At 58.8% G+C, this 57671-nt stretch carries 46 protein-coding genes and 1 pseudogene (2 of these 47 running past the window's edge); 15 read left to right on the forward strand and 32 right to left on the reverse strand.

The genetic code is table 11. The features are described from left to right. The 4 genes in view from ACQY1L_RS17510 to ACQY1L_RS17525 are tightly spaced (at most 31 nt apart) and all read left to right on the forward strand, a layout consistent with a single transcriptional unit that may run on beyond the window. Positions 1-582, forward strand: partial view of an ABC transporter permease gene (locus ACQY1L_RS17510; RefSeq protein ID WP_430245117.1) — the 3' portion only. It extends 240 nt beyond the left edge of the window; 582 of the gene's 822 nt are visible here — the last part of the coding sequence; the start codon falls outside the window, past its left edge; it ends in the stop codon at positions 580-582. A 31-nt stretch (positions 583-613) separates the two neighbouring features. Next, positions 614-2038, forward strand: a complete 1425-nt coding sequence (locus tag ACQY1L_RS17515; protein WP_430245119.1) for a M24 family metallopeptidase — start codon at positions 614-616, stop codon at positions 2036-2038. A 1-nt stretch (position 2039) separates the two neighbouring features. After that, positions 2040-2702 carry a flavin reductase family protein gene (locus ACQY1L_RS17520; protein WP_430245121.1) on the forward strand — a complete coding sequence of 221 codons (663 nt, stop codon included), beginning with the start codon at positions 2040-2042 and terminating at the stop codon, positions 2700-2702. Then, positions 2699-3517 (forward strand): bifunctional allantoicase/(S)-ureidoglycine aminohydrolase, encoded by an 819-nt coding sequence (locus tag ACQY1L_RS17525; protein ID WP_430245123.1) that lies wholly within the window; start codon positions 2699-2701, stop codon positions 3515-3517. Before ACQY1L_RS17520 ends, ACQY1L_RS17525 begins: the two co-directional genes overlap by 4 nt. 357 nt (positions 3518-3874) lie before the next feature. Here the strand turns inward: ACQY1L_RS17525 and ACQY1L_RS17530 are convergent, their stop codons facing one another. The 11 genes from ACQY1L_RS17530 to ACQY1L_RS17580 all read right to left on the reverse strand — a co-directional run bounded on the left by ACQY1L_RS17530 (position 3875) and on the right by ACQY1L_RS17580 (position 15152). Further along, complete coding sequence (locus ACQY1L_RS17530; RefSeq protein WP_430245125.1) at positions 3875-5461, reverse strand: gamma-glutamyltransferase family protein; 1587 nt, start codon at positions 5459-5461, stop codon at positions 3875-3877. A 54-nt stretch (positions 5462-5515) separates the two neighbouring features. Then, positions 5516-6538, reverse strand: a complete 1023-nt coding sequence (locus ACQY1L_RS17535) for an ABC transporter ATP-binding protein (RefSeq protein ID WP_430245127.1) — start codon at positions 6536-6538, stop codon at positions 5516-5518. Beyond that, a complete protein-coding gene (locus tag ACQY1L_RS17540; RefSeq protein WP_430245129.1) occupies positions 6535-7482 on the reverse strand; it encodes an ABC transporter ATP-binding protein in 948 nt (315 codons plus the stop codon). The genes ACQY1L_RS17535 and ACQY1L_RS17540 overlap by 4 nt, the downstream gene beginning before the upstream one ends. Continuing rightward, the gene (locus ACQY1L_RS17545; protein WP_430245131.1) at positions 7479-8369 is read right to left on the reverse strand and encodes an ABC transporter permease; all 891 of its coding nucleotides are present in this window, start codon (positions 8367-8369) and stop codon (positions 7479-7481) included. The genes ACQY1L_RS17540 and ACQY1L_RS17545 overlap by 4 nt, the downstream gene beginning before the upstream one ends. Next, the gene (locus ACQY1L_RS17550; RefSeq protein WP_430245133.1) at positions 8369-9316 is read right to left on the reverse strand and encodes an ABC transporter permease; all 948 of its coding nucleotides are present in this window, start codon (positions 9314-9316) and stop codon (positions 8369-8371) included. The genes ACQY1L_RS17545 and ACQY1L_RS17550 overlap by 1 nt, the downstream gene beginning before the upstream one ends. Then, positions 9316-10938, reverse strand: a complete 1623-nt coding sequence (locus tag ACQY1L_RS17555) for an ABC transporter substrate-binding protein (RefSeq protein ID WP_430245135.1) — start codon at positions 10936-10938, stop codon at positions 9316-9318. Before ACQY1L_RS17555 ends, ACQY1L_RS17550 begins: the two co-directional genes overlap by 1 nt. A gap of 64 nt (positions 10939-11002) precedes the next feature. Then, positions 11003-11461 carry a DUF1348 family protein gene (locus tag ACQY1L_RS17560; RefSeq protein WP_430245137.1) on the reverse strand — a complete coding sequence of 153 codons (459 nt, stop codon included), beginning with the start codon at positions 11459-11461 and terminating at the stop codon, positions 11003-11005. Positions 11462-11514: 53 nt separating this feature from the next. Next, positions 11515-11997: a cyanase gene (gene cynS, locus ACQY1L_RS17565; RefSeq protein ID WP_430245139.1), complete on the reverse strand. Its 483-nt coding sequence runs from the start codon at positions 11995-11997 to the stop codon at positions 11515-11517. Positions 11998-12028: 31 nt separating this feature from the next. Beyond that, positions 12029-12934 carry an ABC transporter ATP-binding protein gene (locus ACQY1L_RS17570; RefSeq protein WP_430245141.1) on the reverse strand — a complete coding sequence of 302 codons (906 nt, stop codon included), beginning with the start codon at positions 12932-12934 and terminating at the stop codon, positions 12029-12031. 5 nt (positions 12935-12939) lie between these two features. Continuing rightward, complete coding sequence (ntrB, locus tag ACQY1L_RS17575) at positions 12940-13779, reverse strand: nitrate ABC transporter permease (RefSeq protein ID WP_430245143.1); 840 nt, start codon at positions 13777-13779, stop codon at positions 12940-12942. Then, a complete protein-coding gene (locus ACQY1L_RS17580; protein WP_430245145.1) occupies positions 13779-15152 on the reverse strand; it encodes a CmpA/NrtA family ABC transporter substrate-binding protein in 1374 nt (457 codons plus the stop codon). The genes ntrB and ACQY1L_RS17580 overlap by 1 nt, the downstream gene beginning before the upstream one ends. Before the next feature lie 156 nt (positions 15153-15308). Between ACQY1L_RS17580 and ACQY1L_RS17585 the strand changes: the two genes are divergently transcribed. After that, on the forward strand, positions 15309-17165 hold the full coding sequence (locus ACQY1L_RS17585; RefSeq protein ID WP_430245147.1) for a sigma 54-interacting transcriptional regulator: 1857 nt from the start codon (positions 15309-15311) through the stop codon (positions 17163-17165). 397 nt (positions 17166-17562) lie between these two features. Here ACQY1L_RS17585 and ACQY1L_RS17590 read toward each other — a convergent pair. Beyond that, positions 17563-17935, reverse strand: a pseudogene (locus tag ACQY1L_RS17590) (transposase); the annotation flags it as partial. Between the two features lie 450 nt (positions 17936-18385). Between ACQY1L_RS17590 and ACQY1L_RS17595 the strand changes: the two are divergent. After that, positions 18386-19579: a diguanylate cyclase domain-containing protein gene (locus ACQY1L_RS17595; protein WP_430246051.1), complete on the forward strand. Its 1194-nt coding sequence runs from the start codon at positions 18386-18388 to the stop codon at positions 19577-19579. A 297-nt stretch (positions 19580-19876) separates the two neighbouring features. On the opposite strand, the gene ACQY1L_RS17600 is transcribed toward ACQY1L_RS17595, so the two are convergent. From ACQY1L_RS17600 to ACQY1L_RS17640, 9 genes are all read right to left on the reverse strand, one after another. After that, positions 19877-21652 carry a sensor domain-containing phosphodiesterase gene (locus ACQY1L_RS17600; RefSeq protein ID WP_430262086.1) on the reverse strand — a complete coding sequence of 592 codons (1776 nt, stop codon included), beginning with the start codon at positions 21650-21652 and terminating at the stop codon, positions 19877-19879. A 343-nt stretch (positions 21653-21995) separates the two neighbouring features. Next, positions 21996-22226 (reverse strand): BLUF domain-containing protein, encoded by a 231-nt coding sequence (locus tag ACQY1L_RS17605; protein WP_430245151.1) that lies wholly within the window; start codon positions 22224-22226, stop codon positions 21996-21998. Further along, positions 22219-23850: an EAL domain-containing protein gene (locus ACQY1L_RS17610; protein WP_430245153.1), complete on the reverse strand. Its 1632-nt coding sequence runs from the start codon at positions 23848-23850 to the stop codon at positions 22219-22221. The genes ACQY1L_RS17605 and ACQY1L_RS17610 overlap by 8 nt, the downstream gene beginning before the upstream one ends. 540 nt (positions 23851-24390) lie before the next feature. Then, entirely contained in the window at positions 24391-25593 is a 1203-nt protein-coding gene (locus tag ACQY1L_RS17615) for a GGDEF domain-containing protein (protein ID WP_430245155.1), read from the reverse strand. A gap of 1347 nt (positions 25594-26940) precedes the next feature. Next, entirely contained in the window at positions 26941-27690 is a 750-nt protein-coding gene (locus ACQY1L_RS17620) for a siderophore-interacting protein (RefSeq protein ID WP_430245158.1), read from the reverse strand. A gap of 225 nt (positions 27691-27915) precedes the next feature. Beyond that, positions 27916-28671, reverse strand: a complete 756-nt coding sequence (locus ACQY1L_RS17625; protein ID WP_156587309.1) for an ABC transporter ATP-binding protein — start codon at positions 28669-28671, stop codon at positions 27916-27918. Further along, positions 28668-29636, reverse strand: coding sequence for an iron chelate uptake ABC transporter family permease subunit (locus ACQY1L_RS17630; RefSeq protein ID WP_430245161.1), 969 nt, complete (start codon positions 29634-29636; stop codon positions 28668-28670). Before ACQY1L_RS17630 ends, ACQY1L_RS17625 begins: the two co-directional genes overlap by 4 nt. Then, entirely contained in the window at positions 29626-30588 is a 963-nt protein-coding gene (locus tag ACQY1L_RS17635) for an ABC transporter permease (RefSeq protein WP_430245163.1), read from the reverse strand. The genes ACQY1L_RS17630 and ACQY1L_RS17635 overlap by 11 nt, the downstream gene beginning before the upstream one ends. 67 nt (positions 30589-30655) lie before the next feature. Next, entirely contained in the window at positions 30656-31585 is a 930-nt protein-coding gene (locus ACQY1L_RS17640; protein ID WP_430262088.1) for a siderophore ABC transporter substrate-binding protein, read from the reverse strand. A gap of 227 nt (positions 31586-31812) precedes the next feature. Between ACQY1L_RS17640 and ACQY1L_RS17645 the strand changes: the two genes are divergently transcribed. From ACQY1L_RS17645 to ACQY1L_RS17655, 3 genes are all read left to right on the forward strand, one after another. Then, the gene (locus ACQY1L_RS17645) at positions 31813-33378 is read left to right on the forward strand and encodes a glycosyl transferase family protein (protein ID WP_430245167.1); all 1566 of its coding nucleotides are present in this window, start codon (positions 31813-31815) and stop codon (positions 33376-33378) included. A 172-nt stretch (positions 33379-33550) separates the two neighbouring features. After that, positions 33551-35785 (forward strand): FepA family TonB-dependent siderophore receptor, encoded by a 2235-nt coding sequence (locus ACQY1L_RS17650; protein ID WP_430245169.1) that lies wholly within the window; start codon positions 33551-33553, stop codon positions 35783-35785. Between the two features lie 72 nt (positions 35786-35857). Beyond that, the gene (locus tag ACQY1L_RS17655) at positions 35858-37159 is read left to right on the forward strand and encodes a class I SAM-dependent methyltransferase (RefSeq protein WP_430245171.1); all 1302 of its coding nucleotides are present in this window, start codon (positions 35858-35860) and stop codon (positions 37157-37159) included. Positions 37160-37657: 498 nt separating this feature from the next. On the opposite strand, the gene ACQY1L_RS17660 is transcribed toward ACQY1L_RS17655, so the two are convergent. The 5 genes from ACQY1L_RS17660 to ACQY1L_RS17680 all read right to left on the reverse strand — a co-directional run bounded on the left by ACQY1L_RS17660 (position 37658) and on the right by ACQY1L_RS17680 (position 44789). Next, entirely contained in the window at positions 37658-39337 is a 1680-nt protein-coding gene (locus ACQY1L_RS17660) for a carboxylesterase/lipase family protein (protein ID WP_430245174.1), read from the reverse strand. 69 nt (positions 39338-39406) lie between these two features. Continuing rightward, the gene (locus tag ACQY1L_RS17665; RefSeq protein ID WP_430262090.1) at positions 39407-40990 is read right to left on the reverse strand and encodes a carboxylesterase/lipase family protein; all 1584 of its coding nucleotides are present in this window, start codon (positions 40988-40990) and stop codon (positions 39407-39409) included. Between the two features lie 76 nt (positions 40991-41066). Next, positions 41067-42707, reverse strand: a complete 1641-nt coding sequence (locus ACQY1L_RS17670) for a carboxylesterase/lipase family protein (RefSeq protein ID WP_430245179.1) — start codon at positions 42705-42707, stop codon at positions 41067-41069. A gap of 124 nt (positions 42708-42831) precedes the next feature. Continuing rightward, positions 42832-43488, reverse strand: coding sequence for an HD domain-containing protein (locus tag ACQY1L_RS17675; RefSeq protein WP_430245181.1), 657 nt, complete (start codon positions 43486-43488; stop codon positions 42832-42834). After that, positions 43485-44789 carry an MFS transporter gene (locus ACQY1L_RS17680; protein WP_430262092.1) on the reverse strand — a complete coding sequence of 435 codons (1305 nt, stop codon included), beginning with the start codon at positions 44787-44789 and terminating at the stop codon, positions 43485-43487. The genes ACQY1L_RS17675 and ACQY1L_RS17680 overlap by 4 nt, the downstream gene beginning before the upstream one ends. A 102-nt stretch (positions 44790-44891) precedes the next feature. Here ACQY1L_RS17680 and ACQY1L_RS17685 point away from each other — a divergent pair, with 102 nt between their 5' ends. The 3 genes from ACQY1L_RS17685 to vapC all read left to right on the forward strand — a co-directional run bounded on the left by ACQY1L_RS17685 (position 44892) and on the right by vapC (position 46584). Next, complete coding sequence (locus ACQY1L_RS17685; protein ID WP_430245185.1) at positions 44892-45788, forward strand: LysR family transcriptional regulator; 897 nt, start codon at positions 44892-44894, stop codon at positions 45786-45788. A 164-nt stretch (positions 45789-45952) separates the two neighbouring features. Then, complete coding sequence (gene vapB, locus ACQY1L_RS17690; RefSeq protein ID WP_430246053.1) at positions 45953-46183, forward strand: type II toxin-antitoxin system VapB family antitoxin; 231 nt, start codon at positions 45953-45955, stop codon at positions 46181-46183. Continuing rightward, positions 46183-46584: a type II toxin-antitoxin system tRNA(fMet)-specific endonuclease VapC gene (vapC, locus tag ACQY1L_RS17695; protein WP_430245187.1), complete on the forward strand. Its 402-nt coding sequence runs from the start codon at positions 46183-46185 to the stop codon at positions 46582-46584. The genes vapB and vapC overlap by 1 nt, the downstream gene beginning before the upstream one ends. Before the next feature lie 197 nt (positions 46585-46781). On the opposite strand, the gene ACQY1L_RS17700 is transcribed toward vapC, so the two are convergent. The 6 genes from ACQY1L_RS17700 to ACQY1L_RS17725 all read right to left on the reverse strand — a co-directional run bounded on the left by ACQY1L_RS17700 (position 46782) and on the right by ACQY1L_RS17725 (position 53935). Further along, positions 46782-48440 (reverse strand): dipeptide ABC transporter ATP-binding protein, encoded by a 1659-nt coding sequence (locus ACQY1L_RS17700; RefSeq protein ID WP_430245190.1) that lies wholly within the window; start codon positions 48438-48440, stop codon positions 46782-46784. Continuing rightward, positions 48437-49375 carry an ABC transporter permease gene (locus ACQY1L_RS17705; RefSeq protein ID WP_430245192.1) on the reverse strand — a complete coding sequence of 313 codons (939 nt, stop codon included), beginning with the start codon at positions 49373-49375 and terminating at the stop codon, positions 48437-48439. The genes ACQY1L_RS17700 and ACQY1L_RS17705 overlap by 4 nt, the downstream gene beginning before the upstream one ends. 2 nt (positions 49376-49377) lie before the next feature. After that, positions 49378-50385, reverse strand: coding sequence for an ABC transporter permease (locus ACQY1L_RS17710; protein WP_430245195.1), 1008 nt, complete (start codon positions 50383-50385; stop codon positions 49378-49380). 96 nt (positions 50386-50481) lie between these two features. Beyond that, entirely contained in the window at positions 50482-52074 is a 1593-nt protein-coding gene (locus ACQY1L_RS17715) for an ABC transporter substrate-binding protein (protein WP_430262094.1), read from the reverse strand. Between the two features lie 50 nt (positions 52075-52124). After that, complete coding sequence (locus ACQY1L_RS17720) at positions 52125-52805, reverse strand: AroM family protein (protein WP_430245202.1); 681 nt, start codon at positions 52803-52805, stop codon at positions 52125-52127. 176 nt (positions 52806-52981) lie between these two features. Then, positions 52982-53935, reverse strand: a complete 954-nt coding sequence (locus ACQY1L_RS17725) for an AroM family protein (protein WP_430262096.1) — start codon at positions 53933-53935, stop codon at positions 52982-52984. 144 nt (positions 53936-54079) lie between these two features. On the opposite strand from ACQY1L_RS17725, the gene ACQY1L_RS17730 reads away from it, so the two are divergent. The 3 genes from ACQY1L_RS17730 to ACQY1L_RS17740 all read left to right on the forward strand — a co-directional run. After that, complete coding sequence (locus tag ACQY1L_RS17730) at positions 54080-55159, forward strand: DUF917 domain-containing protein (RefSeq protein ID WP_430245204.1); 1080 nt, start codon at positions 54080-54082, stop codon at positions 55157-55159. After that, positions 55156-56718, forward strand: a complete 1563-nt coding sequence (locus ACQY1L_RS17735; protein WP_430245206.1) for a hydantoinase/oxoprolinase N-terminal domain-containing protein — start codon at positions 55156-55158, stop codon at positions 56716-56718. Before ACQY1L_RS17730 ends, ACQY1L_RS17735 begins: the two co-directional genes overlap by 4 nt. 677 nt (positions 56719-57395) lie before the next feature. Then, on the forward strand, positions 57396-57671 hold the 5' portion of the coding sequence (locus ACQY1L_RS17740) for an ABC transporter substrate-binding protein (RefSeq protein ID WP_430245208.1). Its footprint extends 759 nt past the window's final position; 276 of the gene's 1035 nt are visible here — the first part of the coding sequence; the start codon lies at positions 57396-57398; its stop codon lies off the right edge, out of view.

Below are 57671 nucleotides of genomic sequence, written 5' to 3' on the forward strand. Positions count from 1 at the left end.
ATCGCAGGTCTTGCGGTGCTTGGATCGTTGCTGTTTGCCGTGCCGGCCACCATCGGCATGGCGCGGATGCGGCGCAGCACGGTGAATTCGCTGGAGCCTTTTCTGCTCGCCCCGCTCGTCCTGCCGAGCCTCGTCTATGGTCTGGCGGCGCTGATCGTGGCGAACTTCGTCGGCTTCCAGCCGTCGCTGTGGCTCACCGTCATCGGCCATGTCGTGGTCTTCGGGCCGCTGATGTACCGAGCCGCATCGGTCGTCGCGCAAGGCATCAACCCGTCGCTGGCGGAAGCCTCCACCGTTATGGGCGCGACCTGGTACACGACGCTCCGGCGCGTGATCCTGCCACTGCTTGCTCCCGGCATCCTCGCTGGTGCCTTTCTGGTCTTCATTCAGTCGCTCGACAATGTCTCCGTGTCGCTCTTCCTCGCCGATGCGCAGACCACCGTTCTGCCGCTTCGCATGTTCGCGCTGATCGAGGAGTCGCTCGATGTCCGGGTGGCGGCGATGTCCGGCATCCTGATCGGGCTGACCCTGGTGGTGATGCTGGTGGCAAGGCGGGTGCTCGCGCCCTCGCGGCAAGCCTGATCCCATAACGATACTTCTGGAAGGAAACCCAATGACCATACGAGCCACCACGGCAGGCGCCTATCGCGTCGGATCTCTACTTGCCGATTTCCAGCCGAACTTCGATTTCTCAGCACCCTTGCCGCTGCCGGTCGAAGAGTTCGAGGATCGCCTGCGCCGTATTCGTCGCCAAGCCGTCGAGGCCGGTCATGATGCGCTGATCGTGCACACGGGAGGCGTCGGCTGGTTCCACACGTCGAACCACTATCTGCGCTACATCTGCGACTGGATGCGCGAGGGCGTGCTGATCATCCCGACCGACAGCGACAAGCCGCTGACGCTTTTGTCCTTCTTCACCCAGTCTGTACTGCTGCCGCCGGGCGGCGAGCCTGTTCTGGTCGAGGATATCTGGCAGATCGGCCCGATCGGACGTGAATATGCCGACCGTCCCGGCGACAGCGTTATCAAGACGGCGGAGAAATGCGCTGAACTGCTGGTCGGCATGGGCCTCGCGAAGGCGCAGATTGGCCGGATCGGTGACCGCACCTCGCTGACCTTCTGGGCAGGACTCGACGAGCTGATGCCCAGAGCCAAGTTCGTCGCCGACAACGCCATTCTCGACCGGATGCAGAAGGTGCGCTCGCCGCGCGAGATCGAAATGTTCCGGGCCGCCGCCCAACTCGTCAGCATTGCCACCCAGGCGGCCTACCATGTGGCGAAGCCCGGTGTCACCGACCACGAGATCTACGCCGCTTTCACGCAAGCACAGCTCTCCTTCGGCGGCGAGACCGGCGACGGTTACCAGATCGGCATCAACGAGTTCGGCACCCATTGCGGCAAGCCTTACGGCCATGTCGTGCGACCGGGCGATCTTATCAATCTCTACGTCTCCAACATCACCTATCGGGGCTACACCGCCCAGACAGCCCGCATGATCGCGGTCGGAGAGATCACCAAACGGCAGGAAGAGGTGCTGGCGGCCTGTACCGAGGGCGTTAAACGCGCCGAAAAGCTGATCCGGCCCGGAGCGCTGATGCGTGACGTTAACAACGCCGCCTTCGAGCCGATGATCGAGCGCGGCATGCTGTCCTCACCCGAAGCCCGCACCATGCCCTACAACTGGGCGCCGATGGATGATGGCAGCGCGCGTCTGATCCCGCGCCAATATGTGAAGAACATCGACTGGGAGGCCCAGGGCCGCACGCTGATGCATGTCTACCCGGCGACCCATGGGCCGCATAACCCCAATCTGGGTCACTCGGTCGGTATGGCTGGTGGGCAAAACAGCTTCAACATATCCTCTCACAACTACGACCGGATGGAGGAGGGGATGGTCTTCGTGCTGCACACGCAGTGGCTTGAGCCACTGTCGGCCGGCTGCAATGTCGGCGACACGTATGTCGTGACCAAAGACGGTTTCGAGAACCTCTCCCGCCACACGCCGCTTGAAACACACAGCATCGCAGTCGAGGCCTGACATGACCGAGCATACGCATTTCGATTTCGCAAAACTCAATGAGCGGGAGCGCTACAAGCTTCTGATCGGCACCGTGATCCCGCGCCCGATCGCGCTGGTGACGACGGTGAGCAAGGATGGTCGGCCGAATGCCGGTCCCTTCAGCTTCTTCAACGTCCTGACCCACGATCCGGCGATCGTCGCGATCGGCGTCGAGAATTATTCCGACATGCGATTCAAGGACACAGCCCGCAACATTCGCGAGACCGGCGAATTCACCGTCCATATCTGCGACACTGCGCTGGTCGACCAGATGGAAGTCTGCGCCATCAAGTTCGGTCCTGAGGTGGACGAGATGGAGGAGGCGGGTCTCGCGACCGTTCCCGGTGAGATGGTGCGAAGCCCCCGTATTCTGGCGGCACCCGCCGCACTGGAATGCCGCCGCCACACGACCCTTCAGGTCGGTCCGGCCCGTGAGATCATTCTCGGCGAGGTGCTTGGCGTCTACGTGCGCAGCGACGCGGTCAATCCGTCGAACCTGCATATCGACCAGCAACTCATGGACGCCGTCGGACGCATGGGCGGGCACACCTATACGAGGACGCGTGATCAGTTCGACATCAAGACACTCAGCCCGCAGGAATGGGAAAGCCGGAAGGCGGCTAAAAAGTTGGCAGCAGAATGAGCAGCGGCCGATACTTTTCGCAGGTTGGCGGCCTCCCGCCGCAGACCCAGACCCTTTCCAGCAAGGCCGTCTTTAAGACAGCCTATGCGGTGATCCCGAAGACGGTGATGAGCGACATCGTCACCAGCGTCTTGCCGCATTGGGACAATACCAGGGCCTGGATCATTGCGCGGCCCTTGAGCGGCTTTGCCGAGACCTTCGCCCAGTACATCATGGAGGTGAAGCCCGGTGGCGGCAGCGTTTGGCCCGAGCCTGATGGACGGGCCTCGGCTGCGATCTTAGTGGTAGAAGGCAAGGGCACGATCACCTATGACGGCCACGACTACCAACTGCGGTCCGGCTCTTTCGCCTATTTGCCGGCCGGGGCGAAATGGGCCTTCCGCAACGAAAGTGTGGCACCGATCCGGTTTCACTGGGTCCGCAAAGCGTTCAAGGTAGTGGACGGACTGGAGCTGCCTCCGGCCATCTTCACCCACGAAGACGATTGCGTGATGCACGCCATGCCCGATACCGAGGGTCGCTGGGCAACCACCCGCTTCATCGATCCGGCCGACGTGCGCTACGATATGCATCTCAACATCGTCACCTTCGAGCCAGGCACCATCATTCCGTTCATGGAAACGCATGTCATGGAGCACGGGCTTTATGTGCTCGAGGGAAAGGCCGTCTATCGGTTGAACGAGGACTGGGTGGAAGTCGAGGCCGGCGATTACATGTGGCTGCGCGCCTTCTGCCCCCAGGCCTGCTATGCCGGAGGTCCGGGGCGCTTCCGCTACCTTCTCTACAAGGACGTCGACCGTCATCCGGATTTGTAGAGGTCGGATTGCACTCGACTACCAGTATTCGCAAAAACAATGAGTTAGACAAAAATCGCTGTCTCATAAAAGACGGGTTGGAGGTTCATATCCGTTCAAGGCACTCGAATTTGCAAATCTTTATGCGTTCAGGCCCCCTCAACTAAATCATCTCCTAGTATATTTTTAAATCTCAGACGCACCGTGATCGCGGGCAGAAGACTTCGTCTCCGCTGGCAATGGTAGTTCTTCGTCCTGCGGACCATAACCTCAAGTCCGCAGGCGGGCGAGCCACCGCTGAATTTTTGCAAATTGGATTGACGGCTGCAGAGCGCCATTGTCACCATCGTGGGGTAACCTCTATGTCGGATGCTGGAGTTAAAACCCGAGCGCCATGCCATCCTTGCGTCTGTCCGACCCACCCTCAAGCAGGCCGTCGTGGATGCGGATGGCCTGACTGCCGCCGATCGGGCTGGTGACGATCTTCAGCACATGGCCCCTCGCTTGAAGATCCGCCTGCACTGCCGCGCTAACCGTTGGCTCGAGTTCCAGCACGCCACCGAAGCCGAAACTGCGCGGCACGTCCATGGCAGCCTGCAGATCCAGCCCCCTGTCGATCACGCCCGACAGGAAGGCGGCATGACCTGCGGCCTGGTAGTGGCCGCCCATCACGCCGAACGGCATTACAGTCTTGCCATTCTGCGTCACCATGCCGGGAATGATCGTGTGCATCGGGCGCTTCGACGGGCCGATCGCGTTCGGATGCCCCTCGATCAGCCGGAAAGACGCGCCGCGGCTGTGGAACAGCACGCCGGTTTCCGGGTCGAGACGCGTCGAGCCGAAGGGGTGGAAGATCGAGTTGATAAAGGAAATGGCGTTGCCCTGCGTATCGACGACGCAGAGATAGATCGTGTCCTTGTGCTCGGGCTCGTCCCACAGAACCGGCGGCAGTGCCTTCTTCATATCGATCCGGCTGCGGAGCGTCGCAACGACTTCATCGGACAGCAGCCGTTCCGCAACGCCTTCGCAATGATCGGGGTCGGCAATCAGGGCGTCGCGGTGATGATAGGCGATCTTGGTCGCCTCGGCCTGCACATGGATCCGATCCGCCTCGCCCATGGCGGCGAGATCGAAGCCTTCGACGATCTTGAGGATCAGAAGGGCCGCCAGCCCCTGTCCGTTCGGCGGGCATTCATGGACGTCGAAACCCTTGTAGCTGGCGCTGACCGGATCGACCCAGTTCGCGCCGTCCTTGCCGGCTGCGAAATCCTCCAGCGTGTGCAGGCCGCCGAGCGACTGCAGATGGGAAACCATCTTTTGCGCCGTTTTCCCTTCGTAGAAGGCGGCAGCACCACCAGCGGCGATCTCTTCGAGTCGGTCTGCCAGAAGCGGCTGGCGGATGACAGCGCCGACGCCTGGCGCCTTGCCTTCGGGCAGAAACACCGCAGCGGCGTGGCTGTCGCCGGCGATGACAGTCTCGTTGCCCTTCCAGTCCATCGCAACGCGCGGCGTCACGGGAAAGCCTGCTCGTGCGTATCCAATGGCGCGCATGAACAGCCGCTCAAGCGGCAGCGTTCCATGGTCGGTGTGGAGACGGCACCAGGCGGAGATTGCGCCGGGTACGGTGACCGAATGCGGGCTGCTCTGTGGAATTTCGCCGGTCAAGCCGAGGTTCGCGAGTGCTGCCACCGAGGCCGCGGCAGGCGTACGGCCCGAGCCGTTCAGCGCCGTCACCGTGCCGCCTGCAGGTGCGTAGAGCGCAAAGCAGTCGCCACCGATACCGGTCATCAGGGGATCGACGACGCATTGAACAGAGACTGCCGCAATGGCTGCGTCGACGGCATTGCCGCCATCCTGCAGGACTTCCAGGCCGGCTGCCGTGGCAAGCGGATGCGAGGTGGCAATCATCGCGCCGGTCGCCAAGGTCGATGGGCGCCTTGCGGAAAAGAAATCGAAATCAGACATGTCATTCCTTCATTTCACTGACGGCCCTAAAACGCGGCCTCAACGTCTACTGGTCTAAACTTCATCGGGTCGGGAAAGAGGATGATAGCAGGCGGCAGACCTTCGGGGTGTCTGCCGCATGAGAACCGGATCCTCGATCAGGCAATCGGATTGCACGATAGTGCAGCGACCGGCAAACCTGCAACCGGGAGGAAGGTCGAGCGGGCTTGGAATTTCACCGGGAAGCGGATCGGAGATCGGCTCGAAGAATTCCGGAGCCGAATGCCTAAGCGCGCGTGAATAGGGATGGGCGGGACTGGCCAGCACTTCTTTTGTAGGCCCGGTCTCGACGATCCGCCCGAGATACATGATGGCGATCTCATCGCAGAGATAGCTTGCCACGCCGAGATCGTGGGTGATGAATACGAGCGTCAGGTTCATCTCGCGCCGGAGCTTCCTCAACAGGTTGAGCAGCTGCGCCTGGGTGGAGACGTCGAGGCCGGAAACCGCTTCGTCTGCCACCAGAACCGTCGGGTTGGAGGCAAGCGCCCGAGCGATCGCGACGCGGCGGATCTGGCCGCCCGACATGGCCGCCGGATAGCGGCCGGCGACATCCGTCGCCAGACCCACCCGCGCCAGAAGCGATGCCACACGTTCGCCGATCTCCGCCTCCGGACAGATGTTGCAATGCCGGAGCGGCTCGGCGATGAGCTGGCCGACTGTCATGCGCGGATTGAGCGAGGCACGCGCATCCTGGTAGACCATGGCGACTTCGCGGGCGAAATCAGTTCCCGCGGCCCGCATCGCAGTGACCGGCTTGCCGCGATAAAGCGCCAGCCCCTGGCTCGGTTCGGCAAGACCGAGGAGGACGCGCAGAAGCGTCGATTTGCCCGATCCGCTTTCGCCGACCAGCGCCATGCTGACGCCCTGGTTAATCCGCAACCGGACGCCGTCGAGGGCGGCAAGCGATCTCGTCTCGCGGTTCCAGAAGCGATCGGAACGCCGAACCTCGTAGAGTTTCTGCACGTCCAGAAGCTCAAACAGCGTGTCGCCGCGATCCGGCTTAAGCATCGTTGTCATCTCTGCCATCATCGTCATTCCGGATTCCAGCACGCGAGGTCACGTCCTTTGGTCTGCAGGAGCGGAGGGCGCTCCTCGATGCATCGGGGTTGCACGCGCGGACACCGCGTCGAAAACCGGCAGCCCGAGGGCATGGCGTCATAGGAGGGAACGCTCCCCGACGGCGGATCGAGATCGTCTGTCCCGATTTCCACGACGCAGGACTTGAGCAGGCGGGTATAGGGATGCAATGGCTGCTGCAGAACGACGTCGCAGCGCCCCGCCTCCATCACCTGTCCCGCATAGAGAACGATGATCCGGTCGCAGGACTGGCTTGCCAGCGCAAGATCGTGAAGCACGAAGATGCAGCTCGCGCCCCGCGCCCTCGTCTGATCGAGGATCAGCCTGATGATCTGGGCCTGGATCGTTACATCCAAAGCCGAGGTCGGCTCGTCGGCAAACAGAAGATCCGGATTGCAGGCGAGAGCAATGGCAACCATCACCCTTTGCTGCATGCCGCCGGACAGCTGGTGCGGATAGGCTGACATCCTTGCCTTCGCGTCGTTGATGCCGACGCTTTCCATCAGCGCCAAGGCCTTCTCGGCAGCGTCCGATCGCGACAGGCGGAGATTGCGGCGCAGGACGGAAGACAGCTGGCTACCGACCGTGTAGCAGGGATTGAGTGCTGCACCGGCATCCTGGAAAACCATCGACAGGCGCCTGCCGCGCAACCGCGACCAGTCCTTCTCGCGCATGCCGATGAGATCGGTGTCGCCATCGAGTTTCGCCTCGCCCTCGATCCGGGCATCGGCGCCATCGATCAGCCCCATCAGGGCGATCGCGATCGTCGACTTGCCGGCACCGCTTTCTCCGACCAGCGCCAAGGTCTCGCCGCGACCGATCGAGAGCGAGACGTCGTCGAGGATCCGCTTGGTGCCGCGGTGAAGGGTCAGGCCTTTGACGTCGAGCAGCAGCGCGTTCATTGGCTTGACCTCAGTTTGGGATCGAATTCTTCGCGCACCGCGTCGCCGACGATCGACAGCGCGATCAGAAGCAGAGCCAGCGCCAGGCCCGGCATGCCGGACATCCAGGCGGCGAAGCTGACGAAGCTTCTTCCCTCGGCAATCATCAGCCCCCAGTCGGGCGTGGGCGGGGTCACGCCGATGCCGAGAAAGGAGAGCGACGACGAAACGAGAATCGCTTCCGAGATCCGCACCGTCACCTGAACGAGAAGCGGAAACAGAACGTTTGGCAGGATGTGCCTGACAATGATGGTGAAGCGCGGAATGCTCATCAGCCCCGCCGCCTCGACGAAAAGCTGCACCTTGACCTGCAGCACGTCGGAGCGGACGGTGCGGGCGAACGGACCGATCAGCGAAAGTGCGACAGCAATGATCACCTTGTCGACGCCCTGTCCGAGGATCGCGATGAATGCCACGGCAAGGATGAGTGACGGCAGGGCGAGGATCGAATCGATCACGCGCAACAGCAACCATTCGGTCTTGCCGGACGAAAGGCCAGCCGCAAGGCCAAGCACAAGGCCACCGACGGCGCCGAGAACGACGGAGACGAGACCGATCAGGAGCGCGTATCGCGTTCCATAGATGATGCGGCTCAAAATATCCTGGCCGTAACTATCCGTGCCCAGCAGATGGACGCCGTCCGGAGGCACCATCATTGCCTCGATTGACTGCTGGGTGGGGCTGAAGGGCGCAAGCTGCGGCGCGAAGATGGCACAGGCGGCAAAACCGGCGGTGACCAGCAAGGCCATGGTGAAGAACGGTCGCCGCACGAACATGCTTTTGCGACGTCGTTCGATGCGTGCTGGCGCAACTGAGAGGTCCGGATAAAGCGTCTTGTTCGCGTCCATCAGCGTTGCCTCAGTCTTGGATCGAGCAGCGGATAGGAGAGATCGACAAGCAGGTTGATCAGAATGAACATCGTTGCCGTCAGCATCACGCCGGCCTGGACGAGCGTATATTCGCGCCCGAGCACGGCATCGGTCAGCATCTGGCCGATGCCGGGGAGCGAAAACACCGTTTCGGTCAGCACGGCGCCCTGCAGGATGCCGCCCAGCTGCAGGCCGATCATGGTCACCACCGGCATGGCGATGTTGCGCACGCCGTGCACCCAGATGACCCGCCAGCGGGGTTCGCCCCTCGCTTTGGCGGCAGCAATGAAGGGCTGCTCCATCACATCGATCAGCGACGACCGCGTGATGCGCACGATCATGCCGATGAAATAGGTCGACAGCGTCAGCGCCGGAAGCGTCATGTGGTACATGCCGCTCCAGAAATCTTCCCAGGGCGCGACGAAGCCCATGACCGGAAAGATGCCGAACTGGACGGCCAGGAACCAGATGAGCACGATGCCGAGGAAGAAGGACGGGAAGGCCGATCCGGTCAGCGCGAAGACGGCAATCGCGGTATCCCAGATCGTGTCCTTTCTGACGGCGGCCAGAACGCCGAGCGGAATGCCGACCGCGACCGCGAGCAGAATAGAACAGGCCGTCAGCGTCAGGGTGACAGGCAAGGCCTCTGTGACGACGAACTTGAAGATGTCTGCGCGGCTGACGAAGGATGTGCCCCAGTCGCCGGTGATGAAGTTTCCGAGCCATGTCAGATATTGCAGGACGACCGGGCGATCGAGGCCAAGTTCTCGCTGCAGCGAATCGTAGCTTTCCTGCGAGAATTCCGATCCCAGCATCAGCACCACCGGATCGCCCGGTGCCAGCTTCAGAAGACTGAAGCTGGCGACCGAGACGATGAGCAGGACGACCGCGGTCTGGAAGACTTTTGCGGCGGACTGCGCCAGCATCAGACCTTGCTCACGCCGTGCAGGTTGACGAGATCGCAGGGAATGTAATTGAAGCCCTGCACCTTTTTCGAGAACACCTTGTAGATCGGCATATGCGCAAGCATGGCGACCGGGGCATCCGCCATCAGGATGTCCTCTGCCTTGCGGTAGAGTTCGGCACGCTTGGGCACGTCGATGACCGTCTGCGCCTCGATGCACAAGCGGTCGAATTCGGGGCTTGCCCATCCCCAGTAGTTCCAGGAGCCGCCGGTCTTGAATTCAGGGAAGATCGTTTCCTCGGGGTCGAGGTCGGCCACCCAGTCGAAATCGAGCATCTGGAAATTGCCGTCCTTCATGCGCTGGACCCAGGCTGCCGGCTCGAGCAATTCGAGCTTCACCTTGATGCCGATCTGGGCCAGCATCGGCGCCACGACCTGTGCGACACGGGTGCCGACCGGGCCGCGTTCTGCCATGATGTAGGTCACTTCGATTTCGCCCTGGTTTTGGGCCTTGGCGCGAAATTCCTTGGCCTTGGCGAGATCGAACCGATGACCGCGGTCAGTGTTGGCAATGTCGGGATCATAATACCCCGTCATGGGCGGCGAGATCGGGCTGAAGGCCTGTTTTGCGAGACCGAAATAGGCCTGCTTGATGATCGCATCGCGATCGATGGCGAAGGCAACCGCACGTCTCAGGTTGACGTCATTGAAGGGCGCCGATTTGTTGTTCATGCCAATATAGGTGTAGTTGCCCTCGATCTCGCCATAGAGCGACAGCGTCGGGATCTTCTTCACCTGGTTGACGAGCTGCATCGGGCAATCGGTCATGCCATCGATCTGTCCCGACACAAGAGCGGCGAGAGCCGTGCTTGCCTCATCGATCAGCATGAAGGATGCACGCTGCAGCTTGGGCATGCCCTTCTCGAAATAATCCGGATTGGCCGCAAGCTCGATGGAATCGTTGTCTTTCCAGCTGACGAATTTGAAGGGGCCCGTGCCGACCGGATTGCGGCCATAGTCCATGCCGTATTTCGCGACGGCTGCGGGGCTGACGATGGTACCCGCGCGACCGGTTGATCCAGTGAGGGCCACCGGCAGGAATGCGTAGGGTTTCGAGAAGCGCAACCGCACGGTTAGTGGATCCACCACCTCGACTTCCTGGAGAAGTTCCAGCTTCCAGGCATGGGGAGAGACCGGCTTGCCCTGCTTGACGCGAAGCAGTGAAAACTTGACCGCCTCCGCGTCGCAGGCGGTACCGTCGTGAAATTTCACGTTCGGGCGCAGCTTGAAGAGATGGGTGCGGTCATCCTCCAGATCCCAGGACGCCGCAAGATCCGGCTCGAACCGGACCGTCTCGCCGTCATAGGTCACCTTCAGCAGGCCGTTATGGATGTTGTTGATGATCTGCACCGCAGACAGGAAGAAGGTGAAGTGCGGATCGAGCGTATCGATATGCTTGATCGCGGCAATGCGGAGATGCCCGCTCTGCTGCGCCGATGCGATGTGCGGAAGCAAGCTCGATGCCCCGACTGCCACGACGCCGGCCGCAACGCCCTTTAAAAGCGCACGTCGGCCGAGCTGGGCGGAGATGCGGTCCTCGAGGATCCTGCGGTGATCGTCGCTGCTGTTATGATCATTATCCATTGTCGAAATTCCCCTTTTTATGGTTGGCAGGCATGAAATCATAAGCCGGCGTGCAACTGCCGGATCAGAGGTCGAGGTCCGAAAGCGCAGGATGTCCGTCCGGGCGACGTCCCAATGGCCAGAAAAACTTCCGGTCTTTCTCCGGGATCGGCATGTCATTGATTGATGCGAACCGGCGGGCCATCAGGCCATCGGCGGCAAACTCCCAGTTCTCGTTGCCGTAGGAGCGGAACCACTGGCCGCTGTCGTCATGCCACTCATAGGCAAAGCGCACGGCGATGCGGTCGTCGCTGAAAGCCCAGAGTTCCTTGATCAGCCGGTAGTCGAGTTCGCGCGCCCATTTGCGCGTGAGAAACGCGACGATTTCCGCCCGGCCGCGTGGAAACTCGGCACGGTTGCGCCACTGGCTATCGTCCGTATAGACGAGCGACACCTTTTGCGGATCGCGGCTGTTCCAGCCGTCTTCAGCCAGCCGGACCTTGGCGATGGCGGTTTCACGCGTGAAGGGCGGTGTGATGCTCATACGAAGCTCCCATGAAAAAAGGCGGGACGCTGTTTGCGCCCCGCCCTGCCGAATTATTCCTCGCGGTAACCGTATTCCGGCACATTGCCTGAGGCACCGTAGTATTTGAAGGGCAGGAACTTGCCCGACATGGTGAACTTCACCCGGTCGCCTCTGGGGTTCGGCACGCGTTCGATCTCCATGTCGAAGTCGATCGCCGACATGATGCCGTCGCCATATTCCTCCTCGATCAGCGCCTTCCAGGCAGGGCCGTTGACCATGACCAGTTCATAGAAGCGGTAGATCAGCGGATCCGTCGGAGGCATCGGCGATCCGCGCATGGGTGTCTCGTTGATCATGCGGACTTCCGAATCCGTCAGGCCGAACAGTTCGCGGGCGTTTTCCGCCTGCGGCTTTGCAAGCTTCATCTGGCCGAGAATGGCGCCGACGATCAGGACTTCCGAAGAGCCGCCGATCTTTTCGCAAATATGTTTCCAGCTCCAGCCATTGTCGCGTTTGATGTCGAGCAGCTTTTCGGTGAGGTCGGCACGTTTCATGGGTCTCTCCTTAGAATGCGACGGGGTGGCGTCAGTGCGCCAAACCGGCGGAAATAAGCGCTGCACCATCTTCGGACGAGGTTGCACGCGGGTTGGTGATCGGGACGTTGCGCGGATCGTGGCGGACGCCCGAAGACGCCGTCGAGGCGGCAAAGCTTTTGCTGCGGGCAATCAGAAAATCGATGATGTGATTGCGGATGGCGTAGTAGTCGGCGTTGCGGTGCAGATCGACGCGAGAGCGCTGCTTTGGCAGCGGGTTCTGGACGACTTCGGCCAGGACCGCGCCGGGACCGTTGGTCATCAGGAAAATCTTGTCGGCGAGATAGATCGCCTCGTCGACATCATGGGTGATCATGAACGAGGTCTGGCCGGTTTCCTGGCAGATGCGTCTTACCTCATCCTGCAGCGTGCCCCGCGTCAGGGCATCGAGCGCCGAGAACGGCTCATCCATCAAAAGCATTTTCGGTGTGATCGACAGGGCTCTCGCAATGCCGACACGCTGTTTCATGCCGCCTGACAGTTCAGAAGGTCGCTTGTTCTCCGAACCCGACAGACCCACGAGATCGATAAAGGTCTGCGTGTGGTTGCGAACCTCCTTTCCGCTCCATCGCGGCCAGCGCGACGAGACCGCATAGGCAATATTGCCCATCACGGTCTTCCAGGGCAGAAGGGCATGGCTCTGGAAAATCACCGCGCGATCGAGGCTCGGTCCCGATAAGACCTCACCATCGACGATGACAGTGCCATCGTCTGGTCCTTCGAGCCCTGCCAGAATGTTGAGCACCGTGGTCTTGCCGCACCCGGAATGGCCGATGACACAGCCGAACTCGCCGCGGTCGAGCGAGAGCCAGAGATTGTCGAAGATGGTAGTCGGAGCTGCGGACCCCTTGCCGGGGTAGCGCCGTGCAATGCCTTCGAGAGAGATGAATTTCGACATTGTCTTCACTCCGGAAATGTCACGAGCCGCGTCAGCCGCGCGAGCACCATGTCGAAGACCATGCCAACGACACCGATGACCAGAATGGCGATGATGACATTGGTGATGGAAAGGTTGTTCCACTCGTTCCAGACGAAGTAGCCGATGCCGGTTCCGCCCACGAGCATTTCGGCAGCGACAATCACCAGCCAGGCGATGCCGATGGAGATGCGCATGCCGGTCAGAATGGTGGGCGCTGCCGCAGGCAAGATGATCGTGAAAGCGCGCCGCATCGTGCCGACTTCCAGCGTCCGGGCGACGTTGATCCATTCCTTACGAACCGCTGCGACACCGAAGGCGGTGTTGATCAACATCGGCCAGATCGCGCAGATGAAGATCACGAAGATCGCCGAAAGCGCTGAATCCTTGATCGTGTAAAGCGCCAGCGGCATCCACGCCAATGGCGAGATCGGCTTGAGGATCTGGATGAATGGATCCACGGCCCGGCTGATCAGCGGAGACATGCCGATCAGGAAGCCGAGCGGTATCGCCATGATGATCGCTAGACTGTAACCGATCAACACCCGCCCGATGGAATAGGCCAGCTGGATGCCGAGCCCTTTGTCATTGGGGCCATTGTCATAGAACGGATCGCTCAAGTGCCCCCAGAGCGCCTGCCCGACATCCATCGGTCCCGGCAAGGCCGATTTTCCGGTCGTCGCCGTCAGCCCCATCAGCCGCGCATATTCCGGATCCATCGCCGTGGTCTGGCCAACCCCCATGACGGAGAATTGCCACAGCGCCAGGAATGCCCCCAGAATGAGAACCGAGAGCAGTCCTGCCCTTACCGTCAGAGAGGCCTGCATCAGTTGAGTTTCCGGATGGGGAAGCTGTCGATATAGGCTTGCGGCGTGGCGGGATCGAAGGTCTTGCCCATCACGACGAATGTCTTCGTGGTCTCCTTCGGAGGGACCATCCCGACTTCAGCCATCAGCTTTGCCGTGTCGGTGGCGAGAAACACCTTGTTTGCGATGCCGGCATAATCGATATCACCCTTGACCTGCCCCCAGCGCTTCATCTGCGTCATGATCCAGACGGCAAATGACTGCCACGGGAACGGATCGAAATCGATCCGGCCAGGCTGCTGGATGACCTTGCCCAGCCCATCCGCATAGGTCCCGGTGAGGATCTGCTCCAGAACGACTTCCGGCTGGTTGAGATAGTTTGCCGGCGCGATGGCGGTGGCGATTTCCTTGCGGTTTTTTGGATCATGCGCATAGGCGGTGGCCGAAATGATCGACCGCAGCAGCGCCGCGTAGGTATTCGGCATCTGCGTGATGAACTCGCTCGACGCCGCGAAAGCGCAGCAGGGATGCCCGTCCCAGATTTCCTTGGTCAGCAGGTGGATGAACCCGACCCCGTCATAGACCGCCCGCTGGTTCATTGGGTCAGGACCGAGGAAGCCGTCGATATTTTCAGCTCTCAAGTTCGCAACCATTTCCGGCGGCGGCACGGCGCGGATCTGCACATCTGCATCGGGATCGATCCCGTGCTCTGCCAGATAGTAGCGAAGCAGGTAATTGTGCATCGAGTAGTCGAACGGGACGGCGAGCTTGAAGCCTTTCCAGTCCTTCGGATCGCGCCTATCCTTGTGCTTCATGGCAAGCGTGATCGCCTGACCGTTGATGTTTTCGATCGCAGGCGCGGCATAGGCCTGCGGGTTCGAGCCGATGCCCATGGTGATCGCCAGCGGCATGGGCGACAGCATATGGGCCGCGTCATATTCCTTGTTCATCGTCTTGTCGCGAATGACCGCCCATCCCGCGGTCTTGATCACTTCGACATCGAGGCCCTGCTTGGAATAGAAGCCCATCGGTTGCGCCATGATGATCGGCGTCGCGCAGGTGATCGGGATAAAGCCGACCTTGAGCTTGGATTTCTCGAGCGGGCCGGTCTGTGCAAAGGCCTCGGTCGCTGTGGAAAGCGGAAACACCTGCGATATCGCGGCGACCGCCGTCGCACCGCCGACTGCCTTCAGAAAGGCACGACGCGAGACGTCGCTCGGGAACATCGCGCGCAGCACCGCCGAAGCCACAACATTCTCATACATCTTCTCGCTGCCATCGACGACCTCAGTCGCGCGAATGGCAGAGGCGTGCTCGGCCTCGTTACTGTGACGGCCGCAACTGCAGCCATGCGACTTCAATACGGTTTTGGCATCAAATGGATTGTCGAACATTGTGCTGCTCCCTTTTTGCAGAGGAGCTTTGCAAGCCGCGTGCCAGATCCTGCCGAACCTGGCAAAACGCAGAGAAGCTTGCGTTTCACGAATGTTTCCAACTGACGAATTTTCGTGATAAACGAAATCTCGTTATTCCCAGTCACGAGATTTCGTATGTTCAGCTTGCGCCAGGATTTGTTCGACCAGTCGCCGCAGGCGCAGATCGTCATCGATGCCGATCAGGATGCGATCGTCGACGCCAATGCCGCTGCCTGTCGCCTGCTGGGCTACGATCACGCGCTCCTTCTCGAGACGAAGGTGAGCGATCTTCACGCCGAGCAGCTGCCGACACTGATTGTCTTTACCCAGGCCGTTCTCGCGAAAGGTACCTACCGCACGACGCGGCTTCTCCCGCGCCACGCGCTTGGTCGCAAGCTGCATGTGGAATGTATCGGATCACTGATCGACAAGAGTACCGACAGACGCCTGATCCTGCTGATCATCGAGGATCTCGGCGAGAGACAGCGCCGTACCATCGACGATGCCGCCGAGGATTTCATGGGGGGAGGTCTAACCGAGTGGCAAAGGGCCGAGCGGGTGTTCAGGGATATCGAGCGGGAGAACCGGTTGATCCTGCGCGCCGCCGGCGAAGGCATCTACGGCGTCAATGCCGAGGGCAAGACCACATTCGTCAATCCAGTCGCCGAGCGCCTCCTGGGCTGGACGGCCGAGGAGCTTTCCGGCCGCGACATCCACACGATCATCCACCACACCCGACCCGACGGCAGCCATTATCCGCATGACCAGTGTCCGATCTATGCGGCATTCAGCGACGGCGCCGTGCACCGCGTCCACGATGAGGTATTTTGGCGCAAGGATGGTACGCCGGTGTGGGTGGAATATACCTCGACGCCTATCCGTGATCGCAACGTCATCGTCGGCGCGGTCATCGTCTTTCGGGATGTCAGCGAGCGCAAGGAGGCGGACAAGAAGCTGCATCTGGCGCTCACTGAGGTCGATCAGTTGCGACAGCGGTTGGAACTGGAAAACGCCTATCTGCAGGAAGAAATCCGTATCGAGACCAATACGGCCGGAATCGTCGGACGCTCCGAGGCCATCCAAGCGACGCTGCGCCAGGTTGCTCTGGTTGCGCCGACCGATGCCACTGTGCTGATCACGGGTGAATCAGGCACGGGCAAGGAACTCATTGCCCGTGCCATCCACGAGGCGAGCAGCCGCAAGGATCGGCCGCTGATCCGCGTCAACTGCGCTGCCATTCCGCGCGAGCTGTTCGAGAGCGAGTTTTTCGGCCACGTCAGGGGAGCCTTTACCGGGGCAATGCGCGATCGAATCGGTCGCTTCGAACTGGCTGACGGTGGAACGCTGTTTCTCGACGAGGTCGGGGAAATCCCATCCGAACTCCAGGGGAAGCTTTTGCGTATCCTTCAGGAGGGCCAGTTCGAACGGGTCGGCGAGGAGCGCACCCGCAAGGTCGATGTCCGCATCATCGCGGCCACCAATCTCGATCTGAAGCGAGCCGTGCAAAACCGGGAATTCCGCGAGGACCTCTATTTCCGTCTGGCGGTGTTCCCGATCGAATCCGTGCCGCTCAGGGACCGGCGAGAAGACATTCCGCTCATCGCCCAGCATTTCGTGGGACGTCAGAGCGTCGCCCATCGCCGCGAACTGACCCTGTCGAACGCCAACATCCAGACGCTGCAGCGATACGCCTGGCCGGGAAATGTCCGCGAGCTGCAAAATGTGATTGAACGGGCAGCGATCCTGTCACGACAGGGACGCATGGATTTCGACCTTCCGGACGCACCCGCGCTCCGCAAGGCGCAGCCTCGACCGTCAGATCCCGGCGGAACCGTCCTCACCGATGCCGAGATGCGACAGCGCGACAGGGACAATATCAGCAATGCCCTGCAGCGCTGCGGCAAGGTCTCAGGCAAAGGCGGCGCAGCCGAACTCCTGGACATGAAGCCGACAACCCTCGCCTCGAAAATGAAAGCACTCGGGATTGTTTGAGACGAGACTGCTGTCGCCAGTTAAGAGCGTACAACAACCGCACCACTGAGCAATGATGGCAGCTGTGGCTGCTACGAACCGCACGTGATCATCGGCGCTGACCCATTCGTCTGCCCCCCATTCCGGCTGAGGTCTGCGCAGAGCGGTCCAAGACCGCTTGTCGGAATCCCTTTCTGGACAATCGGGTTTCGGATGTCGCTCCCGGTATGCATCGGGTTGATCCAGGGGTCTTGTCCTGAGACGGCCAGCACCGACAATCGCGTGGCGGCAACGAGGGGATGGTCGGGATCGACTTCGGCGCCGGTGACGCTTGAATCCCAAATGATCTTAGGGGGATTTCGCGCAGCCACTCGTCAGCATTGGCGGCTCCGCAATGGCTTGTTCAACGGTAAAGGGCCCGCGGGCCGATGACGCTCTTGTATCGACCCATCGCGGTTTCAACCAAAGCTCGTCTGCCAATTTAGCCGACGATCTGCCTGCATAGATGCTAAGTGTTCGTCTCTCTGGCAGGGCGCTTGGGCGTTGATCCATTCAACCGCCTTCGAGCGCGGTGGAATGACGACCCTTGCGCCGGAACTGTGACGCAGGACAGATTCGTAGGTTGGAGTGCCATCATAAGCTCCATCAGCCGTTAGCTGGTCGATCTCATCCAGCAACGGCTCCAGCTGCGAGGCATCGCCGGTTTCCTGATCTGTCAAACTATGTGCAATGATCTCGCCACTATTGGCATCGACAGCCAGGTGCAGCTTTCGCCAGCTGCGCCGGGACTTCTATCCAGATCTCAAAGGGTGGGTGGCGTGCCGGCGGCGGTGTGCCCGCCGATAGCAGGTAGTCATGGAATATTATTAAACTGTTGCAAATAGAAAAGGAAGACGCGAAACGCTGAGTACGTAGATTGGCATCAGGCGTTTGCCGCGGCGCCACCAAAAAAATCTGACCCTTGCGACGAAACGATCTTGGCCGCGCGTGTACGGCACGTTCGACTTTCGCGCCGCGCCAGGTTTGCGCTTGATGCTGCAAACCCAAAGTCACACCAAGCGGCTGAAACATGCCGACTTCCTTCAGTCGATTAGATATCCGCCATCGATGGGCAAGACTACACTGGTCGGTCCCCCACTGCATCGTCCTACAATGGCGAAGGACTTACCATGCTTTTACCTTTCTTTGTTATGTCTAACGCTAGTGCGAGTTGTGCGCGCGGAACTTTGATAGTGACAAACATGAACGGCGCAGCTTTCTTTCTAGCAGTGAATTTTATTATAGCCGTATCGTTCAGTACGGTATTTGTTGCCGTTGCAACCCGCAGCCGCTCTCGAATAGCTACGCTATGGCTGGCAGCAGGATTCGGTGTCGCTTCTCTCTCAGCGATCTGTGAGCTGTTGGTGGCTTACGCGTCGATGACGAAGTTCTGGGCGCTTGGCGCTTTTTCGACCTTGCTAGTTGGGATGGTACTGCTTGCGGTTGGCATCTGTCGTCTTCACGGGCATCGGCCAAACACGTTGGCAGTTCTAGGATTTGTACTTGCGTGCCTTGGGTTGTCTTGCGCCATATACGACTTACCTCGTGGAAGCATGACGCAAGCTGTCTTGTACCAAAGCCCGTTCGCGATCGTATTTCTCCTCAGCGTCTGGTCACTCCTTACATCGCAGAGGCGTCAGGCAATTGACCGCTTCCTTACTGGCTTGCTTTTATTCACCAGCTTTCATTTTTTGATGAAAGCGGGGTTCGCCGTGCTTGTCGGGTCTGGTGCTACGGCCAAGGACTACATTCACACAAACTACGCTATAATCTCACAAGGCGTGACTGCTGTGCTGGTCGTCGCTGTCGGACTAACACTTCTTACCACACTTGTGTTGGATATCATGGCAGACGAGAGGAGCAATTCAGAGGGCGACATGCTCTCCTCTCTGGCTAACAGGCGGGGCCTTGACCGGCGTGTCGCTTCGATCTTAGCGAAATATCCCGAAGGGAAGCACGCCGTTGTCCTTTGCGACCTCGATCGGTTCAAAAGGATCAATGATGCTTACGGCCACCATGTCGGTGACTTGGTGATCCAGGGTTTCGGACGAATGTTAAGTAGATCGGTTCCTGAAAATGCCGCGTCCGGGCGCATAGGAGGTGAGGAGTTCGCGGTGTTCTTGCCTAACACGGAAATCGAAGTCGCGGTACGTGTGGCTCAGACGCTGCGCACAGCAACCATGGCCTTGCCTGGCCTTCCAGATGACCTTCAGGTCACTGCCAGTTTCGGTATCTCGACACTCAAGTCTTTTGACGGACTGAGTGAAGCCTATCGCCGAGCTGACGAGGCACTCTACAAAGCGAAGCATTCAGGCCGAAACAGGGTCATGATAGCGAGCAACGACTACGCTCTGCCCAGCCCGACACGAGCTCTAGCTGTGCCTCGATATGAATAATCAATGCTTACCCGACTGAGGGCGCCATTAGAAATGCATACGCGCGCAGTTGATACTCCGTGCGTAGATGTTTTGTGAATAGTCCTGACGCGTAGGGCCCAAAAGGGCTTTGCATCATCGCTACGAGCATGGCCGGTAAAAAGTCTGTATCATACCAACGGTCATCTTTTATGTTTGCGCATCTTGCACGTGTGGTGCAGCGATCTAGGTATCGGGGCCGCGGTCGTCTGGTGGGGCGTTGCCTGCCTGTAGTGCGTTTGCTTGTGAATTGTGCTCGTGAGAAGTTCCGCAATCATCTTACGCAACCTTGGCAGGTTCTGTCCTGGACAAGAACCAATGTTGGAAGGATCGCGCGGTTAGCGGTTTTGAGTAGAGATATCCTTGTGCTTCATCACAGCCCATGTCCGTCAATGCATCCGCTGCCTGAGCCGTTTCAACGCCTTCTGCCACAACCCGATAGCCGAGGTCATGAGATAGCGCGATCATTGAGGGGACGAGACTTTCGTCACGCTCTCCAACGTCAAGATTTCTGACAAACGACTGGTCAATCTTCACGACCGTCGTGGGCAACCTTTGGAGGTATGATAAACTGCTGTAGCCGGTTCCGAAGTCATCGATCGAAAGGGTAATGCCGGCGTCGGCCAAAGCCTGCAATTTCTGCAATGCAGCGCCCGCATCCTTCATTACCGCGCTTTCGGTGACTTCCAATTCAAGGAGCGATGGATGGATGCCGTAGCGAAGCAGCGCTACGATCACCCGTTCTACAAAGTCCTCTTCTTCCAGATTTGCCGCCGAGACGTTGACAGATATAGGGACCGTCAGTCCTTGTTTTATCCACGAGCGTACCTGACGAAGCGCCGTATCAAGAACCCAGCTGGTCATATCTCTGACGTGCGTCGAGCTCTCAATAATAGGGACGAACTCCCCTGGAGATATGCTCCCCAGTTCAGGGTGGTACCAGCGCAAAAGCACTTCAGGTGCGACGCACTGCCCGGTCGCAAGTGAGAGGCGCGGCTGGAATACCAGCGACAATTGCCCCTCAGCCAGTAAAGCTGAATCAAAATCCTGTAGCAACCTGAAACTGCGACGGTGTCTGTCATCGCTTTCGGCTGAGAAAACATCAACCTGCATGCCGTTCAGGCGCGCATCTTGAGCAGCGCTACCCATAGCCCTCAAGAGGTCATCCGGATCAATACCAGAACCAAATGGCGCCATGCCTGCAACGGGTGTCATCATGAACTGGAAGCTTAAAGCCGCTTGCAGTCCCAGAAGCAGGGCAGTGACATCATCGATGCACTTTTCCCGGACGCGTTCGGTCGTTACGACCGCGAACTGAGTTGCCGAAATATGATAGGCAGTGCGTCCATCCAATCTCATCCTCAAGAACCGTGCGGCTTCCCTGACGCCTCTATCAATCTCCGCAGGACCAAGCACACGAGACAGGTGGTCGATCTGTTTGGTTTCGGCCAGGTCTATGAGAACCGCAAACCGCTGCATGTCGCCGGTATTATCCTGCCCGATGTCACTGATGTCGTCCAAAAACTGTGTTCTGTTCGGTAAGCCGCTTATCGGATCGATGCGTCCGAAGGCATGTTGCAACTCGATCTGTGCCATGACCATGGCTGCAAGGTCCGTCAGTGATGCAATTTCTTCGGTGGTTGTTTCTCGGGGCAATGTCCCGAGAACACACAGCGCCCCGAGCCCAAACCCGTCGCGGGTGACCAAGGGGGCCCCGGCGTAGAAGCGTATGCCACTTTTGCCAAGCGGGCTGTACTTGTAACAATCATCCTTCGCCATATCTGGGATCACCAGGACCTCGGTGCTTTCAGCAACCTGGGCACAGGGGGCTCGATCTCTGGGTATGGTTTGATGATCAACGCCGACACGAGACTTAAACCACTGCCGATCAACGTCGGTTAAGGAGACAGCTGCGATCGGGAGATTGAATATTAGGCTCGCCATCCTTGTGATGCGATCAAAGCTCTCGCTTACTGGTGTGTCCAGCAAATCGAGGTTGTACAAAGCATCGAGACGATTAGCCTCTTCTATTTTGATCATCTGACGTTCATCCAAGGCTTGCACTCCCGGGATTACCTAGTGCGGTAAAAGAATTGAGATATGAATAAACTAAGCTTTCGAACTCTGTGCGTATGCTCGAAATAGCTTATATTGAGATCGTCATGGCAGTCGCTTTCTTACCATCAGAAACCTAAGCGGCCTCTTCCTCAATCGCGAGCTCTTTCAACAGCGAATGGATTTCATCGCCACTCAGTCGGGAGGGGTCGAACCCGCTCGAGGAACCGATACCGGCGAAGCGCTCAGCGAGCATATCCGATCGTCCGATAAAGCCCATTGCCCAGTTCGGGAAAGACCGATGGCCTATTGGGTCTAGCGCAAGCAGCGAGACATCACCGTGTCACTCGTCCTGTTGGATACGCTCGAATGCGGCTTCTACTCTGTCCAGAGGCCCTTCCAGGACCTGGGCAAAGCACCCGGCATTAAACAGGAGCGCGCCGGTAATCTCGTTGCGCTCGTTGTTCACCCGGCTTTTGGCCAGGATCTCGTCGACATTCGAAGCAAATACCGCTTCGTCGTGGGCGATATGATTACGACTATAATAGACGAGCCGGTACATGCCACTAGCCATGCTTGAATTCCTTTTTCTCTAAATCGTTTTGCGCCAGAAAGGCAGGGATTTGAGCCGTTCCCATTGGCCGACCGGTGAGATATCCCTGGACGTGCGTGCATCGCTCGCCGCGAATACGCGCCAGCTGTTCAGCAGTCTCGACGCCTTCGGCTGTGATGGCCATGCCGAGGCTCGTGCCGAGACTTGCGATCGATCGAAGGATTGCCTCGCTATCAGCGTCGTCGCCGGCAACAAAGGAGCGATCAATCTTGATCTTGTTGAATGGGAACTTCTGTAGATAACTCAACGACGAATAGCCGGTCCCGAAATCATCCATCGAAATTTTAACACCTAGATCGCGCAGGGCCCTCAGCGTCTGAATAACGTTGTTAGTATCATCGAGCAGCGCACCCTCGGTGATTTCGATTTCCAGTCTTTGAGGTGGCAATCCCGAGTTCTTAAGCGCCGATGCGACTGTTTCCAGCAGCGTGTCGGCCTTGAACTGAAGCGGTGAGACGTTGACAGCAACGATCATCTCCCCTGGCCAGGACATAGCTTCGATACAGGCAGTACGCAGCACCCACTCGCCGATCTTCACGATCAAGCCATTCTCTTCAGCAAGTGAAACGAACGAAAGGGGCGGGATATTACCCTTGATCGGATGCTGCCAGCGCAAAAGTGCCTCGAAGCCGTCCACGCTATTGGTGGTGACGTTGAGAAACGGTTGGTAGTTCAGCTTAAACTGTTTGAGCGCCAACGCACGACGTAGATCAATCTCCATTTCGCGGCGACCGAGAAGCAGAGCATCCATGCCGCTCTCAAACATGCGGTAACGGCCACGCCCGGCCTTCTTGGCCTCGTACAGAGCAAGGTCACCATTGCGCAGTAGGTCACGCGGCTGGATCGCATTGGTCCCAAGTGCGACGCCGACGCTCGCGCCGATATTTATCGTGTGGCCGTTGATGACATATGTGCGGCCGACGAGGTCCACGAGGCGAGATGCGAGCGTCACGGCCGCCACCTCCTCATCGACGTTATGCTGCAGGACAACGAATTCGTCTCCGCCTAACCGAGCAACGATGTCACCCTTGCGACAAGCAGCCGTCAGGCGGTCGGCAACCTTCTTCAACAGGAGGTCGCCCACCGCATGTCCAAGCGTGTCGTTGACCATTTTGAAGCGATCGAGATCAAGGCAGTGAATGGCGACCGACGAGGCAGCCGGACCGTCGCTTAGAGCAAGAGAGAGTTGGGACAGAAGTGCGTTGCGCTTCTTAAGACCAGTCAGCTCGTCCAGGGTTTCTTGCATCTCGGCGGCTGGTGCCTCGCTTGAAGGTCGCAGATCGATAAGGAAGCGCCCTTCCCCGAGGGGAGCAAACGCTGCCTCGAACTTCTCGCCGTTCAATAAGGTCAGGATAGCGGATGGGGTGCCTGTAAGCCAAAACGTAGAGCCCGGAAACAGCGAGTGTACGTCACATCCAACAACTGCTCCGAATACAATTTGGCCTGCCAAATTTGAGTATATGACGATAGCATCGGCGTCGGCGACAAGGACGGGATGCGGCAAGTTTTCAAGAACTTGCTCGGCACTCGGCGTTCCAGGGGAATACTGTGCAGACCTGTTCGGTGAAAGTGTAGCAAGTGACATGACGGCCTACCAGTGCGAGTTGTCCGAAAGTAAGTGGAAGATATTACTCAACAATAGCTTCATTTCCGAAAATATGAGGGTTCCTGGCGACAAAGTTAGTGATTGCTGAACGAATATTAGATGTTGCTTAGGTAGATGAGGAGGCCGGGGTTGGCGCAATAAGCTTACTGGAGAAATGCCGAAGAGCGGCCGCTGACGTTACCCAAATTGTCTATTGTCGTGGAGGGTTAGGCAAGCAGGCTGTTGCGGGTATGTACTTACTGCCGTGACTTGCTCGGCACCCTGACAACTCTTGCTTGCTCAGACCGGCCGATCGCGCAGGTACGTCAGTAAATTGGTTCAATGGCTCGAGCTGCGGTTGTCAGACACGGTGACGGTGAGGGTGCCTACTCCAAGCAAGTTGCTTCACCAACCTGCCAATAGCTACGGTATCGATTGATACGTGGATCGTTCAGGAAACTTCCGCCGTAGGCTGGTACTGGCACAATCGACTGAGAGCTGTAACGCGATGGTGCTCTCGTTCGAAAACGCGACATCGAATTAGCACACGCCATTCATCGCGATCCGCGACTCGAACGGCTCGGACCTCAGCGGAAATTCGTTTGGGCTTGCGGTCTCGACGCGATTCCGACCAAGGGCTTTTGCTCGGTACAGAGCGCCATCGGCGCTCGCGAGCATCCCTGCGAGGTCATGGCAGTCCGGTGCCGCAAGACCAATACTGACGGTCGCCTCCGTCTTCAGGCCCTCTGCTCGCGCGGCTGCGATGGCGAACCGGCGTGCGATCACCGTGCCACGACTGAGAGCTTGATGATGGTCGCACCTTGGCAGGAGTGCGGCAAATTCCTCACCACCCAGCCGGACAAGAAGCGCGTCGGGTCCCGCTTCTTCGCGGGCGGTCTCTGCGAACAGCTTGAGAACCTGATCTCCGACTGGATGGCCGTGACGGTCGTTGATCGCCTTGAAGTGGTCGAGGTCGAAGGCAAGCAGGGAGACGGGGTGGCCTTGCCGCTCCCTGATGATCCGAGCTGCCTGCTCAAAAAAGGCGTGGCGGTTCGCGAGCCCGGTCAGCTGATCGGTTTGCGAAAGGCGGATCAGGTGCTGCTTCTCCTCCTCTCGAACGATCATCAGAAAGGACATCGGCATCGCTACCGAGTACAAGACGGCCTCGTACATCGTCGCCTTCCCGATAGTGGAAAGAATTGCCGGCCCGTACTGTTGAAGGAGAAGAGGGGCGATGAACGCGCGGCCGAGGTAGAACACGGCATGGACGGCCGAGATCGCTACTGCGATCGGACGTGAGCGCAGTCCCTGAACCGCGCGGCTGCGCAGAAGTATCCAAGATGTCAGGCCGCAGGTCAGCGCGATGGGGACAGACGAGACATGGTTCCAGAAGGCGGCCGGGAAGTGCGTGCCAGCGATCGCCCAGGCGAGAGCCAGGAGGCTTAGCGCTCCAGCAGACGACCAGACATATCGGTGACCGTCGAGGCCGGCGATGGCGTTGAGGACCAAAAGGTAGCCCAACATCATCAGGATGTTCGTCGCCCCCATGCCGAGCGCGACCGGGATTTGGCTGCGGTTCATTGCAAGTGCGCAGCCGAGAACGAACGCGAAGAGAGCCGCGGCCATAACACCGAGCACGCGTGCGCGACCTGGATGAGCCTGCCTTTCCCAAAGGAGAAGCGACGCTGACACCAGCAGCGTTCCGATTGTTAAGTACCAGAGAGTTTGTAAATCGATCTGCATTGCTCTGCCTGCCTTGAGTCAAAGCTTACAGGGAGGTGTTTGAAGGATTCTTTACGGAGCCTCCTATGCCGCCGACATGGTTGGCGTAACGTTAAGCGTGGCGTTACATGCCTGCACTAATGCATAGGGTTGATTCCCGCTGTCACACAACTTGCCAGCGGATCGAATGTGACGGTCGCATCTTCAGCCGCTGCCAGACCCGCACCAAGTGGAAGGTGATATGGTTTTCAGTACAGAAAACATCATCGGTTTGCATTCAACCGAGAGCGCCATTGAAGCTGCCCGGCATATAACCGGAATGTCGCCTCGTCATTCCCAACCGCCTGCACCAAGGGAGCCGAGCGAAGCATGATCTCGCTGGGCGGCGCGTTCGCTGCCGCTCGGCGCCCGTGTGGCAAGACCCAACTCTGTTGCACACCGCAGTAAAGTCTGTGTCGTGTTTCTGTGAACAGTGGCAGCCTAGTCAGTCTGGCGAGAACGAGCCAACGACGAAGTGGTAGCGCTCATCATACTTCCACGAACACCTGCCAATCGACCCACCTCACAATAGCTTACGTTATACGCGGTAGAATTCCCTCTGATGTTCTGCTCCGGCCGGAAGACCTGGCTCTGCTCGAAAGAGTATTTGCGCAGGCAGTGCCGATACACGACACGCATCCCGACGAGCTCGCGATGCTGCTTTTCCGCTTGTTCCAAGAAGGAACGCGAGACGAGAAGAAACTGCTGGCAGCTGCCGAAGCGTGGTTCGTGTAAGCCAACCTTGCGCCCTTTGACCCGATCGAGAGCGAGGAGGTAGCAGATGCCGTCTCGGTTACCTTCGCAAGCGGAAAGATCGAACAGTACGATCTGGTCGTCATTGCGGAGGGCGTAGGCTCATCGACCCGCGAACTGGTAATCCCTCGGCAGGCTGACACAGCGTTCCTCCACTAATGAGCTGATCAACTCCCTCAGGAATCTAAGTGATTTGATCTCTGATGACTGGTCGTAGGTTCTGGTCACATCAACGCGTATGATTTCATACTCAGTAGATCACCCCAAAAAGGCCGCGCCAAGAAAGTCTCGGCGGCTTTTGACTCACGAACATTCCGCTCTCGTTTCATCCAGCAGCAGATTCAACCCCGAAACGCTTCTAAGGATCCGACTGGAATCCCCCAGAGCTTCAGGCGCAAAGGTCATATTCCGAGAAGCGTCGATTCCCGCGGTCGACTGGGTTGAACCCGTCCATTCGTCTGAACGCGGCGATGAACGAAGATGCGTAGTGCAGCCAAGCAGGCCCCTGTTGGATCCAGCGTGTGATCCGATTCAGCGACCGCACGACCTGGGGTGTGTCATCAGAATTCTCCTTGATCAAGTAAGTTCGAACTTTTCGTTCGCGTCGGCTTTCCCCTGTACCCAGTAACCGCTGGCCTTGTGCCACTGCAGTGGATGACGCATTACGCTCAGAACGAACTCGCGCAGAGCGCGGCAAACGCCCGCTTCCGCTGCGATCCATATGAAGCCATCACCAGTCGGCATTTGGAACTTCTCGAGCGCTTTCATTAAGAGGCTTGGATCGTCGGCTTGAGAGAGGGGTCGGTGAACCCAGACCGCCTCGTGGTTTGTCTTTGTTGCGAAAACCTGCTCCTCTTCGGGGCCAGAGACCGAAACCATCGTAGTTACGTTCGTTCCTCTAGAAAGATCTCCTAGCCGGCGACCGATCGCCGGGAGAGCAGTTTCATCGCCGATCAGGAGCCACCAGTCGAAGTCCTCGGGAAGGACGACGGAGCCGCGCGGTCCCCCGATTTTCGCGGCGTCGCCTACGACTGCCTCTCGCGCCCAGTTAGTAACTGGTCCGGCTTCATGCATCGCAAAATCTACGGTGAGTTCGTTGCGTGAGACGTCGAAATGGCGCGGCGTGTAGTCCCTCCGCTCTACCCGGCCGGCCGAATCGAATGCGAAAACTTTGATGTGGTCGTCAGCAGAGAGGCTTTTGAAGCCTTCGAGTTCGGGGCCGGTGAGGACCAGCCGCAACATCTTCGGAGTTACATATTGGCGGCTGCGGACAGTAAGCGACCGCACTATCAGTTCATGGCGCACCCTGAAAATCTCGTGTCTCATTTCGTCCTCAGTCGCGTTATTAATACTCGGAATGCAAGCACCGTTGAAGCTCAGATACTATTTGTATCGGTACATCACGGAACGAATTTTTGAGTTGGCAAGACTGAGCATAAGGTCGGCCGCAACGAAAGCCTGGGTATCTCACTTTGGCTATCGATCCGTCATTACTCAAACAAGAAGACCGCCGCTTAGGTCCACAAGTGAATACAGAGCGTTTTATGCTCGTCAATAATAGGTAACAATTCGCCTGCCATCCAATTTATGAACCGTGACTGCCGTTTCGTATACCTCCGACAAGATTTCTGCACGTACAATTGCGTCTGGAGCCCCTTGCGCGAAGAGCTTTCCTTCTCGCATCACAACGATATGGTCCGAATAGCAGGACGCGAAGTTGATATCGTGCAATACGACAACAACTGCCTTACCGAACTCGCGTGCGGCCGAGCGTAACAGCTTCATCATTGAGACCGAATGTCTGATGTCGAGATTGTTGAGCGGTTCGTCGAACAGCATGTAGTCGGTATCCTGGCACAGCGCCATCGCCACGAAGGCTCGCTGTCGCTGGCCACCGGAAAGTTCGTCGAGGAACCGGTCCCTGAGATCCTGAAGTCCGAGGTAGGTTAGCGCTCGCTCGACATGGTCGCGGTCGTCGATCGTGGGGCGACCCCTGCTGTAGGGGTAGCGGCCGAATGTCACGAGATCGACGACGCTCAGCCTTGCGGCGAGATGATTGTCCTGGCGCAAGATGGAAATACGCTTTGCCAGCACTTCGCCCGATGTATGCGCAACATCCAGCCCGTCGATCAGGACGCAGCCGCTATCGATCGGCATCAGCCTGGCCATCATAGACATCAGCGTCGACTTGCCGGCACCGTTGGGGCCGATGATCGAGGTCACTCCGCCTTTCGGCAGTAACATTGTGACGCCATCGACGACCAGCATTTCGCCGTAGGACTTGCTGACGTTTCGGATGTCGATCATCGGACATGACCCTTTAGCAGAAACAGGATGAAGAACAGGCCGCCGGCAAATTCGACGATGATCGACAGCGCCGTGTCGAAGGCAAACACCCGTTCGAGAATCGTCTGGCCGCCGACTAGGCAGATGACCGCGATCAGCACTGCGGCCGGCAACGTATATCGGTGTTTTGCAGCCGGCATCACCAGATAGGCGAGGTTGGCGACGAGCAGGCCGAAAAAGGTGACGGGGCCGACAAGTGCCGTGGATATTGAAATCAGCATCGCCACCAGAACGAGGATGATGGTGGTGACCGCCTTGTGGTCGACGCCCAGCGAAATCGCTGTATCGCGTCCCAGCAGCATCACGTCCATGACGTGGAAGATGCGCCAGATCGCAAACGTGATAAGGGCGACAAGAACAGCCGAGATGCCGACCAGGGTTGAATCAGTCAGATTGAAGCTCGCAAACAGCCGGTCCTGCAGGACCACGAAATCATCCGGACTGATGATCCGTTGCAGGAAGCCGGACAGGCTGCGGAAAAGCCCGCCGATCACGATCCCGGCGAGGACAACGAGGTGGATATTGTGCCGGCCAGACCCGAACAGGAGGCGGTAGAGCAGTAGCGAAAAGCCCACCATGACGACCAGTTCGACAACGAACATCAGTCTTGGTTCGAAGCCGGTCACAGCCGTTGCGCCGAGCGCGAAGACAAGCGCCGTCTGCAGCAGGACATAGAGGGCATCGAAACCCATGATCGACGGCGTCAGGATCCGGTTGCCGGTTATGGTCTGGAACAGGACGGTCGAAACAGCGATCGCATAGGCGACGATCAGCAGGCCGGCGAGCCGCGTTCCACGGAAGGAGAAGACGAATGACCAGCTTCCCCTGGCGCCGATCGTCATGAAAGCGACGATCGAAACCAAAGCGAGCAACGCCAGTACTGCCATGGCGGCGAGCGCCTTGCTGTTTTTCTTCTCAGGCGACACGGCGGCGCTTCCCCATGAGCAGATAGAGGAAGAACAGGCTGCCGATCACCCCCAGCACGGTGCCGACGGGGATCTCGAAAGGCGCATTGACGGTGCGGCCGATGATATCGCAGACGAGCACCAGGAATGCGCCACAGAGGCCGATCCATGGAAGGCTGCGTCTGAGATTGTCTCCCATCGCCATGCTGACCAGATTAGGCACGATCAGGCCGATGAAAGGGATGACACCGACAGTGACGACGACGCTTGCCGTCACCATCGAGACGATGACGAGACCCACCGAAAGCACCTTCCCGTAGTTGAGGCCGAGATTGGTCGAAAACTCCTCGCCCATCCCGGCAACGGTGAAACGGTCGGCCGCGACATAGGCGGCAACGGTCAGGGCGAAGGCGATCCACAGGATTTCATAGCGCCCTCGCAGAACGGTGGAGAAATCGCCGCTGGCCCAGGCACCCATCGATTGCAAAAGGTCGAAACGGTAAGCGAAGAAAGTGGTGACGGCACCGATCATTCCACCCAGCATGATACCGACAAGCGGCACCATCAGCACCGAGCGGAACGGCATCGCCTTCAGGATCGCCAGAAACAGCGAGGTGCCAGCCAACGCGAAGACGGCGGCGACAAGCATCTTGGCGATGATCGGCATGTCCGGGGCCAGGACCAGGACCGTCAGCATGCCGAGGCCAGCCGACTCCACCGTTCCGGTCGTAGACGGTTCGACGAAGCGGTTGCGGGCGAGCATCTGCAGGATCGTGCCGGTTATCGCCATGCCGCAGCCGGCGAGAAGAAGTGCCGCAGTGCGGGGAATGCGGCTTGCCAGAAAAACTAGCACCTGCTGCTCGTCCGCCGAACCGGTAACGATTTCCAGCGGCGAGACAGCGCTGACGCCGACGAACAGGCTCAACGTCGCGAGGCAGAAAGTGATAAGCAGGGCAGATACAAAAAGCTTCACGCGGCGCATTCCAGACATCGAAACCGCGCGGCGGCGCGGTTTCTTTTAAATCTTGCCGAACTCATGATTAGATTTTGTCGAGCGCTGCCGTCAGCTGATCGACCGTAGCCTGCATCGCGGTAATTCCGCCACCGACGAGATACCAGGATGTCGAATTCAGATAGACCACATGACCAGTCTTCCAAGCTGTCGTCTGGGCCACGACTTCATTGTCGAGGAATTTCGCAGCCGCCCCTTCGCGTCCGATGGCGGCATCGCGGTCGATCACGAACAGCCAGTCCGGGTTCTTCTCCAGGATGTATTCAAACGAACTGGGCTTGCCATGGGTACCCTTCGTTATCCCGGCCTCTTCCGATGCGGGGAAGCCGTAGTCGGTAAACAGCATGCCGAAGCGCGAACCGGGACCGTAGCTGCTCATCTTGCCTCCGGTGGTCAGCACCAGAAGCGACTTGCCGGCCTTGGCTGATTTTTCCTTAAGCGAGGCGGTGGAGGAAGCTAGCTTGGCAAGCAGGGCATCTCCCTGCTCCTGCTTGCCGGTAATGCGGGCAAGTGTGCGGACATTCTCCTGAGCTTGAGCAAGAAAATTCTCCGGATCGACAGTCAGGTCGATCGTCGGGGCGATCTTCGCAAGTTCGGCATATTTGGAGCGTGAACGACCGGCGACGACGATCAGGTCAGGCTGTGCGGCAGCCACGGCTTCGTAATCCGGCTCGAACAGCGTGCCGATGGTCGCAACCTTGTCGCCGGCATATTTCGAAAGGTAGTCCGGCTTGTTGCCCTTCGGCACACCGGCAACCTCGACGCCGAGTGCGGTCAGCGTATCGAGTGCCGCGATATCATAGGTAAGGATCTTGGCCGGCCGTTCACGCAGAGTTGTTTCCCCGCTGGCATGCTTGACTGAAATGTCGGCAGCGGAAGCCGAAAAAGCCAGCATCGTCAGAGAAATAGCGCCTGCCAGAACCGCGTTTGCGCGGCTGGTGAGAGTGAGGATGGCCATGTGTCGTCCTTTCGTCGCGGAGCGGAAGAACCGGATCCGTGCGAGCAGTCCCGATTATAAGTTGAGAGTATTGGTATAGTTATGTAGAGACATCCGGGCGGTCAATATGCAACATTTATAATGGTTCTAATTTGCCTGGCGGGCAAAATGGCGGGCAAAATGGCGGGCACAACAGCGGGCAAAATGAATGGCTCGTTCCAGTAATATCGGGCGACAGGGGAGACACGATGGGGGCAGAGCAAACGACTGAAAAGCTGCCACGCGATCGGCCAGGGGCCATCAACCAGATGAAGCTTCTGGTCACCCTGGATGCGTTGCTTCGCGAAGGAAGCGTCAGTCGCGCTGCAGATTGCCTCGGCCTGCAGGTTTCCGCCGTCAGCCGCATTCTGGGAGAGCTTCGCAGTCACTATGGCGACCTCATTCTTGTCCGCACGGGCAGAGGAATGCGGCCGACACCGTTCGCAGAATCGCTGCGCCTTAGAGTCCGGGCACTGGGTGCGGAAGCCGAGGCGCTGCTTGCTCCTGCGGGATCCTTGTCAGGCCTTCGCGCCAGGAGCCTGGACACCGATCAATCGTCGCGCAGCGGAATGCCGGATGGATCGTCGACCGTCACGCCTCCTGTGTCTCCGGTGCTGGTCCGGGAACCGACGGCTGCGATCGGCGCGGATCAGGGTTGGCTCGGAAAGGGTGCAATGGTACCTGCGCCGCTCGCGGTGACGCCTGCGGACCGGTTGGACGGAGCACCGACGCCGATCGGCATTGCAAGGCGTATCGCAGCAATCGGCGACAATGCCGATCCCCATCGCCGGCTTGCACGCTACATCGCTACCACCGCCCCAGGCCCTGGACGCAGCCGGCCGCTGACCCATTCTGAAGCCCGCGATGCATTGAGCATCATTCTGCAGGGGCAGGCAGATCCGTTGCAGGTTGGCGCATTGCTGATGACCATCCAGTACCGTGGGCCAAGTGCCAGCGAGCTCGCCGGTTTTGCCGACGCGATGCGTCAAGCAGTCGTTGGCTTGCGTGCACGGTCGACGCAGCCCGACCTGGATTGGCCAGCCTACGTCTCGCCCCGGCTGCAAACTTCGCCGTGGTTCATCCATGCGGCCCGGCTTGTCGCCATGGCCGGCAACCGGGTTCTTTTGCATGGCCATTTCGGATCCGGTGCCGACAGCGGAAAGCTGGAAACGGCAGCGCAGGATGCCGGTATCGCCGTCTGCCTTTCGGCAGCGGAGGTAGATGCGGCGCTGAAGGCGAGCAACATCGCATATGTACCGCTCGGCGCTCTCGTGCCGCAGGTGCGGAGCCTGCTCGGCCTCTATCCACTGTTCGAAATGCGCAATCCCCTCAACGCCGCGGCCAACATGATCAATCCTTTTTCGGCAGCGGCTTCCATCGTCGGAGCCTCTCAGGCTTCACGGCGCGATCTCTACCGAGATGTAGCGCAGGCGCAGGAAACCAGGAATATCGCGGTGATCGGATCGACGCGCGACATCGCGGAATTCACGCCCGACAAGGCCGCCAAGATATACCGCCTGGTGAATGGCGAGAGCCTCGATACGATCGTTCCCGCTTTCAAGACGGGCCGCGCGGGCACGACCTGCATTCTTACCCAGCGGGAATACTGGCGTGCCGTCTGGACCGGTGCCGCACGCGATCCGAAGGCCGAATCGATCATCATCCACACTGCGGCCGTCGCCTTCCTGTCGCTTTCGGCAAACCGGGAGATGCGCTTCGACACATGCCTTGAACATGCAACCGAGCTTTGGGCAACGCGAAAGCGCAACAATTGAACGATGCCCTGCGGTGCGGTTTGAAGGAGGATCGCGCCCTGTCACGTCTTTTGGGCCAGCGGGAATTGCGTCCTGCTCAATTTAGAACGGGTTTAAAACATCGCGATTGATTTGTATCGCACCGCAAAACAAAAGATGACTTCTTTTGTCATGTATCGCGGGGGCGTACACATTGCTTGATATCCGAAATGCCGATCGTCTTTCCTCTTCCGAAGTTCGAGCCAACCGATATCTGTCGGCAACCGCGCTCGGTCTGCTGTGCCTGCTCGGCGCAACCAATGCCAGCGCCCAGCAGCGGTCGACTGGCGAGCAGGACGAAACTACGCTCGAGCCGATCGTGCTGACTGCAGACGAGCAGTTGAAGCAGGCCCCCGGGGTATCGACCATTCCCTCAGACGATATAGTTAAATACCCGCCGGCCAACGACATCTCGGAAATCATTCGCAAGATGCCGGGTGCTAACCTGACGGGTACCACGGCGTCGGGCCAGCGCGGCAACCAGAGGCAGATCGAACTGCGTGGAATGGGACCGGAAAATACGCTGATCCTGATCGACGGAAAGCCGGTCCTTTCTCGCAACGCGGTGCGCATGGGCCGTGCTGGCGAGCGCGATTCCCGCGGCGACACCAACTGGGTGCCGCCGGAAGCCATCGAGCGTATCGAAGTGATCCGCGGTCCCGCCGCAGCACGATACGGCTCCGGTGCGGCTGGCGGCGTCGTCAACATCATCACCAAGAAGCCCGACGCGTTTTCCGGCTCTGTCTCGACCTATCTGAGCATTCCGCAGCATTCGGCCGAAGGAGGCACCCGCCGCGGCAGCTTCATCATCGGCGGGCCGCTTACGGATATTATGTCGTTCCAGCTCCTCGGCAACGTCGCCAAGACGGATGCAGACGATTCCGACATTAACGCGGGCGCCACCGTCGATCCGACTGCGGTAGCAGCGGCGGGACGCGAGGGTGTTACCAACAAGGATATTCGCGGCATCCTGACGATAGAGCCGAGCGCCGATCATGCCTTCGACCTCGAAGCCGCATTCAGCCGGCAGGGCAACATCTTTACCGGTGACCGCCAGCTTTCGGGAACCAACGAGGTCCTCGATTCGATGATCGGCAAGGAAACCAACGTGCTGAAGCGCGGCACCCTTTCCGCGACGCATCGGGGCACTTATGATTTCGGGGATTCCAACAGCTACATTCAGTGGGAGCGAACCTATAACAAGCGCCTGCTGGAAGGGCTGGCCGGGAGTTCCGAAGGTGCGATCAACACTGCCGAGTTCGGCACCAGCCGTCTCGACAACCTGACCGCCAAGTCGGAGTGGAACGTTCCGCTGGAAATCGGCCCGCCGCAGACGCTGACACTCGGTGCCGAATTCCGCGGCGAGTGGATGGACGATCCGGTCTCAACCCGGCAGGCGGTCAACACCGGCGTGACGATCCCGGGCACACCAAGCGAAGGCCGCGATCCGAAAAGCAATGCATGGATCGTTGGTCTCTACGGTGAGGACAATATCGAGGTAACGGACAAGCTTGTCCTAACGCCGGGCCTGCGCTTCGATCATCACAGCGAGTTCGGTGCGAACTGGAGCCCCAGCCTCAACGCATCCTACGACCTCACCGAAACCGTGTCTCTGAAGGCCGGCATCGCCCGGGCGTTCAAGGCGCCGAACCTGTTCCAGCTCAACCCCAACTACGTCTATTTCTCGATGGGCAACGGATGCCCGGTGGATTTTCCGAACCTCGGCAGCGGTTGCTATGTCGTAGGCAATCCGGACCTTGAGCCGGAAATCGCCATCAACAAGGAAATTGGCGTCAACTACACCGATGATGCCGGCTGGAACGCTGGCCTTACCTACTTCCACAATGACTACAAAAACCGTATCGCTGCAGGCGTCGTGCCGCAGGGCGTGTCGAATTCGGCGCAGTATTTCCAATGGTACAACGTTCCGGAGGCGGTCGTTTCGGGTCTTGAAGGCAACCTTGCGGTGCCGCTCAACGATGTGCTGACTTGGTCGACCAACGCCACCTACATGATCGAGTCTAAGGACAAGAGAAACGGCCAGGCGCTGTCGTTGGTCCCGGAATACACGATCAACACTTGGCTCGAATGGCAGGCTCGAGAAGATCTTTCGCTGACGCTTGGAGCCACTCATTATGGAAAGACGGAGTCACCGAGTCTGACTGCGACCACGGGAGGCACAGTCGACAACCAGCTCGACCGCGATCCCTACACGCTCGTCAACGTCTCGATGAACTACGACATCAACGAAACGTTCAGGTTCGGAGCCGGTGTCAACAACGTCTTTGACAAGCGGGTGTTTCGTGAGGGAAGTGGCAACTCGGCGGGCGCAAATACCTATAACGAACCCGGGCGGACGTTCTTTATGTCGCTTTCGGCCCGCTTCTAGCGTCCTTCACGCGGCAAGTGTCATAAACTGGAACCGCCCGATGAAGGCGGCTTCTCTCCATCGGAAACATCCATGACCGGCGTCACCAACGGCTACTTTACCGAGATCTCATACCCGGACAAATTCCAGCTGGAACTGTCACCGGTCTGGCTCTCGGCCACGCTTGTCGCGCTCGGCATTCGGGCACCGTCGGTCACGCGTACAAGCTACTGCGAACTCGGCTGCGGGGGTGGCTATAATCTCTGCCGGCTGGCGGCCGCCAATCCCTCCATGCAGTTCGTCGGTATAGATATCAACCTCGATCACATCGCAACTGGACGAGGCTTGGCATCCGAAGCCGAGTTGGAAAATATCACGTTCCATCACTACGATCTGGCAAACCTCGGGACCGATTTCTTAAAGTTCGACTTCATCGTCGCCCATGGCATCTATTCATGGGTGGAGCAGCCGATTAGGGATGCAATCCTGGGTTTTGCCGAAAACCACCTAGCAAGAGATGGAGTAGTCTATCTGCATTATATGAGCCAACCCGGTGCAGCGACCTTCGATACGTTTCGCAATATCGTTCAACTGACCGTAAACCAGAACAACAAGGAGCTACCGGATGCGATTGGAGACGGGGTCGCACTTCTTGAGAGCCTGCGTAGGGCCGGCGCTGGCTTCTTTGTTGCAAATCCGACCGCAAGCCAGATGCTGACACGCCTTTCGAGTGACGATCCCGCCTACATCGCCCACGAGTATCTGAACGTTGCTTTCGAAGCGCAGCATGTAGCAGCCGTGATTCAAGCTGCGTCGCGCCGCGGCCTTACGTTCGTCGGCAGCGCAACTCCGATCGAGAATATCGACAGTCTTTCCCTGCCGGGCAATGTCCTGGGCATCCTGGCGGGTATCAAGGAGCCGTGCCTGCACGAAACAGTCAAGGATATCGCACGTAACCAGTCGCTGCGGCGGGACCTCTATATGCGCGAGTTTGACCCGCTCGATCCGGTTGCCCATCTAACAGCTCTGCAGGCCCTGACATTCCGTGCGATGCCGGGTGCGCCCGTCAGAGGGCCAGTAACGCTGGAAACTCGGATCGGTCCCGTGGAAATGCCGGCAACGGTTGTCAGCCCGATTCTGCAGCGGCTAACGCATGGACCTGCGAAATTCGAAGATATCGAAGCGGTCCTACCAGGCGTGCCGACTGGCCTGATCAACCAAGCCATGCATATCTTGATGGGGGCGAGCATCATTCATCCCCTGTTGCCTATGGTCCCCGCCGATCACGGCCCGTCAGACCGACTAAACAGGGCTCTCGAAATGCGAGGTGCGGCTGGTCTCCAAGTGGCTGCTGTTTCCGATCCCGCAACGGGCTCGGGCTTGCCGATCAGATGAGCCAATCGGCTATTTCCCTGCACTGCGGATTACGAAAAAGGCAATGTCAGGGGGGTGTCCTGGCAGATCACAGGCTTGTTCGCAACGGATGGACTGATGCCCACACAGATGAGCGTGCAGCAGCGTTTCCGTCATTGCTGAATTGGTGGCAGGTGGGCTGGGTGCCGCTCCTGCCCATCCGAATGACCGCGCACAATGTCCGCAATGGCTTATACGCACGGTTCCCTCATCTCCTCCAGCGACAACAGCAGGCTCTACATTGGTTCGCGCGCCGTCGTAGATGATGTGAAAGTCAGGGCCATGAGCAAGCCGATCCGACGAGTTGTAGACGATATGAATTAACTGGGATGACGTTTATCCCAGTTCGTAGTCAAACAGGGTGCGGTCGGCGACGAAAGGTATGGCAAAAACATAGGTTTTCGTTTTTGACGGTCGTTGAATCAGAGACATGTAACGCCTGTTTCCAGGCGTTACAGGCTTTTGCTGCTCGTCGCTGCCCTACTTCATGCCGTCGAGTTTCTGGACACGAATGATGGTGTCGCGATTAAGTTTGTCCCGCTCTGGATAAGGCGTCTGCTTCACCGGAAATGCGTAACCGTCGTGGAAGCGCATGAACGTTCCCTTCCCACCCTGCGGCCACTCCGGAAGGTTGCCGCCGTTAGGATTGCCCGATTTGACGAAGTTTGCGAGATAGGAGGACATGGTGTCTCCCATGCGGTAGTCGGCACTTGTCCACGAGCGCTGGCCCGGCTTGTCGCGCATCGAATTCATGAAATACCACAAATCAGAAGAATGGAATGAACCGTAGAATTCAGAGTTCCGACCGGGCGGGGCGTGATTGAAATAGAACGTATAAATGTTGAAGTTCTTGTTTCGGGACTTGGCGATCTCGGCGGAGAGAATGTAGCCCTGTAGATTGTAGTCAGCCCGCGCGCGAAGCGATTTCCGGTAAGCATCCCGCGGATCCGAGGGGCGATAAACATCCTTCCAGGCGTCATCATAGCCGATCTTCCCCATTGCCTCGGCCAGTTCCGTATCGGTGAACGTCTTGTCAGGGCCGCCCGTCAACGAGGTATATTCGTCCGATGTGCCTCCCAGCATGATGTCGATTCCATCAAGTGCTCCAGGCTTCAAAAGATCGACTGACTGGTCGGTGAACACATAGCCGTCGAGTGCGTGTTGAGCCGGCAGGTTTGTGGCTTTGTGGAGTGCTTCATAGAGCTGGGTTTTGCCATCTGGTGCGGTCTTTGCAATAAAGTCATCGGTCGGGATTGCGCGTAGATCGGCAAGACTTGTCGCCTTTCCGAAAACCTGTTCCAATCCCTTTCGATTGGCCTCCTCCCGCTCGGCCAGTTTTTGCATCGGAGACGAGAACAACCCCGTCTGTCCGCTTTCGATCACAGCCCGATGGAAGAGGCCTTTTGCAAGAGGAGAGCGCAGCAGCATCGTCGAGTTTCGCGCACCTGCCGACTGTCCGCCGATTGTTACGTTCTTCGGGTCACCGCCAAAGCCGGCAATATTGTCGCGGACCCATTCGAGCGCTTTGATCTGGTCGAGAATGGCATAGTTGCCTGAAACCTTGTGCGGGCTTTCGGCCGACAGTTCCGGCAGGGCGAGGAAACCCGGAGCGCCGACACGGTACTGGATCGCAACGACGATGATGCCTTTCTGCGCAAGCTTCGAGGCATAGAATTCCATCTCAGACGCATAACCGTGATGGTTTGCGCCCCCATGGATCCATACATACACCGGTAGCTTCTGTCCCTTGGACTTTGCCGGCGTCCAGACATTCAAGTTAAGCCCGTTCTCGCTGGCCTTGGGCAGAAACTCCGGATCGAAGTAAAACTCGTCTCCCCAGAAAGCTCCGGTCGGGTTACCATGGATATCCTGCAGTGCCTGGTCTCCCCAGGTATCTGCCTTCTTGACGCCTTCCCATTTCGCGACCGGCTGCGGCGGCCTGAAGCGGTTTTCGCCGCTGGTGGGTGCTGCAAAGGGGATGCCCTTGAACACCTCGACTGAGGGGATGTCCGTCTCGACGCCGCTGACCCTTCCGCCCTCGACGTTTACGGTTCCGATGGCGCTCGCCGCAAATCCCTGATGGGCGGAAAGCGCAAAGGCGCTGGCCATCGCTGCTAAGCCGAAGATGCGTACAAAGCTTTTTTTCCCTGATCCGAACATGAATCCTCCTCCTGATTTCTAGTTAGGCTGGGCACCGATCGGCCTTGCCACCGGCGCTAGATCGGCGGCCTACTTCGGGTTTGAAGTGAACAGGTCGCAATGACGGGCCTTGCGATAGTCGATATCGGAAATGATTTTCGTAATGCCGGCTGACTGGAAGACGATCCGCTTCGGGGCGTCAGACGAAAAGGCCGGCCAGTCCACAGGTCCTTTTACGCCCTCTGGAGACGCAAGGCTGATCCAGAACCCTCGCATCATCTGGGCCAGTTTCTTCTGATCGACCGTAAGCCCATTGGGCACCGTGTCCTCTCCCCAGACATAGGGAAGCTCTGCACTGTGAGGCACGCCAAGGTCGAACGACGACGGAACGTTGGCATACGACCGCACCGGCGCAGTCTCGTCGGCAAATTCGTAGGCATGGACCATCGTCCACTTCGAAAGTGTCTCGATCGCCAAGCTTGTTGGGCAAATGTACTTCTGTTCTGCATCCAGGTTGCCAAGCGCCAGACCGGGTGCCTGTTTTGCATCGTCCGCATAGATGGAAAATGCTGCATCCGCTTTCGCACCCAGTCTGGAGCGAACGTCGTTCTCCCACTGGGCCTGATCCACGGGCTGGTCGACCAGATCGTTTGCCTCGTAGATAAAGACGCGAGTTTCGTCGCGGGTGTTGCCGACGATCATCGGGACGCGATTGAAGTCGCCGCTTCTGAAAGCGTCCATTGCTTGCCTGGGTTGTGCAGATCCGCCAAACACCGTTGCAATCGTCATCTTCGACTTTGTCTGGGCGTCGAGGATTTCAGCCGGCGATTTCGAGCGGAGGCAGGCAAGTCGGTCGGTGTCGTCCTTGCAGCCGATTGCGTCTACGAACTTTTCGCCGGACTTAGCTGCCTCAGCATTTGAAACGCTGGGGCAGTCGCGGCCACTCTCGATCACTGCCGCCTGGAATAACCCTTTAGCCTCAGGGGAGGCGACAGCGAAGCAGACGCCGCGGGCACCTGCCGACTGTCCGGCGATCGTCACCCTTTCCGGATTGCCGCCGAAAGCTGCTATGTTCTTCTTGACCCAGCGAAGCGCTTCCAGCTTGTCGAGATCGCCGAAGTTGCCGCTGCTCTGACCGTCTTTGGACTCCTTGTTGAGTTCCGGCAACGCGAGAAAACCGAGGGCGCCGAGCCGGTAGTTGATGGTCACCACGATATTGCCCGCCTCGGCCAGTTCTCGCGGATCCCAGTCGGTCTTGGCACCGTTCACCGAACCTCCGCCATGAAAACCGACGAATACCGGAAGATTGGCACCGCCCGATGCAGGCGCGTAGACGTTGAGCGTCAGGCAATCTTCCGTCCAACTCGCAGCCTTGTCCGGTCGCCAGTAAATTGCCTTTTGAACGCATTCGTTTCCGGCGCTGTTTGCCTGGAAGGGCGTATCCAATGCCTTCGCGGGTTCAGGCGCCGCCCAGCGGAGCTTGCCGACTGGAGCTGCGGCATAGGGTATGCCTTGAAAAAGGGTAAGGCCCGACACCCTTGTCCCGGTAATTTGACCCGCAGGGGCTGACACTGTCTGCGCGTTGGCTGAACCAGCCAAACCCAAAACTGCCACACACCCTATCGTCGAGAAGGTCCGCTCTATGGTCGATGGGGCTTTCACTGCTGCCTGCATACTATTTCTCCTCAATCTGTCCCGCTGTAAGTCGGCCGCCGGACAACACCTCCAGTGTTGACCGGCGGAGCTGAAATCATAGGGCGCCGGCGGCCTGCAGTACCTTGCGGTCGAGATCGACCGCGACGCGCGGTTTTGTGTCGAACACCATGGTTGCTGGACGATCTGTCGTGTAGGCAGACCATTCAGGCAGGCCTTCCGCACTTGGCTTGCCCGTTCGCGCAAAGTTCACCCAGGCTTCGCTCATCTTTTTGGAGAGTGCGATGGCATCGCTCCCACCACCGGTCGATGTCTTTACGAGGCCGGCATTTGCAAAGACGTAGGGCAGCTCGGCGCAATGCCAGGCCATGGCGATGCCGTCCAGAACCGGAGACTCATAGGCGAACATGTAGGAATAGACCGGTGCGCCGGCCTGCTTGGCCTTGAGGTCCAGGTCGCGGATTGCGCCCGGGCGGAAATACAGGTCGAGGAAATAAGCGTCCGCCAGCTTCTTCTCGGGGTAGGCCGCAACAAACGCCTTGCCGACGGCATCGGCCTTGTCGCCGAAACGTTCTTTCAGTTTTGCGCCGGCTTTTAAATCGTCCCAAGTGTTTTTATTGTCGGCAAGAAGGACGCCGGGCTTGTTGCGAATGACGGTTTCAAACTCGTTCAGCGTATTTCCGACCATCATGGGAATGTCCTTGGCCTGGTCGACCCAACTCGAACCAACTGGATTTTCCGGAATGTAGATGCCGTCCTGGACCGGTGCGTAACGGGCGTCTCTTGCACCTTGGACGCTGGCATCCTTGATTGCCTTGTCGGCTGCGGCGAGCAGTTTCGGGTATTCGATCTCAGCGAGATTCCCGACCTCCTCAGGCTTCAGGCCGAGATTGGCAAGCGTCAACTCCGCGACTTTGCGTGCCGATGCTTGATCAGTTACGGAATCCACCCGCGATCCACTCTGGACGATCGCCTTCTGAAAAAGCCCTTTTGCCGCTGGCGTGCCCATCAGCGCACGCACCTTGTAGCCGCCGCCCGACTGACCGAAAATCGTCACATTGCCCGGATCGCCGCCAAATGTTTCAACGTTCTGGCTGACCCATTTCAACGCTGCGACGAGATCGGTGACGCTGGCATTGCCGGAATTCCTGTATTTGTCGCCGTACGCGGACAAATCCAGGAAACCCAGGGCATTAAGGCGGTGATTAAGCGTCACAACGACGACGTCGCCCTGCTTGCTGAGGTTATGTCCATCATAGGATGTGAGCTCGATACCGGAACCGTTGGTAAAGCCGCCGCCATGGATCCAAACCATCACCGGGCGTTTCTTTGCGTCTTTGATGCCCGGCGTCCAGATGTTGAGAAACTGGCAATTCTCGCTCATTGGCATGTAGCGGTGCGGATTGAAGAGCTCGTCGCCTGCGACCGCTGTCATCTGCGGGATGAAGCAATTCTCGCCATAGGTGACTGCAGGACGAACCCCCTGCCATGGCTTTACGTCTTCCGCCGGCATGAATCGGTCGGCACGTGCATAAGGCACGCCAAGATAGCTGTAAATGGACTCGTCCAGGCCGCCTATCAAGCTGCCCTTGTTCGTCTCAACAAGCGTCTTGTCCTTCGACGCTACATAGGCATCGTCAGCCCTGGTCGTCGTTGCTGTTCCGGCGATCAACGCTGACGCGCAAAACGCCATGGCCGACGGGCGCGTCAACGCCCTGATTGCAGAGATCATTTTCATGTCATCCTCCTCCCAAAGGGGCACATGGTGCCATGTGCCTACATCGTTGCGGCCCGCTTGAAGTCAACGTGCCTTGTCATCGAGTTCGTCGTCCTCCGTTTTCCTTCCGGAGGCACTGACCTGCCTATCCGGCCGGGCGGCTGCGTAGATTGCCTGCCAGGCCGGACATGGTTTCTTCACGGATCAGGCCGAGTGCGCCGGCGACGTGCCACCAGCCGTGATCGGCCTGCCTCACGATCATGCATTCGGTGCTGACGCCCATGTGGTTGCCCTCGAACGAATGCCCGACGGCGATATGGGCGACCTCGTCCGGCAGGCCTACCACGAGACAGACATGCATCCCGAATACCGAGTGCCGAAACGTGGGAGCCCCAGCCTGTGCGGGTGATAGGGCCCAGCGATCTCGGTTGCTTTCGTCAAATTCGAAAGGCTTGCCGACATCGTGGCAGGCTGCCCCGGCGAGCAGGATGTCCCAGTCGATTGAGACTTGGGGGTACGTCTGTTCAAATTCCCGGGCTATCGCATGGGCGTATCGGAACACGCCCCTGACATGATCGGCCTGCGTTCCCGTCTTGAGGACGGGCGAGCCGGGATTGCCGTCCGGCGGCATGTCTGTGATCCGTTTGAAGTCGGAACAGCATAGGGCGTAGCTCCAGGCCTCGATAACGTTCCGCCGCAGATCGGCGTCCACGATGAGCGAAATCTCTGGAAAGTCCTCGCTGACATGACGCCGGGTTTTGTCGCAAATCGGACGTCTTGGCTTTGCGTAATGATACCTCATGCTTTCACCATGTCCTCGGGAAACAAAACCGGATCCGGGCCGAACTCCGGATTGATGGGTTTGCGGGTCAGTGTCAGTGTTGCAACTGCTCCAACGACGAGAAGCGAGGCCGCAACAGCAAAGGCCCAATCGTAACTGCCTGTCGCCGCAACCACATAACCCGTGATGATTGGGGCGATCAGGCCAAAGAGATTGCCGCCAAGTGCCGTGATCGCAATTACCCGCGATACGTCGGCGGGATTGCGCAGAAGGTCACTGGCAAGAGTAAAGTTTAGGCCGGCGCCAGTGGTCGATCCAGTGAGGACAAGCGTCAGCACTAGAAGCAGCTCCCAGAGCTCGCTGACCACAGGGGCGAGCAGGATCAAAAGCGAAAGGACTGCCATTGCCGCGATAAAGTTACGACGTCCGCCTGCGCGGACGCCTTCCGAAGAGAGTATCCTGTCGCTCGCCCAAGCGATCGTTACCCCGAGGACGATAGTGATCAGGTATGGCACCGCCGTCAGGTAGCCGGTATTCATGGTCGACAGTTCACGTGTCGATTGCAGGAAGCTCGGGAGCCAAGTTAGGAAGAGATAGGCCGTATAGACCAAGCATGCCTGGGTGACGACCAGCCCCCAGACGCTCTTCTGCGAGAGCAGGAAACGCAGGGACGACGGACGGGCTATGATCGTAGCTTTGATCCCCGGTTGGTTGCCATTCCTTTCCCGGATGATCTTCTGCCGCTCTTGCTCGGAAAGCCATTTGGCCTTTTCGGGCGTGGTATACCAGTAGAGCCAAGCAATAAGCCAGATATAGCCGACGATACCGAGGACAACGAACGCCGAACGCCAACCTGCGTACTCGACCAGGCCTGCGGTGGCGACCGCTCCGATCGCCGGGCCGGCGGACGAGCCTCCGTTGAAGAGGGTCGTCACGAGACCGCGCTCCTTTTCCGGAAACCAGTCGCGTATTGTCCGCCCGCAAGCTGGAAAAGTGGAGGCCTCACTGGCTCCCATGACCAGCCGCGCCATCAGTATAGAGCCGAAACCCGAAGTCGCGGCGGTCATGACAGTTGCCGCCGACCAGATTGCGATACCACCGCCTACCATGCGTTTTGCACCGACACGTTCGACTAGAAGACCGATCGGAATAAGGCAGACGACATAGGTCCAGAGAAAACCTGAAAACAGATATCCCATCTGTACCGGCGTAAAGCCGAACTCTGCAGCGATGGGTTTCGACGCGATCGACAGCGCTATGCGGTCGACATAGTTGATAATCACTGCCGTAAAGATCAGCAGTGCGATCGAGGTCCGCTTCATGGATTCCTCCTCCCATGAAATTTCTCTTCCTACACGACCTTCCATCCATCAGTATGCAATTGTCCAATGAGGAGTTTTGCGGCAATCGCATCAGGTTTTTCAATGAATCGATTTTCGATTGCGCAACTCGAGGCATTCTACTGGCTGGGCGAGCTGGGGAGTGTACAGAAGGCTGCGGACCGATTGAATATTGCCCAGCCGACGCTTTCATTGCGATTGAAGCAACTCGAATTCGAAGCAGCGCAGGTGCTTTTGGAACGTCACGGACGAGGTCTGCGTTTGACCCGACACGGCCATGCATTCCTGTCGCGGGTCAAGATCGTGATCGATGCCTATAACGAATTGGGGAATCTGTCGCTTGTTCCCGATCTGGCAGGGCCGCTTAGGATAGGCGTTGCCGAAGGTTTCGCAGTCGCATGCATGGCGACGCTAATTTCTCAAATCCGGCAAAGTTTCCCTCTACTCCGACCGGAGTGGGTGGTGGCAACGAGCGCTGGTCTTGAGCAATCACTCTCTGCAGACGACCTGGATCTTGCCATCCTTGTCGACCCGATTGGGCTGAAGAACGTCCGGCTGTTCGCACTTGGGTTGCAGGGTAACGATTGGGCCGCAGCAGCCTCTCTCTCGCCGGCTATCGGCACCAGTCCACAGGACCTGGCGAGATTTCCAATCATCACAACGCCACCGGGGACAGCTATGTACAGGGCAACGTTCGGATGGATGGCAGAGGGAAAGATTACGCCGGAAAACGTTTGCGTTTGCTCAAGCCTTAATGCTGCCCTCCAGTTGGTCGCAGCCGGATTGGGTATAGGTGTATTTCCATCCAAAGTTATAGAATCCTATCCTCTTGCAGATGCTTTGATAAAGCTGCCGATTGAACCGAAACTAGATGACGGCCGCGTGTTCGTCGCTGACAACGCAGCATCCGACGAATTGCGCACGAGAGCGCTTGTGGCTGTGGTGGAGCAAACATCTGACATTTTAGCCCATTTTAAGTAACGAAATATGGAGCCGAAGTGTCACAATCCCATTAGGGCGAAGGGAGAGGCAACAGTGCCGACTAAGGCTACAGGACTGAAACCAGACGTATATCCCGTTGACATATCCCATCTTGCAGGTTATGTAAGGGCTATAGATGTTCTGTTATGAGCGGAGTTATGCAGATGGAGCAGGGGGCAGTATTTCAGAGCAATCGTAGCCAAGCAATCCGTCTGCCAAAGGCAGTCGCTTTGCCGGATGATGTAAAGCGCGTCGACATTATTGCGTTAGGACGCACACGCATCATCGCGCCTGCTGGCGAGATTTGGGACAGCTGGTTTGAAGAAGCGGCGGCGACATCTGACTTTATGAGTGAACGTGAGCAGCCTGGTTCGCAGGAACGCGAGGCATTGTAATGCTTAAATACATGCTTGACACGAACATCTGCATTTTCACGATCAAGAATCGACCGGAGCAGGTGCGCGAGGCGTTCAATCGTTTCCATAATCAGCTGTGCATCAGCTCAGTTAGCTTTATGGAATTGATCTTTGGAGCGGAAAAATCAGCTAGCCCTGAAAAGAACCTTCGCATTGTAGAGGGCTTCGCTGCTCGACTCGAGGTGTTGTCGTATGATGAACCGGCAGCAAGCCATACGGGGCATTTGCGAGCCGAACTGGCCCTCAGCGGAACTCCTATTGGTCCATACGATCAACTCATTGCCGGACACGCTCGCTCGCGCGGACTGATCATAGTCACCAATAATCGCCGAGAATTTGATCGCGTACCCGGCTTACGGGTGGAGGACTGGACTGAGTAGCCTCAGCGCTCAATCACCGCACCTACCGGCAGCAGACGACGCCGTACGTATTCAACTACAGGGTCTTACGTCCGTATCCCTTCAAGACCTTCGCCCCCATCTCCTGAATGTACGGCTTTAGGTCAATGAGAGCTGGCATCGCTACCTTCGCAACAGCTCGTTGATCTGTGTTGTCAACGTTTTGCACAAGGCGGCACTTAGGCCCTGAGCGTAGCTGCCTGCGACGTCTTGCGGCCGCTTTCGATCAGAGCCCGCGTATAATTCTGCTGTGGCGCAAGAAAGATCTGCTCCGTCTCACCGGACTCGACGATCTCGCCGCGCTTCATGACGATCGTCCGATCACAGACCTGCCGGATGACGGCAAGGTCGTGGCTGATGAAGACATAGGTTAGGTTGAGCTCCGCGCGCAGTATCTGCAGGAAGTCGAGGACCTGAGCCTGCACCGAGATGTCGAGCGCCGAGGTGGGCTCGTCGAGGATCAGCAGACGCGGGTTGAGCGCGATCGCCCGGGCTATGCAGACGCGTTGCTTCTGGCCTCCAGACAGCTCGTGTGGATAGCGATATTTGAACATCTTCGGCAGTTGAACGATATCGAGCAAGGCTTCGGTGCGAACCTCGATCTCGCGACGGCTCATGCCTGTCTGGATATGCAGCGGTTCGCCGATTGCGTCGCCAATCGTGTGGCGGCCATTGAGTGCCGAATGCGGATTCTGGAAGACGAACTGCATGTGCCTTCGCATCTTGCGCAACGGTTCGCCAGTCAGGCCGGAAATGTTGGTGCCTTCGAACATGACATTGCCCGAGGTTGGCTCGATCAGCCGCAGCAGCATGCGTGCCAGCGTTGACTTCCCCGAACCGCTTTCTCCAACGACACCGAAGATCTCGCCGGTGTCGACCGAGAGATTGACCGAGTTGACCGCTACGACCTCAGTGCCGGACTGACTGCGATAGATCTTCTTGAGGTCCAGGGCCTCCAGCAGGCGGACGGGCGTTTTCGGCTCCATCGCCGCTGCCCTGGCTGCCACTCTTTCCTCCACTCGGGCCGGAACGATATCGATATCCGGAACGGCTGCGAGGAGGCGCTGCGTGTATTCATGCTGCGGACGATTGAGAATGTCAGCCGTCAGCCCCTGTTCGACGATCTCACCCTTGTACATGACCGCGCACCGTTTCGCGACGGTAGCGATAGCACCGATGTCGTGACTGATCATCACGACGGTCAGGTTAAGCCTTTCCACCAGCGAACTGATCAGGTCGAGGACCTGCGCCTGCACGGTGACGTCGAGCGCTGTGGTCGGTTCATCGGCAATCAGAAGGTCGGGTTTTCCGGCCAGCGCCATGGCAATCAGCACGCGCTGGCGCATGCCGCCGGACAGTTGATGCGGATACTGGGAAACCAGCATGGACGGGTTGGGCAGGCCGACCTGATCCAGCAGTTCTTCGGTGCGGATCCGTCGGGCCGCCCTCGACGACACGCCCTCTCCGCCTGCCTTTTCGTGCGCCGCAATGACGTCGGAAATCTGCTGCCCGATCGTAAAGAGCGGGTTGAGATAGGTCATCGGGTCCTGAAAGATCATTGAGATCCGGATCCCGCGGATCTTTGCCCAGTCCTTGTCTGGCAGTGAGGTGATGTCCTGCCCGTCGAAGGCGATCGAACCTTCCGTCACCTTGGCATTTCGCGGACCGATGCCAAGCACCGAGCGCACCAGCACCGTCTTGCCCGAACCACTTTCACCGACGATGCCGAGCGTATCGCCACGGTTGACGGTGAGATTGATGCCCTTGAGCACATGAACCGGACCGTCGAAGGTGCCGATGTCGAGCCTGTAGTCTTTGATATCGAGAAGAGCGGTCAACGGTCGCGGCTCCTGGGATCGAGGATGTCGCGTAGGCCGTCGCCGAGAAGGTTGAAGCCGAGCACGGTAAGAAAGATGGCGGCGCCCGGGAACAGCGAATACCACCACCAATCCGGCATGTAGGTGCGCGCGACGGAGATCATCGCGCCCCATTCGGGGGCCGGAGGCTGAGCGCCCAGTCCGATGAACCCCAGGCTGGCGGCAGCAAGGATTGCCATCCCCATGTCCATGCTCATCTTGACGATGATCGGCGACAGGCAGTTGGGCAGGATGTGATGCCAGAGAATCCACGGCGTCCTGGCGCCGATGGAGCGCGCGGACTCGACGAACAGCTCTTCCTTCACCGAAAGGGTCTTTGCCTCAACAAGGCGCACGTAGCCAGGCCACCAGACGATCGCCAGTGCCAGAACACAATTGGTGATGCCCGGTCCGAGCGCTGCAACGATGGCGAGCGCCAATGCCAGACCGGGTACGGCGAGAAACAGCTCGGTGAAGCGCATGATCACGGCTCGTATCCAGCCGCCATGATATCCAGCCACGATGCCGAGCGGGACGCCGACGATGGCCGCGATGCCGGTGATCACAAGGCCGATCCAGAGAGACGTGCGCGCGCCGATGATGACACGCGAAAAGATGTCGGCCCCCATTTCGTCAGTGCCGAACCAGTAGGTACCATCGGGTGGCAACAGCTTGGCCGACATGTTGATCGCGCCGCTTGCCGCTTCCGGGTAGGGCGCAAGCAGGGGGCCGAAGGCTGCAAGAAGCAGGAACAGCACCACGAGCGTCAGGCCGAGCATCGACGAGAAGCTCTTGCGGAACATGTGCGAGTACAGTCGCCACTGGCGGATCTGGCTCGCGTTCCTCTCGCGGAAGGTGAGGGGGCGCAAAGCTTCCGTCTCGGGCTGGATGGATGTGTGCATGGGATAAGAGGCCATCGTCACGCTTTCCTCAGACGTGGGTCGATCCAGGCATAGGCAAGATCGACGAAGGTGTTAGCGACTATGAAGAAAAAGCCGATCATCAGGGTGACGCCGACCACGGGCTTGAAATCGGAGGACAGCGCCGAGGACACGGCATAAAGGCCCACGCCCGGCCAGTCGAACACGGTTTCGACGAGCACCGTCGAACCCAGCATCCAGCCGAAGCGCAGTCCGATCATCGCAAGCGTCGGCAGCATGGCATTCTTCAGCGCGTAACAGGCGACGATGCGCAAGGAGGATAGGCCATGTGCGCGCGCCGCAACGATGTAGTCCGATTGAAGCACCTCGATCATCTCGGCGCGATTGACACGCAGAATGGAGGCGAGGCAGGGAAAGGAGAGGACGACTGCGGGCAGGATGATATGCTGCAGCGACACCCAGAAGGTCGAGAAGCGGCCCGAAATCAGGCTGTCGACCAGTAGCAGGCCGGTCACCGTTTCCGGCGGGCGCGTGACGAGCGGCAGGCGCCCCGAGACAGGCAGCCAGCCGAGATCGACGGAAAACACCAATTGCAGAATGATGCCGAACCAGAAGGCCGGCAGCGCCACGCCTGAAATGGAGAAAATGCGCGTCACCTGGTCGAGCGGTCCGTCCTTGTACACGGCCGACAACATGCCCATTGGCACGCCGATAATGATGCCGAGCGCCATCGCCACAAAGACGAGTTCCAGCGTTGCCGGCGCATAGCGCAGGACCTCTTCCAGGACCGGCCGCGTGGTAACGATCGAAATGCCGAGATCACCGCGCGCCAGATCGGCCATATAGACTACGAACTGCTCGGGCAGCGATTTGTCGAGACCGTATTCCGAGCGGATGGTCGCGACCATGTCCTCGGTGGCATTCGGCCCTGCGACGAGGCGGGCCGGATCTCCGGGTGCGACATTGGTGATGAGGAAGGTCAGCGCCGCGATGCCGATCATCGTGCCAATCAGGGTCAGCACCTTGCGGAAGGCGAATGTCAGCATCGTCTTCTCCGATATGTTGAAAATTGCGCATGGCCCGCGGTTGGGAGGCGGGCCATGCGCATCGTTCTGGCCACAAAGAGGGGACTCGACCAGACTTTATTCGGACTTCACCCACAGCGGGTAGAGGTCGACTTCGCCGGTAAAGCGGACAGGGCTGAACTGGAAGCCCTGAAGGTAGTCACGCCGTGCCCAGCGGCGGTTCTGCAGCATGCCGAACACTTCCGGCTGGTCGGCGACGATCTGCGTCTGGATGTCGGCATAAAGCTTGGCGCGCTCATCCCAGTTCGATGAGGACCGGGCCTTGTCGATCATCTCGGTGACCTGAGGGTTGTCGTAGAACATCATCGCGAAATACTGGCCCCAGCTGTTCTTGTGGTACTGGTAGGCAACAGCATCCGGATCCGTCGAAACGGGGGTCGTGTAGACCGACGTCATGGCCGGCGCGGTTTCGACCTTGGATCCGCTGGCGACCATATTCGGCCACTGCTCCGGCTTGATCTCGACGGTGATGTTCAGTGGCTTCAGGCTGTCGAGCAGGACGAGACCGATGCGGCGGGCTTCTTCCAGACCAGCAACATGCACGTAAGGCAAGGTGATGCCGCCGTTCGGATAGCCTGACTTGGCGAGATATTCCTTTGCCTTGGCAAGGTCCTTGCGGGGAATGCCGGGCACGTCGATATGCCCCTTCATGGCGTCCGGGATAGGGCTCGTTTCCAGCGTCGCAGCACCGTTATAAACCTGGATCAGTGCATCATAGTCCATCGCATATGCTATCGCCTTGCGCAGGTTGATGTCTGCGGTCGGCCCCTTCTGCGTGTTGAATTTGATGCCGAACGTGGTCATGCCCTTGTGATCTTCGATGGCAATGCCCGGGACGCGCTTGATCTGGACGTAGTCGTCCGGCGTCAGTCCCTCGACAATGTCAGCCTCGCCGCGCTGCAGCGCCGCCTTCTGGGCGGAAGGCTCGCGGATGATCTTGTAGATCACGCCGGCCGGCCGGTTTGCTTCACCCTGGGGCCAGCCCTTCCAGTAGTCCGGCACGGCTTCGGCTTCATAAAGAACGTTGGGCTCCCAGCGGCCAAGTTTGAAGGGGCCGGAGCCGGCTTCGTGTTCGGTCAGCCACTTCTGGCCGTAGTCACCATCGACCTCATTGGCCTTCACCTGAGCCGGATTGACGATGTACCACCACGGCAAGAAAGACAGGAACGGCGTATAGGGCGCCTTGAGTTCGAACTTGACCGTATGGTCGTCAACGACGCTGATGCCTTCCGGGGTCAGGAAGTCCTTGAGCATCCATGCGACGCCCTTGTTGAGCTTCAGGCCGCGCTCGAAGGAGTAACGGACAGCCTCGGCGGTCACCGGATCACCGTTGTGGAACTTCGCGTTCTTGACGAGATGGAAGGTCCAGGTCTTGCCGTCTTCGCTGGTTTCCCATGTCTCGGCGAGCCACGGCTTGATCTCCGCGGGATTGCCCTCGTACTTGACCAGGCCGTCATAGACCGCCTGTTGCATCATCCGGGTCGACCAGTCGTAGCGGATATGCGGATCGAGGACCGGGATCGCCTGGCGACCGCCGAACACGATCACATTGCCCTGTTCGGTGCGCTCGAAGGCGCCGGCAGGTGTGGCAAGAACCGACGAGGCAAGCAGCCCCGCGATCGCGATATTCCTGAAGATTTTGCCGAGCATGTAGTTCCCTCTCAATATTAGCGGCTTTCCCGTCAAGCGGAATTCAACAGTCAAAGCATCTGGCGCACGACACCCGCTACCAGGCGGCGTGACAGGAGCACGGGTGCATCGGTCGACTTGCGGACGGCTTCGTGCATGGCGGCTGAATACCCCATGCAATGCATGACGACGAGGTCGCAGCCTTCAAGCTGTTTGGCGCGCGCCCCCATGTCGTCGCCGGCATAGGGCGACGCGGAGACCATGCGCGGGTTGCCCGGCAGCACGTGTCGCTCTTCGAAATCCGTGATCTGCCGTTCCAGCGGCACGATGACACCGAGCTTGCGAGCGGATGCGGCAAGCGCCTCCACCGTCGAATCGACGATGCGCTGGGCTTCGACCACGAGCGTGTTCTTCAGTGGGTCGATGCTCGTGCCGGTGCAGAGCAGGACGATGATATCGAAGCCTTCGCTATCGATCTTGTGGAGCAGGAGGTTGAGCTTTTCTTCGGTCAGCGCCTTGGAACTGACGATCTCCTCACCGTCAGCCAGCCGCGTGGCGAAGGAATGTTCGCCGTCTCTTGCCCGCATCGCGTCGAGGTCTTCGGCGCTCATGCCGTCGAGAACGCCGAATTCCTGATATTCCAACCGGTTTTCAGGCAATCCGATCGTCATCTCGGCGATCATCTCAGGCACCAGATCGACGCGAGGTGTCTGCCCGATGGTCACGAAGGCAATCTTGGATTTTGACGGCATGCTCTCGCTTGATCCCTGCATCTGGAATGTTGGCAGGGAGCCTAGCGCCCGGACGCGCTGGTTCACTATAGGGTTATGCCCCTAGAGCGTCACAATTCCATTATGCTGTCGTGATGCTTTTTGAAGCATTCCGAGATTTTTCACGCAAGTTTGTTGCGCAAACGTGGCGATTTCCCTCACGGATGGCCAGCAGCGACGACCATGCGTATCAAAGCATTGGACGAGTTCACTTCCATCTTGCTCATCACATTGGAGCGATGGATTTCGACGGTCTTCGGACTGATCCCCAGCTGGCGAGCAACGGCCTTGTTCGACAACCCTTCCGCCACCAGCGAAAGGACCTGCCTTTCGCGCGGCGTCAGGCGCTGGAATTTTTCCGAGAATTCCGGCGGCACGCCCGGCAGCGCAGCCGGATGCGTGCCGTGCAGAAGCAGGCGGATCGCGCTTGCAACGATCCGTCTTGCAAGGACAACGGGCTTGCCGCTTGCCTTTGCAACGGTCTGTCGGTCGGCTTCGGTAAAGCTCACCGAATTGAGAATGATAATCTCTGTCTCCGCAAGGTCGACCAATGCGCTGGCCAGCAGCCTTTTGTCGCCATCAGCAGCGTAGCTCGCGGTCACTCTGTAGGGTGCCAGTGCCGGGATATCGAGCTCGTCGATCTGTTGTTGCAGCGGCTGGATCAGGCCTACCGCGGACCCATGTGCGGCGAGCGAAATCACGGTGGATTCCATCGCGCGTTGGGCGTTCACCATCGGGCAGGTGCTCTCGAAATCCCGAAAAAGCCCGGTCGACAGGATGACCACAAGATCGAATTCGTTTGGCTGGAAGGCCGCCGCAATCTTTGCCATTCGTTCGGCAATCCGCGGCTTGGATACGATGATGTCACTGCCGTCGGCCAGCCGTGTCACGATGCTGGTTTCGCCTGGCCGGACCCTCAATTCGTTGATCGCCGCGTCGGACAGGCCGTCCAAGGCGCCGACTTCCAGAGCCTCAATCGGCAGATCGAGATTTGTCAGCATGTCGTCGATGATGTCCGTCCGCGGCGACTGGCCGACGCTCAGGAACATCACCCGATAACGAGGCGCCCTTTCCAGCACGGGCGAAGATGGGTTTTGGAGGATCTTCGTCACGGGCAGGGAACTGGTCCTTTTGGTCGCTTCACATAGCCGATCTAGACATGCACAAATTCAAGGCAAGCCCAATCTAGGGGCAGTCCCCTATAGGCAGCCTTCGTCTCACGTGGCTAGGTTCTAGCACATTATTCGGAGGCAAACATGATCCGTGATTTCGAAGCGAGCGAGATCGACCCGCTTGCGGTTGGTGCCTGGATTCTCGGGACCGGCGGCGGCGGCAGTCCCTATCTTGCGCAGCTCAACCTAAAAAAGCTCTACAAGGACGGCAAGCGCGTCAAGCTGATCGACCCGATGGCGCTCGATGACGGCGATGCCGTCGCGGTCGTTTCAAAGATGGGAGCGCCCCTGGTGGGCCAGGAACGTCTGGTTGATCCGGCACATCTGGCTCGGGCCATGCAACTGATGGAAGACTACACGGGCCGCAAGTTCCGCGCCGTTATGAGTGTCGAGATCGGTGGGGGCAACGCGTTGTCGCCGTTTCTCGCTGCCGCCATGCTGGACATTCCGGTGGTCGATGCCGATGCGATGGGACGCGCCTATCCGGAAGCGCAGATGACCAGTTTTGCGATCGGCGACCTGCCGATGTACCCGCTGACGCTGGTCGACTGCCGTGAGAACGAGGCGATCGTTGCCAAGACGGCCTCATGGAAGTGGATGGAGCGTATCTCACGCAAGATCTGCACCGAGGTCGGCTCGACAGCCGCCACCTGCAAGGCGCCGCGTACCGGTCTCGAAGTCAAGGAGTGGGGCGTTCTTCATACGGTCACCAAGGCCATCAGCCTCGGTCGTGCCGTCTTGGAGGCTCGCGCCGCCCATAGCGATCCGATCGATGCAGTGCTCGCCCATGAGGGCGGCAAGGCTCTGTTCAGGGGCAAGATTGCCGATGTGGACCGCACAACCACGGGCGGGTTCTTGCGCGGCGCGGCAATGATCGAGGGCCTTGATGGCGACCGGGGATCCAAGGTCGAGCTCGCTTTCCAGAACGAATGGGCGGTCGCCTTTCGCGATGGCCAGCCAATTGCCATGACCCCGGATTTGATCTGCCTGCTCGACACGGTCTCAGGCGAAGCGATCGGAACGGAAACGGTGCGCTACGGGCAGCGCGTGACGGTGGTTGCCCTGCCGGCTCCGGCGGTTCTGACCAGTCCCAAGGGCCTCGAACATGTCGGGCCACGCGCCTTTGGTTATGACCTGGATTTCAAATCGGTGTTTGCAGCATGAAGCGGATCGGAATTGACGTTGGCGGCACCAATACGGATGCCGTGCTCATCGATGGCGAGAAAGTCATCTCCGCCATCAAGTTTCCCACCACCGCCGACGTGATGCAGGGCGTAGTCAACGCCATCGGGCATGTCGTCGCCTCGCAGGCGCCTGGCGCGTCGCCGATCGATGCGGTGATGATCGGCACGACGCATTTCACCAATGCCGTCGTCGAGCGGGCCCGCCTGGAACGCATTGCCGCGATCCGGATCGCCATGCCCGCCGGCGCCTCGCTTCCGCCGATGATTGACTGGCCAGACGACCTTCGCGAGTGCGTCAATCCACTGTCCTTCATGGTTCGTGGCGGTCACGAGTACGACGGCCGGCCGCTGGTGCCGCTGGCCCGCGATGAAATTCGCGATGCCGCCATGCAGATCCGCGATGCCGGCATCTCGTCTGTCGGGATCACCGCTCTGTTTTCGCCGCTGACCGCCGAGGGCGAGCTGGAAGCTGCCGAGATCGTCCGGTCGGTCATCCCGGATGCGCGCATCACGCTTTCCCACACGCTTGGGCGAATCGGTCTTCTGGAGCGCGAAAACGTCACGCTCCTCAACGCGGCTCTGCAGGGGCTCGGCCGCAAGACGATCGATGCCTTTAAGAACGCGTTGCGTCAGGCTGGCATCGATGCGCCCTTTTACCTGACCCAGAACGACGGCACCGTCGTATTGGCCGAGGTTGCAGCCGCCAACCCTGTCTACAGCTTTGCGTCCGGCCCCACCAATTCCATGCGCGGCGCGGCCTTCCTCACCGGTCTGAAGGAAGCGATGGTCATCGATGTCGGTGGCACGACGTCGGACGTCGGATGCCTCGTCGGCGGTTTCCCGCGTGAAGCCAACAATGTGGTGGAAGTCGGCGGCGTGCGCACCCTGTTTCGCATGCCCGATCTTCTGCCGATGGCGCTCGGCGGCGGCACGATCATCGATCCGGAAACCCGCAAAATTGGCCCGCGTTCGGTCGGCTACCGCATCACCGAAAAGGCCTTGGTGTTCGGCGGCGATACGTTGACCACCACTGACGTGGCGGTGGCAGCCGGTCTTGTGGAAATCGGCGACCGCGACCGCGTCAAGCATCTCGACAAGGCGATGGTGGCGGATCTCCTGAAGCGCATTGAAGCGATGGTTGAGGATGGCATCGATCGGATGAAGACGTCGGCTGACGGCGTCCAGCTGATCGCGGTCGGCGGCGGCGCCTTCCTGATCCCGGAAAAGCTGAAAGGTGCGAGCGAGGTGCTGCGCGTCGAACATGCCGGCGTTGCCAATGCGCTGGGCGCGGCCATGGCCCAGGTCTCCGGCGAGGTCGATCAGGTGTTTTCTGACATGTCTCGCGACAACGCAATTGCGGAAGCCGATCGGCTTGCCCGCCAGCGGGCTGTCGAGGCCGGCGCCGATCCGGATACGCTCGTCACTCTCGACACGGAAGACATCCCGATCGCCTATCTACCGGGCGACGCTCGCCGTGTGCGTGTCCGCGTCGTCGGTGACATCGCGTTCATGAAAGACCAGCAGAAGCAAGCTTCGTAAGCGCTATAGAGCGGTGAGCCGAAGACGACATCCAGTCCCGATCCCGTTGCGAGATCGGGACTTTTCTACCTCAGATTTGGGGAGAAAGAGACAATCTCAAGCGTCTGAAGTACATCCCTTCTACGATTGCGCGCATTCCGTCCCTGAGCAAGATAAAGGTTGCTCGGAAAACTTGATGGCGAGGCCGAGCACTATCGAAGCCACGCCGCTTTCCGCAAGCCATTTGGTGCTCTATCGACCACATCGCGCCGGGTGCGCAGAGGTGGCGAACTCCGTAGTCAAGGAAGTGTTGGATAAACTATTGTTTGGATAACAAATAGCGGGCCGTCAGTTCAGTTCCCTTCAAGGCGTTCGGAGCCGCAAATGGCCGATAAGCGGAAATATTTTCCGCTTATCGGCGGGTGCCAAAGGTTTGCATCCCATCAAGAGCAGGCATTGTCTGCGAAGTGAGCATAAAACTCAGAGCGTGAGGTGACTGTGGCACCCATCCATCGGTTTTGGCAAAAGACTTGTCCAGAAAAAATTGGTGCAATTCAGACCCAGAGCGTTGCCGTTTTGGCAATCGTGTCTCCTAAATTTTATTCTTTATTAGAACGCGAGGTTGCTTCATCCTGCGTATAGCCGGCGGTCAAGACCGGCAGAGGGATCCAGGCCATCGAGCCAGACAGGGGAACATAATGTCTCGTTTCAGAATGAATCGTCGCGGTTTCATGTCGAATGCTGCAGCCTTTGGCGGCCTCGCCGCCGCATCGAGTTTTATCGGAATTCGTGCCGGTCTCGCGACGGATGTCGCCAAGGTGAAGATGCAGCTCGGCTGGCTTGCATCAAACGGTGTGCTTGGTGAAGTGGTTGCCCAGAAGAAGGGGTTTTTTAAGGACGAGGGCGTTGATCTTGAGATTGTGCCAGGTGGTCCAAGCGTTGATGGTGTTGCAGGCGTTGCCTCCGGCCAGTCG

The sequence above is a fragment of the Neorhizobium sp. DAR64862/K0K3 genome, from assembly GCF_050500185.1.
Classification (GTDB): Bacteria; Pseudomonadota; Alphaproteobacteria; order Rhizobiales; family Rhizobiaceae; genus Neorhizobium; species Neorhizobium soli.

Excerpts from the sequence above, each read along its gene's own strand:
- ACQY1L_RS17580 (WP_430245145.1), bottom strand. The coding sequence starts at position 15,152 with ATGTTCGACAATCCATTTGATGCCAAAACCGTATTGAAGTCGCATGGC.
- ACQY1L_RS17595 (WP_430246051.1), top strand. The coding sequence starts at position 18,386 with ATGAACGGCGCAGCTTTCTTTCTAGCAGTGAATTTTATTATAGCCGTA.
- ACQY1L_RS17705 (WP_430245192.1), bottom strand. The coding sequence starts at position 49,375 with ATGGCCTCTTATCCCATGCACACATCCATCCAGCCCGAGACGGAAGCT.
- ACQY1L_RS17730 (WP_430245204.1), top strand. The coding sequence starts at position 54,080 with ATGATCCGTGATTTCGAAGCGAGCGAGATCGACCCGCTTGCGGTTGGT.
- ACQY1L_RS17620 (WP_430245158.1), bottom strand. The coding sequence starts at position 27,690 with ATGAGACACGAGATTTTCAGGGTGCGCCATGAACTGATAGTGCGGTCG.
- ACQY1L_RS17715 (WP_430262094.1), bottom strand. The coding sequence starts at position 52,074 with ATGCTCGGCAAAATCTTCAGGAATATCGCGATCGCGGGGCTGCTTGCC.
- ntrB (WP_430245143.1), bottom strand. The coding sequence starts at position 13,779 with ATGCAGGCCTCTCTGACGGTAAGGGCAGGACTGCTCTCGGTTCTCATT.
- ACQY1L_RS17605 (WP_430245151.1), bottom strand. The coding sequence starts at position 22,226 with ATGGCTAGTGGCATGTACCGGCTCGTCTATTATAGTCGTAATCATATC.
- ACQY1L_RS17720 (WP_430245202.1), bottom strand. The coding sequence starts at position 52,805 with ATGCCGTCAAAATCCAAGATTGCCTTCGTGACCATCGGGCAGACACCT.
- ACQY1L_RS17535 (WP_430245127.1), bottom strand. The coding sequence starts at position 6,538 with ATGACGATGATGGCAGAGATGACAACGATGCTTAAGCCGGATCGCGGC.
- ACQY1L_RS17680 (WP_430262092.1), bottom strand. The coding sequence starts at position 44,789 with ATGAAGCGGACCTCGATCGCACTGCTGATCTTTACGGCAGTGATTATC.
- ACQY1L_RS17545 (WP_430245131.1), bottom strand. The coding sequence starts at position 8,369 with ATGGACGCGAACAAGACGCTTTATCCGGACCTCTCAGTTGCGCCAGCA.
- ACQY1L_RS17585 (WP_430245147.1), top strand. The coding sequence starts at position 15,309 with ATGTTCAGCTTGCGCCAGGATTTGTTCGACCAGTCGCCGCAGGCGCAG.
- ACQY1L_RS17645 (WP_430245167.1), top strand. The coding sequence starts at position 31,813 with ATGGGGGCAGAGCAAACGACTGAAAAGCTGCCACGCGATCGGCCAGGG.
- ACQY1L_RS17530 (WP_430245125.1), bottom strand. The coding sequence starts at position 5,461 with ATGTCTGATTTCGATTTCTTTTCCGCAAGGCGCCCATCGACCTTGGCG.
- ACQY1L_RS17550 (WP_430245133.1), bottom strand. The coding sequence starts at position 9,316 with ATGCTGGCGCAGTCCGCCGCAAAAGTCTTCCAGACCGCGGTCGTCCTG.
- ACQY1L_RS17625 (WP_156587309.1), bottom strand. The coding sequence starts at position 28,671 with ATGATCGACATCCGAAACGTCAGCAAGTCCTACGGCGAAATGCTGGTC.
- ACQY1L_RS17570 (WP_430245141.1), bottom strand. The coding sequence starts at position 12,934 with ATGTCGAAATTCATCTCTCTCGAAGGCATTGCACGGCGCTACCCCGGC.
- ACQY1L_RS17735 (WP_430245206.1), top strand. The coding sequence starts at position 55,156 with ATGAAGCGGATCGGAATTGACGTTGGCGGCACCAATACGGATGCCGTG.
- cynS (WP_430245139.1), bottom strand. The coding sequence starts at position 11,997 with ATGAAACGTGCCGACCTCACCGAAAAGCTGCTCGACATCAAACGCGAC.
- ACQY1L_RS17665 (WP_430262090.1), bottom strand. The coding sequence starts at position 40,990 with ATGCAGGCAGCAGTGAAAGCCCCATCGACCATAGAGCGGACCTTCTCG.
- ACQY1L_RS17525 (WP_430245123.1), top strand. The coding sequence starts at position 2,699 with ATGAGCAGCGGCCGATACTTTTCGCAGGTTGGCGGCCTCCCGCCGCAG.
- ACQY1L_RS17670 (WP_430245179.1), bottom strand. The coding sequence starts at position 42,707 with ATGAAAATGATCTCTGCAATCAGGGCGTTGACGCGCCCGTCGGCCATG.
- ACQY1L_RS17640 (WP_430262088.1), bottom strand. The coding sequence starts at position 31,585 with ATGGCCATCCTCACTCTCACCAGCCGCGCAAACGCGGTTCTGGCAGGC.
- ACQY1L_RS17520 (WP_430245121.1), top strand. The coding sequence starts at position 2,040 with ATGACCGAGCATACGCATTTCGATTTCGCAAAACTCAATGAGCGGGAG.
- vapC (WP_430245187.1), top strand. The coding sequence starts at position 46,183 with ATGCTTAAATACATGCTTGACACGAACATCTGCATTTTCACGATCAAG.
- ACQY1L_RS17615 (WP_430245155.1), bottom strand. The coding sequence starts at position 25,593 with ATGCAGATCGATTTACAAACTCTCTGGTACTTAACAATCGGAACGCTG.
- ACQY1L_RS17675 (WP_430245181.1), bottom strand. The coding sequence starts at position 43,488 with ATGAGGTATCATTACGCAAAGCCAAGACGTCCGATTTGCGACAAAACC.
- ACQY1L_RS17560 (WP_430245137.1), bottom strand. The coding sequence starts at position 11,461 with ATGAGCATCACACCGCCCTTCACGCGTGAAACCGCCATCGCCAAGGTC.
- ACQY1L_RS17655 (WP_430245171.1), top strand. The coding sequence starts at position 35,858 with ATGACCGGCGTCACCAACGGCTACTTTACCGAGATCTCATACCCGGAC.
- ACQY1L_RS17540 (WP_430245129.1), bottom strand. The coding sequence starts at position 7,482 with ATGAACGCGCTGCTGCTCGACGTCAAAGGCCTGACCCTTCACCGCGGC.
- ACQY1L_RS17555 (WP_430245135.1), bottom strand. The coding sequence starts at position 10,938 with ATGGATAATGATCATAACAGCAGCGACGATCACCGCAGGATCCTCGAG.
- ACQY1L_RS17685 (WP_430245185.1), top strand. The coding sequence starts at position 44,892 with ATGAATCGATTTTCGATTGCGCAACTCGAGGCATTCTACTGGCTGGGC.
- ACQY1L_RS17710 (WP_430245195.1), bottom strand. The coding sequence starts at position 50,385 with ATGCTGACATTCGCCTTCCGCAAGGTGCTGACCCTGATTGGCACGATG.
- ACQY1L_RS17610 (WP_430245153.1), bottom strand. The coding sequence starts at position 23,850 with ATGTCACTTGCTACACTTTCACCGAACAGGTCTGCACAGTATTCCCCT.
- ACQY1L_RS17660 (WP_430245174.1), bottom strand. The coding sequence starts at position 39,337 with ATGTTCGGATCAGGGAAAAAAAGCTTTGTACGCATCTTCGGCTTAGCA.
- ACQY1L_RS17515 (WP_430245119.1), top strand. The coding sequence starts at position 614 with ATGACCATACGAGCCACCACGGCAGGCGCCTATCGCGTCGGATCTCTA.
- vapB (WP_430246053.1), top strand. The coding sequence starts at position 45,953 with ATGGAGCAGGGGGCAGTATTTCAGAGCAATCGTAGCCAAGCAATCCGT.